This window comes from Bartonella sp. AA74HLJMH, from assembly GCF_042197045.1.
In the GTDB taxonomy this organism is placed as follows: domain Bacteria; phylum Pseudomonadota; class Alphaproteobacteria; order Rhizobiales; family Rhizobiaceae; genus Bartonella.
Genome location: NZ_JBHIRJ010000002.1, coordinates 113823 through 171104, shown reverse-complemented (window position 1 = coordinate 171104; position 57282 = coordinate 113823). Strand labels below are relative to the sequence as shown.

The window sequence follows — 57282 nt, the reverse complement described above, 5'->3', positions numbered from 1 at the left end:
GATGTTGCGATGATTAGTCGAGCGCCAGGCGTTGGTAAAAAAGTCAGTGAAAGAATTGTGGGTGAACTGAAAAGTAAAACACTCCCCTTTGAACAAGCTGTCAAGACTGTTTCGGTTTCTCAGCGTGAGATGACCAATCAACCTGCGCATGATGCGCTTTCCGCGTTGATGAAGCTAGGGTTTGAACGGGAGCATGCATCTCGTGCTCTTGCTCTTGCGATGAATGCTCTTGAGGGGGAAACTGTTTCTTCTGCCCTGCTGATCCGCCATAGTCTCAAATTGCTTTCTTCTCCTACTTAAAATCAAGGTAACAATGCATAAAGATGAAGATAAACGCCTTCTGGGTTCCGCCCCCCTTCCTAACGATCCAGATCGTTCCTTGAGGCCACAAGTTCTCGATGACTTTATTGGTCAAGAAGCGGCGCGGGCTAATTTAAAAATATTTATTGAAGCAGCAAAAACGCGGCAAGAAGCGCTGGATCACGTTTTGTTTGTAGGGCCACCGGGGTTGGGAAAAACAACGCTTTCACAGATTATGGCAAAAGAATTAGGCGTTAATTTTCGCTCTACTTCAGGGCCGGTCATCGCTAAAGCAGGAGATTTAGCCGCTCTCTTGACCAATCTTGAAGAACGTGATGTCTTGTTTATTGATGAAATTCATCGCTTAAATCCGGCGATTGAGGAAATTCTTTATCCAGCCATGGAAGATTATCAACTTGATTTGATCATTGGGGAGGGGCCGGCCGCACGCTCGGTGAAAATTGATCTGGCTAAATTTACTTTGGTGGCAGCAACCACACGTTTGGGGCTTTTAACCACACCTCTACGAGACCGTTTTGGCATCCCAATTCGTCTCAATTTTTATACGATAGAAGAATTGGAATATATTGTGCAGCGTAATGCACGACTTTTTGCCGTTAAGATCAGTGATGATGGTGCTCATGAAATTGCACGCCGAGCACGCGGGACGCCTCGTATTGCCGGACGGCTTTTACGGCGCGTTTGTGATTTTGCTCTGGTTAAACAGGCAAAACAAATTGACCAAAAAATCGCCGATGAAGCCCTTTCGCGCCTTGAGGTTGATCATCTTGGGCTTGATCCGCTTGACCGCCGCTACTTGCTCCTGATTGCGGAAACTTTTTTAGGGGGACCGGTGGGGATTGAAACGATTGCTGCTGCTTTATCAGAACCACGCGATGCCATTGAAGATATTGTTGAACCGTATTTGCTCCAACAAGGTTTTATTCAAAGAACCGCTCGTGGACGCATTCTAACTGAAAAGGCTTGGAGCCATTTAGGGCTTTCTGCTCCAGCCTCTACAACGTCTATACAAAGGCGTTCTCAACTTTCTGATGCTCAAGACAATTCATCACTTCAGACGTCTTTATGGGATGGGGAAGATGATTAAGACATTCTCTTTATTAAAAGAAACTATGTGAATATTTTATAGCAAGGTCATAAAATACAAGAGACGTGCCTTCTTTTAGCATATTCTGGCTAAAAAGGTTTGGCACTATTAAAGATTTTTTGCTTTTCACAACTTCAACACAAAAATGTGTTCAATCTTTTGATTGATAGATAATTTGCTATATTAGATGATTTTATGGGATATGAAGTCGATGACAGAAATAACACCTTTTAAGAGCAATCATACAAACGCTTTTCATAATTTTCAGGTCCGCGTTTATGTTGCGGATACAGATTTTTCCGGTGTAGTTTATCATGCGCGTTATCTTGAGTTTTTTGAACGAGGACGTTCAGAGTTTTTACGGGATACCGGTTTTAATAATAAGATGTTAGCAGCAGGGGGTGAGGGGGAAAAACTATTTTTTGTTGTTCGTCATATGGAAATTAATTTTTCAAGACCCGCTAAAATTGATCATCTTTTAGTCGTTAAAACACGTGTTACTCATATCCAAGGGGCCCGCTTTTTTATGGAGCAATCTATTTTGCATGAGATGACTACGTTGGTAACAGCCAAAGTTGAAATTGCTCTGATTAATGAGGAGGCTAAACCGCGACGTTTACCCAAAGAACTTTTTGCAAAAATGCTTGGTTAAAAGTGTTATTCATTGAATTAGCAGTTTCAGGAGAGATCAGCAGATATAAAGTAATCTACAATCTAAGACTATACATTTATCATAGCCTAGATGTTTTCTAACAAGGTTACACGATACAGCAAAAGAAAGCACCTCTGCTACAATAACTACAATAAATTGAAGATGATATCCCACAAAATTAAACACACCTCATCCATGTTATGATTCAAAAACAATGTCATATCATCCATTTTCTTCTATAAACTCAAGATATTTTCTTTCTTTTGAAGAAAGGTTTGTTGGCATCGGAAAGCAGCGAAAAAGTACAAAAAAAGAAATAAAAATGGATTAAGATTTATTTTTATAAAAATGCACATACCCAGCGCAATATTGCAATAAAGTGATAATAAGCCATTAGGTCGAAAATTGTCTCAAAATACTTAAAGGTTTTTTTTAAGCAATTTGATTTGTTTTTTTACTGGACTGTCATTTGGCATCACAAGAGCACGTGTTTCATCCATTTCTATCTATAATGCATCACTTTATGTGCGCTTCTAAGCGTAGTAAATGAGTGAGAGATCAATGTATACAAAGCAGAAATGCATTCTTGATTTAAAGTTTCAAAAGCATATTATTCTATATAATATATTGACTTAGAAAGATAAATTATCACTTCTCACGGGTACAAACCCTAATAGAGGAATAAAATACTTTGCATTTCAAATCTGTTCATGTTGAAACAATTAAAATCATTTGCTTATACATCATAAGAGAGCAATATAAATCATTGAAAAAATTGTAAAAATGTTCCTTATGTATCATTCTCAATGCAATAACGATCAAATATCGCAAGTGAGCAAAGAGAGCGAAGAAGCTGGTTTTCATGAAGTAAAGACGTGAAAAGACTTTTTTCATGTCACAGAAGCTTTTACGTTATACCATAGTGCCAGAGAGATGATAGGCATTGAAAGAGGCAAATTCACAACACAATGAGATTACATGAGACTTACACTAGATTATATAGGACTTATAATAGGGGTGCATGGGGGAGGCGCATTGTTGTGAGGTGTTGGTAGGGTGGTTTAGTGTCGTTTTTTGTGCCCGATGGTGTACCCCGTATTCAATTCGATGGAAAATGAGAGAAATAATAGCCTGAGGCAAAGCGTCATCTTTTATGATGATAACATATTTATTTACAATGATAATTCATTGCGTTGTCACTTTCAGATAATTCTGAAACTTGTAAAATTTTTTCTTTTCAAGCTCTATTGCTGCGAATTAATCAAAAACATTTTCTTACATGTCACAAGCGGAGTTGATGAGTGGGTACAAAAACACTTAAGAAAGGAATAAAATGCTTCTTATGAATCTTTTCAAGTGCTAAGACTTATCGCTGTATTTTAAGCTTAAAACGCGTATGATGATTTAGCGTTCTTTTCATAAGCGTAAAGATGGTGGTGCATAATGGATTTTATATCATGCATTTTTATGTCTTTTATTTTTATAGCATTTATGGAGAAATCCTTATCGTTATATTTTTCATAAATGCTGTTGTGAAATGAGGGGGGTGTGCATTGAGGGATGTCTCTCGTCATCACTTTTTAAGGAAATTTAAGAAACAAGTCTTGTTTTAGCGCATGGATTTATGTGAAACTAAAGTCTTTACTTAAATTTAGAAACTATAAAATAATCTGTTTTATAAAACTTTTAAAAATACACCTTTCATTTAGAGGGATAAAAATTATGCCGCATGGTGAACTAACAAATCCGGAAACAATTGGAATGTTGCATTTGTTTATGCAAGCGAGTTGGATCGTGAAAGGTGTTATGATTGGGTTGCTGCTCGCTTCCATCTGGAGTTGGGCAATTATTTTTGATAAAATTTTTACGTATCGGAGAATACGGCGTGAAATAAAGCAGTTTGAACGTACATTTTGGTCTGGCAAAGCGCTAGAAGATCTTTATGCATCATGCAAAAGTCAACGTACCAATAGTATATCCGCAGTTTTTATGGCAGCAATGGTTGAATGGAAAAAATCTCTTGAAAAAGGGACCCATACATCGAAAAGTTTGCAGAGCAGAATTGATAAGGCTATGGATTTGACGCTGGGACGTGAAAGTGAAAAAATAGAATCAAAATTAAGTTTTCTTGCGACACTGGGATCTGCGGGACCTTTTATCGGACTTTTTGGAACAGTTATTGGTATTATGGAGTCTTTTCTTTCTATTTCAGCTTCTCAAAATACATCACTTGCCATTGTCGCGCCAGGGATTGCAGAAGCGCTTTTGGCAACCGCGATTGGTTTGTTTGCAGCAATTCCAGCTGTTATTGCTTATAACAAGTTGACCCATGAAAGTGCGCGCATCATTGCACAAATAGAAAATTTTGCCGATGAATTTTCAACAATTGTATCGCGGCGTATTGATGAAACACGCACAGCACCTTCCTCTTTATAAAAAGGATCTTATCCCATGGGCGTTTCTGTTGCTTCTTCTTCTCGCAAAAATACACGTAGGCGGCATCATTCACGAAGCCAACTGATGAGTGAAATCAATGTTACTCCTTTTGTGGATGTCATGCTGGTCTTGTTGATTATTTTTATGGTCTCTGCCCCCCTTTTAGTGAACGGTGTTCCTCTAGATTTGCCTCGTAGTCAAGCGGGTCCCGTACGAGCTCAAAAAACACCTCTTACGGTTTCACTTGACGCGCAAGGGCGCTTTGCCATTAATCAAGATTATTATGAAACGTCACAGGCCCTGATTGCACACCTTAAAACTCTTCTGGAAGCAGATGCTACACAAAAAGATCAACGAGTTTTTGTGCGGGTTGCTAAAACTGTTGAATATCAGCAAGTATTAAAACTGCTGGCGGATATTCAAAAAGCGGGGTTTTCTCAAGTTGCGTTAGCAAGTTTAGCACAATAAATAATAAGTAATAAAATTGTGCATAACCGGTTGTTTTTAAGATGTTTTTAAAAGAGCATAGAGTGATTAAAAATGAAAAAATGTAAGGCATAAGTAAGGCATAAAGAATGAACAAAGACTCCTATCATAGTATGAAACGAGGCTTGGCTTTATCCCTTGTGGTCCATGTCATTTTTCTCAGTTGGGGAGCTATTCAGTTTACAAGCTCTGTCTCTTTACCACAACCGTTGGAAGCAATTCCCATCACTCTTGCTCCTTTGGTGGACGAGTTTTCTTCTCAACAAGGAGCCGTGAAGGCTCCTATACGTGCAATCCCTGCCGTCAAACCAACTATGCAACCACAAGAGAAAGAAGATGCACGCCATATTGGAGAGGGACAAATAGATAGTCTTGCACCATTTCAATCAAAGGAAAAGCCGCGTCCCGTTGAAACAGCATCGCCACCATCAAGCGAGAACACATCAGAAACATTTGCACCAGAACTTACAAAACCAGAATTATTAGAAGCAAAAACAGAGGATGCACCCAAGGTTGCACCTGAGATGCCTTTGGAGGCACTGGAGGATGCACCCAAGGTTGCACCTGAGATGCCTTTGGAGGCACCACCGGAGGATGCGCCCAAGGTTGCGCCTGAGACGCCTTTGGAGGCACTGGAGGATGCACCCAAGGTTGCGCCTGAGATGCCTTTGGAGGCACTGGAGGATGCACCCAAGGTTGCACCTGAGATGCCTTTGGAAGCACCACCGGAGGGTGCGCCCAAGGCTGCACCTGAGATGCCTTTGGAGGCACTACCGGAGGATGCGCCCAAGGCTGCACCTGAGATGCCTTTGGAGGCACTACCGGAGGATGCGCCCAAGGCTGCACCTGAGACGCCTTTGGAGGTGCCGGAAGATGCCTCTAAGGATGCGCTCAAGCCTGCTCACAAAAATGAAGAAATGATATCGCCAAAAGAATTGGCTCCAACGGTCCCAAAAGTACCAGCAGAGCAGATTGTTCATCAAGCGTCCAAAATTGTACTTCCAGAAAAATCTCTTCTTCCACAGTTTAAACCAAAGTTTGACGGAGAATTTCCAAAGAAGAATGAGGCTGCATTGAATCAAAAGACGCCAAAGCTTAACAAGAAAAACCAAGAGAAACAGACCATTGAAGATATTTTAGCTCTGGAGGAAAATAATTTGCTCAATCGTGCGCGGTCACAAGGAGGGGGAGCAAAACGTTCTCATACACCAGAAGCTTTGGGTGCAAGAAAAAATATTAATGATACCACAAAAATGGCACAAACATTGGTCAATATTGCGGGGGGATGTATTCAACAGAAGCTTAAACTTGTGGCGCTTGGCGGCGATTTAAAAAATCGTCCGGTCGTGCGGTTGCGATTTTATTTAGACCGTGAAGGGATGGTTGTGGGCGATCCTATCATTGATCCCATAAGCGGCCTTGAGAGTCAACAAGCTATTATGATAAGGCAGGTGTATGCTGCTGTCTTTTCATGCCAACCTTATGCAGATCTCCCACGTGATCAATATGATCTATGGGGGCAAGGTTTTGACTTTAATGTTGATCCCCTCCAAGAAATAAGATGATAAACGAGAAAAAAGCGCTTAACGAAAGGACACATTCCATGATGACTATAACGAGACATAAAGTTTTTGCTTGGTTTATTGTCACTTGTGGGGTGTGGCTTTCAAGTATTTCATCGGGTTATGCGCAATTGAAAGGAACTATTTCGAGCGCTGATTTTAATCCCATTCCCATTGCAATTACAGACTTTATTTCCAATGATTCGATTGGGTTGAAAATATCTGCTGTGGTGACAGCTGACCTTGAACGGTCGGGGCTTTTTTTACCGCTTGATAAAGCAAATTTTTTGGAAAACATTTCTAATCCTAATAAACAACCACATTTTGCTTCTTGGCAGAAAATAAAAGCGCAAGGTTTAGTTACTGGGCAAGTCATGAGAGAAATCGATGGACGTTTGAGGGTCGATTTTCGTTTATGGGATGTGTTTGGACAAAGACAATTGAAAGGACGGCGTTTTTATACCGCGACAGAACGTTGGCGGCGTGTGGCACATATGATCGCAGATGAGATCTATAGTGAGATGACAGGAGAAAGTGGTTATTTTGATACAAGGATTGTTTTTATCGATGAAACAGGGCCTCAAAATGCACGCATTAAACGTTTAGCAATGATGGATCAAGATGGAGCAAATTTGATTTATATGTCTGATGGAAGTGAATTGGTGCTTACACCGCGGTTTTCCCCAAAAAGACAAGAATTGACCTATATGGCTTACGAGGACAATCAAGTACCTCATGTTTATCTCCAACAAATTGAAATGGGGCAAAGAGAGTTGATCGGAACGTTTAATAACATGACAATTGCTCCGCGTTTTTCTTCTGATGGACAAAAAGTTATTATGAGTTTGTTACAAAATGATGGGAGTGCCAATCTTTACACTATGGATTTACGAACCCGTACGATGACGCGACTTACAACAACTTCTGCTATTGATACTTCTGCTTCTTATTCACCGGATGGAAAACAAATTGTCTTTTCTTCAGATCGTAGTGGAAAGCCGCAAATCTATAAAATGAATGCGGATGGGAGTGATATTCAGCGTATTTCTTCAAACGATGGGAGTTATTCAACACCTATTTGGTCTCCACGGGGTGACTATATCGCCTTTACAAAACAATTAAGCGGACAATTTTCTATCGGTGTTATGCGCCCTGATGGACAAGGAGAACGAATTTTAACCACGGGGTTTCACAATGAAGGACCAACGTGGGCCCCCAATGGTCGTGTACTGATGTTCTTTCGCAAAAATCCCGGTATGGGACCAAAAATTTATACGATTGATATTACGGGTCGCAATGAACGACAACTCCCTACCCCCAATGATGCTTCAGATCCAGCATGGTCGCCTTTGCTCAATGTACAGTAAAACAAAATGCTTAAAAACAGAATATAGAAGGAATATAGTCTACACAGTCTCAAGTTTAAACAATCTCAATTGTCTTTAATTATTTAAAAGAAGGAATTGATTATAGTGGGTATGGGGAGTTATGTAGATTTCATCTATCATCTACGGTTGTTGATCGATAATGGAATTTCCTTGGGGGAAAATGCTTAAAAAAATTCAAAACAAGACCTTGAAAAAATAGAGTCGAAAATTCTGAGGTCTTTAGATTTCAACTTTTTATTTAAAGTGTCGCTATATATATTTTTTTTTAAACTTCCTCTTCGATTTTGTTTGTGAAGAGTCCTCTTGTCAGGGGGGGGCTGTTGCTCTCTGATGTGTTTTATTCAAGTACGCGGTTGTTTTAGGTTTGAATATTGATTGATCAGTAAGAGCAAAAGGACAGATTTTTAAGATAAATGACGTTATTTTAGAAATATACGATGCCATAAAGTCAAAAATTTATCCGCAACGGATTAGAGAGATGTACCGGCTTTTTGTACAATACTTTGCTAAACAATCAGCTCTGGCTTTCCATTTGCTTATTTTTATTCTGTGATGTTGTAAAAACACTGCTCTTTGAGGTGTGGGGATATAGGGCGTATAAATCTCCTTGATATATTCTAAGTGTTTTTTAAGTGCGTAGCGAATATTTAGGGGAGTGCATGTTTGTTGAGCCTTAAGTTTCAAGTGAATTTTATGAGTGATTCGTCATAGGAATACGTCAAGAAACCCCTAATTGTTTAGAGGCTAGATCATTTCATTACTTGAGAGCGGAGAGAGAAGGTTAATCTTAAAGAACAAAAAGATCAAATAGAGAGGGGATATAGGGATAATCTTTGGGGCATGTAAGAAAGGCGTAAGGCTACAGAGTTTTGTATGCTTTCTTTTTGGGATTATGTTTTCTGCGATTGATTGTGGTTTTTTATTGCATCAATGACTTACCCCGCTATTGACGCGGGGCTTTTATATGTGCGGATAAAGAGGAGGGGTGACAGATGCTTTTGAAGCCCTCATGCATGAAGAGAGGGCTTATGCAAATGATGGCAATTATACAGATAATTTTGCCAAAATCTCATCACTGACATCAAAATTTGCATAAACATTTTGCACATCATCATCTTCTTCTAATGTTGAAATTAGTCGTAAAACGGACAAAGCTTTTTCTTCATCTATTGGTGCAAGGGTGGTGGCTTTCCAAATCGTTTTAATCGATTCTGCTTCACCAAGTTTTGCTTCAAGTGTTTTGGAAACTTCACCAATATCTTCAAATGCGCAGGTAATATGATGTCCGGTTTCTTCTGATTGCACATCTTCGGCACCGGCTTCAATTGCTGCATCCATGATGTTATCGGCTGTCCCTGCTTCTGGCTTATAGATTATTTCACCAATCCGATTAAACATGAAACTGACCGATCCTGTTTCCCCTAAGGCTCCTCCTGATTTTGTGAAGGCGGCGCGCACATTTGAAGCGGTGCGGTTGCGGTTATCAGTTAAAGCTTCAACAATGACGGCAACGCCACCTGGTCCATAGCCCTCATAGCGTACTTCATCATAATTTTCGACATCGGCGCCTGACGCTTTTTTAATCGCGCGTTCAATATTATCTTTCGGCATCGATTGTGCTTTGGCATTTTGAACAGCCAGCCTTAAACGTGGATTCATGGCTGGATCAGGAGCACCTTGTTTTGCTGCTACGGTAATTTCGCGCGCAAGCTTAGAAAATATTTTCGAGCGCATTGCATCTTGACGCCCTTTACGGTGCATAATATTTTTAAATTGTGAATGGCCTGCCATAGTTTTCCTTCCTATTTGAGGGCTTTCTTTCCAGTTGGATACTCTTTAGAATTTAAGACGATAAAGCACGCATCCCACCAGAATAAATGTGCCACAGCATGAGGTGAAATAATCGAATAAACCCTTTATAAGAAAATTCATCTTAAAGGTAAAGACACCTTAGTTGAGGATCATTACAAGAGAGATCTCTTGTCGTTGAGCAAAAATAACGCTATAACAGAATGTAATCTCATAGCAAAATGGTTTATTCCATGCCGCGCTTTGTTTTAGGAGTGGTTGGAGAGACCTAAACATATAAAAAAGTTCCAGTGCTCTTGAGTGGGCGGTAACCTGCCTCATAGAAGAGGCGCAGAAGAGGATTTATAAAAATGGCAACGCAACTTTTGATGCCCAAAGCAACAGCTGTTTGGTTGGTTGATAATACAGCTCTTTCTTTTGATCAGATTGCAGAATTTTGTAAATTGCATGTCTTGGAAGTAAAAGCTATTGCCGATGGTGATGCGGCTTATGGTATTAAAGGTTTAGATCCGATTAGTTCTGGGCAATTGACGCGCAGTGAAATTGCACGGGTGGAGGCTGATCAAAACGCACGATTGAAAATTTCTCAATCGAGGGTGCATATTCCTGAAAAAAAACGTAAAGGGGCGCGCTATATCCCTCTTTCTCGACGCCAAGATCGTCCCAATGGTATCCTATGGTTGGTTACGAACCATCCCGAGTTGAAAGATGCGCAAATTGCACGGTTGATTGGGACAACAAAAGCGACAATTGAACAAATCCGCCTTAGAACCCATTGGAATAGTGCAAATTTGGTTCCTCTTGATCCTGTAGGGCTTGGTTTGTGTTCGCAAATCGATTTAGATTTTGAGCTCCAGCGTGCGGCGAAAAATCGTCCTGTTGCAGCAGAAGAAGATAGGTCGTTGCTTCCCGCTTCTGTGACGGAAAACGCTGCTCTAGAGGAAAATGAGAGCGAAGAAAATCTGCATAAGACTTTTGACGCTGATAAAGTTTTTGCAAAGCTGAACGCGCTGCAAAAAAATCGTCAAGATCAAGATCAAGATGATGCATAAAAAGCCATGACGCATAAGGGAAACATTTCTTATGGAAATGTTAGAGGAATGGCCAAAGAGAAGAAAAATTGGCAGAGACTTAAAAGTAAAAATGAGGACGAAAAAAACAGAAAAAATTTCGTCTTCATTAGGAATTAACGGTTATTCTTAAAAATATTTTTAAGAATTGACCCTTCTTTACCAAATTCAAGGAGAAACGGACTATGCGCTCTACCAAAAAAACCATCTCTCATTCCTTAGCTATCCTCTTTCTTTTCTCACTATGCTTGGGTGGGTGTGGCAAAAAAAATGTTGGTGCACTTAACGGTATGAATGGCGCCTATATGAATGATGCTGGTTTGAATCAGATGTCACCAGGTTCAGGACAAGAATTTACGGTTAATGTGGGTGATCGCGTGTTTTTTGGTCTCGATTCTTCTTCACTTGATGCTGATGCTGAACGTATTTTAACGCGCCAAGCAGAATGGTTGCTTCATTATCCTTATTATTCTATTATGATCGAAGGTCATGCTGATGAGAGGGGAACACGTGAATATAACTTGGCACTTGGACAGCGCCGTGCTGTTGCTGTGCGAAACTATTTGGTGTCTCTTGGTGTGTCTGCACAACGGATTCAAACAATTTCTTACGGAAAAGAAAGACCTGTAGCAGTATGTGATGATATTTCCTGTTGGAATCAAAATCGACGTGCTGTGACAACGTTGAGTGACATGAATAATCATTAAAAAGAAGATTGTTTGTTTCAACTATTCAATAAGCTCTTAAGGGGAAAAAAGAATGTATCGTAAAATCAATTGGAAAACACTCTTTTATATGGGGGTTTTCATAGCTTGTTCTACTTCACTTGTTCAAAGTGCGGCACGAAAGGCTTCCGAATATCCTGCACATGATACGGATAAAGTTGATGCAGTTGATAAGGCAACTGATGACGTGAAGAAAGCACCTGAAGCAGCCGATAAAGCAGCATCTGATGCGGCGGAAAAAGCCACTGATGCAGTTGATAAGGCAACTGATGACGTGAAGAAAGCGCCTGAAGCAGCCGATAAAGCAGCATCTGATGTGATAGAAAAAGCCACTGACGCTGTTAATAAGGCTGTTGATGCTGTGAAGGAAGCACCTGAAGCAGCTGATAAAGCAGCATCTAGCGCGGTGGAAAAAGCCACTGATGCAGTTGATAAGGCAACTGATGACGTGAAGAAAGCACCTGAAGCAGCCGATAAAGCAGCATCTGATGTGATAGAAAAAGCCACTGACGCTGTTAATAAGGCTGTTGATGCTGTGAAGGAAGCACCTGAAGCAGCTGATAAAGCAGCATCTGATGTGATAGAAAAAGCCACTGACGCTGTTAATAAGGCTGTTGATGCTGTGAAGGAAGCACCTGAAGCAGCTGATAAAGCAGCATCTGATGTGATAGAAAAAGCCACTGACGCTGTTAATAAGGCTGTTGATGCTGTGAAGGAAGCACCTGAAGCAGCTGATAAAGCAGCATCTGATGTGATAGAAAAAGCCACTGACGCTGTTAATAAGGCTGTTGATGCTGTAAAAGAAGCGCCTGAAGCAGCCGATAAAGCAGCATCTAGCGCGGCGGAAAAAGCCACTGACGCTGTTAATAAGGCTGTTGATGCTGTAAAAGAAGCGCCTGAAGCAGCCGATAAAGCAGCATCTAGCGCGGTGGAAAAAGCCACTGACGCTGTTAATAAGGCTGTTGATGCTGTAAAAGAAGCACCTGAAGCAGCCGATAAAGCAGCATCTAGTGCGGTGGAAAAAGCCACTGACGCTGTTGATAAGGCTGTCGATGCTGTGAAAGAAGCACCTGAAGCAGCCGATAAAGCAGCGTCTAGCGCGGTGGAAAAAGCCACTGACGCTGTTAATAAGGCTGTTGATGCTGTGAGAGAAGCACCTGAAGCAGCCGATAAAGCAGCGTCTAGCGCGGCGGAAAAAGCCACTGACGCTGTTGATAAGGCAATTGATGCTGTTAAAGAAGCGCCTGAAGCAGCTGATAAAGCAGCATCTAGCGCGGTGGAAAAAGCCACTGACGCTGTTGATAAGGCTATTGATGCTGTAAAAGAAGCACCTGAAGCAGCCGATAAAGCAGCATCTAGTGCGGTGGAAAAAGCTACTAGTGTTGCGGAGCACCAAGGGATTATTTTAGAGAATCAACAGGCTTTATTTAAAGATTATGATTTAGATAAGCTTTTGCATAAGATACGAATGGTGCTTGAGCATAACAGTTTAAAAAATGTTAACAAGCAGTTTCACGAGCTTTTTGATACAGAAGCCTCTTCTGTTTATTCTTGTTCTTTTGAAAAGTCTGCTGTAGATGAAAAATCTCAGACTGTAAAGGAAGAGATGGAGCAGGACCATAGTACAGGTGATCAGACAAAGGTTACTGCTGTGGAAGCTAAGGTGGAGAGCCATGACCATGAAAACAGTCAACCTTTTAACAAAGCGCATGAAGTAAGTGCTCCAATTGAAGCACATCAGAGTGACAATCTTTCTTCTTCTAAAGCTTTGTATAAGGAAGGGTATGATTTTATTCGTTCTGCTAACTATGTTGATGCTGAAAAAAGCTTTTGCGCTTTTCAAAATCGTTACAAAAAAGATTCTTTGAGTGATGATGCTTTATTTTGGTTGGCCGAATCTTTGTTGGGGCAAAAACGCTATCATGAAGCAGCACAAGTTTATCTTACCGCATGGTATGCAGATAAAAAGAAGCTCTATACCTCCGAGATTTTACTGAAATTAGCAAGAAGTATGGTCGCTCTTGAGCCAAATAAAGACGATTGTGCTCATTTTGTGAAAAAATCAAAACGTCAACAAACATTAGCATCTGTTTTTTGTAAACCTGCAAAATAAACAGCGAGGTCGTTTTCGGTGTGCGTTAGACTGGCAAGAAATCTCTTTAAAACATCGGATTTTATTCAATGTCAGAAGTTGATTCTTGCCGTCTCAGGGGGAAGTGATTCTTTGGCTTTGATGTTTTTGGTCAAAGAGCATTTGGAAACACTCGTATTTCCTCCAGAAATGATTGTTGTCACGGTTGATCATCAATTGCGTAAAGAATCGATGCGTGAGGCAGAAACTGTTGCGAAAATTTGTCGTGTCCATGATATTCAACATATCACTGTGCGATGGGAAGGCGAAAAGCCAAAGACGCATATTGCTTCCAGCGCGCGTGTTGCACGCTATGATCTCTTGGTTAAAGAAGCACAAAAACAAGGCGCATCACTTATTATGACGGGGCATACACTCAATGATCAGGTTGAGACCTATCAAATGCGGTATCAACGTCTCCAAAAGAATAGAGGTGCTTTATATAGTGAAGCTGTTGCCATGCGCGATGAGGTTTATGCCAGTGGTTTTGCTGGTATTTTGCGCGGTGAAGCCGAGGGTATACGTGATGAGGATCATACCAGAAAAACAAGAAAAAATATTGCCGAAAAAAACTATGGTCCCCTTTATGAGCGTGGTTTATCCTGTATTCCGCGTGAGGCGCTGTTGCATAGAAAAGTGCGTTTGATTCGGCCACTCCTTGGTGTAAAACGCCAAACATTACGGAATTATTTACGCTTACAAGGACAAACATGGATTGATGATCCAACCAATGAAGATCGCAATTTTGAACGTGTGCGCGTGCGTCAATCTCTTTCTCCACAAAAATTGGCTTATATTGCTCAAAAAATAAATGAAGCCGCATTGCAGCGTCGTCAACAAGCCAAAAATATTGCTGATTTGATCTTAGCGCTGGATATTACTGTCCAACATGGGCGTTGTTTCATAGCAAAGCCTGCGCTGTTTTTACAGAAACATTCCAGTTTTCCTTTTGTGGTGGGGCTCTTTGCTGTGCTGATGGGAGGGGGATTTTATTTGCTCCCCAATCAGAAATTAAGCATGCTTGTTCAAAAACTCTGTCTCGATTCTTCAGAAAAGCGGCGTTTTACTTATGCGGGCTCTGTTATTGAATATAACAAGCAGGGAATTTCTTTGTGGCGTGAAGGGCGAAATATAAAAGAGGCTATCGTTGAGCCAGATAAAACTTTTATATGGGATGGGCGCTATCATATCACAAATCATGGATATGAGGCTATAAAGGTTGGAGCCGCAAATTTAGAACAGCTGAAATTTTTATTAAAAAATAGCGATTTTGAGCTTGAAAAGCCTCATTTTCCCTCTTTACAATCGCTGCTGCTGATCTCAAATCATAAAGGGTATGATATTCCAGAGTTGATTTCTCAAGCAGTTGTTCATAAACATGTTATCGTCAAGCGGATTATGGCACCTTTCGATTGGCTTTCCTCACGAGAAGATGCTGCCTTGGTGAATGTTGTGGAACCTTTTTTTAATATTGAGGTGAAAAGATAAAGGAAAATTACTCTAAAAGAAAATAAACAGCTTCTCATCCCTTGGCAAGGGGCTGACAAGGTTATATGTTAAGGGGAACTGTTTGAAATCTATATTTGATTAAGTGGGCTGAATATGAATTCCAATTACCGCTCTCTCCTTATTTGGGGAGTTATTGCCTTGATTTTGATTGTGTCGTTTTCTCTCTTTAATGGAGATAGCCAACGTTCTGGTGGTGGAGAAGTCTCCTATTCTGAATTTTTGCAAAAAGTTGAGAATAATGAGTTGAAATCTGTGACCATTCAAGGTCAAAAATTAACAGGAAAAACCATTGAACATAGAGCTATTTCAACCTATGCTCCTCGCGATCCAGGTTTGATACAAAAATTGGAAAGCAAAAACGTCAATGTTAAAGCTATTCCTGAAAGCTCTGGAAATAGCATTTTCCTCAATCTCCTCTTTTCCTTGTTGCCTGTTATTATTATCGTGGGGGCGTGGGTCTTTTTTATGCGGCAAATGCAAAATGGATCACGCGGTGCAATGGGATTTGGGAAATCGAAAGCAAGATTGCTTAATGAAGCGCAAGGACGTATTACCTTTAAAGATGTTGCTGGCGTTGAAGAAGCAAAGCAAGATCTTCAAGAAATTGTTGAATTTTTACGCGAACCACAAAAATTTCAACGCTTAGGGGGGCGTATCCCACGCGGTGTTTTGCTTGTTGGTCCTCCAGGAACCGGTAAAACTTTGCTAGCACGTTCTGTGGCCGGTGAAGCCAATGTGCCATTCTTTACCATTTCAGGGTCTGATTTTGTTGAAATGTTTGTTGGTGTTGGGGCAAGCCGTGTGCGCGATATGTTCGAACAGGCTAAAAAAAATGCACCTTGTATTATCTTTATTGATGAAATCGATGCTGTTGGGCGCCATAGGGGGGCTGGTCTTGGCGGTGGAAACGATGAACGTGAACAGACCTTAAACCAGTTGCTTGTCGAAATGGATGGGTTTGAGCCCAATGAAAGTATTATTCTTATTGCTGCAACAAACCGTCCCGATGTGCTTGATCCCGCTTTGTTAAGACCAGGGCGCTTCGACCGACAAGTTGTTGTGCCAAACCCTGATGTTTCTGGGCGTGAACAAATCTTGAAAGTGCATGTGCGCAACGTGCCTTTAGCGCCTAACGTTGATTTGAAAATTTTGGCAAGGGGAACACCAGGATTTTCTGGTGCGGACCTGATGAATCTGGTCAATGAAGCTGCTCTTATGGCTGCAAGCCGTAATAAAAGAGTTGTCACGATGCAAGAATTCGAAGATGCCAAAGATAAGGTGATGATGGGGGCGGAACGTCGTTCAACCGCTATGACACAAGAGGAAAAAGAACTCACTGCCTATCATGAAGCAGGACATGCTATTGTGGCTCTTAATGTGCCGGTTGCTGATCCTGTCCACAAAGCAACAATCGTTCCAAGGGGAAGAGCATTGGGAATGGTGATGCAATTGCCTGAAGGCGATCGCTATTCTATGAGTTATCGGTGGATGATTTCTCGTCTGGCCATTATGATGGGTGGACGTGTGGCTGAAGAATTAAAGTTTGGAAAGGAAAATATCACATCTGGTGCTTCTTCTGATATTGAACAAGCAACGAAATTAGCTCGCGCGATGATCACACGGTGGGGATTTTCTGATCTGCTTGGAAATGTAGCTTATGGCGATAACCAAGATGAAGTCTTTTTGGGTCATTCTGTTGCGCGAACACAAAATGTCTCTGAAGAAACAGCGCGCATGATTGATATGGAAGTGCGTAAGCTTATTGATGATGCCTATAAAAATGCGACAAACATTTTGAAAACAAAAAGAAAAGAATGGTTTGCTTTGGCACAAGGTTTGTTGGAATATGAGACTTTAACGGGAGCTGAAATTAACGAAGTTATTGCAGGAAAGCCTCCTTCACGCACACAGAAAGATGAGGGTGCTGCGCCACGGGGGTCTTCTGTTCCAAAAACTGGAAAAATGAAGACAGAGACAACAGTGGTAGATGAAAAAAACGCTGAAGCAGCCCCTAAAACAGTGCTTCATAAAGCAGAGACAGATAAAGGCGAGGCAGGCAAAGCAGAGGCAGCTGTTGGGAAAAAAACAGCAAAATCCGGTAATGTTGAGCCTAAGGAGGCTCAGTCTAAAGAAGTGCAATCGGATGAGACTGAGAAAAAAGCGCAAAGCACAAAAGGCACCACAAAATCAGTCAACCGCTCTAAAAGTAATGCTGAAAAGAAGTCCAATACTGCGGGACATGATAAAGAAAAATAAGAATTATTTAATATTGCTTGAGTGACGATGTTTTAGGAAAACTTCTAATTTTTTTGAGAAAGGCGCAAGTTTTGTTTGCGCCTTTCTTGTAATATTTGCAAAAATATGAAAGCAAAAAATTAAGCAAAGCCGTTGTATGATGGCGGCTTTAGCATGCTACAAGGCGAGGTGGACTGTTGCTTTTCTAATGTGGTAGGGGGTTGTAAGGTTAGGCGATAGATTTCCTTGCTGATTTGGTAGGGTATGAGGTTTGGTGCTGGGTTTCTTTACGGATTTAGCAAGTGTGTGAAATTATCCGTTGGTTGTGTTAAAGGGATGTATAGAGCATTTTGAGGAGATAATATTGCTTTTATGTGTGAGGGTGTAAACATAATTGCTTGAGAGTGGTTTAGATGTGTAGATGGTGAATAGGGGGCTTGATTGTTTAAATGCATGAAGGATTAGATCAATGATCTGATTTTATACGGGGAGAGGAGGACTATTGTACCAAGGGGGCTTGTTAGGTTTTAAAAAAAACAAGGGAAGAATTATATATTAAAGGAAAGAGGCATGGTGCAAAAATATTTTGGTACAGATGGAATTCGGGGGAAAGCCAATTCATTTCCTATGACACCCGATTTTGCCATGAAGGTGGGGATGGCTGTAGGGGTTTTATTTCGCTCACAACATCAATCTCATCGTGTGGTGATTGGCAAGGATACACGATTATCTGGCTATATGTTAGAAAACGCTTTGGTTTCAGGATTGACTGCTGCGGGGATGGAAGCTTTTTTATTGGGTCCAGTGCCAACCCCTGCTGTTGCAATGCTTTGCCGCTCTTTGCGAGCGGATCTTGGGGTGATGATTTCTGCTTCTCATAATCCGTTCTATGATAATGGAATTAAACTTTTTGGTCCTGATGGTTTTAAACTTTCAGATGATATGGAAGCCAAAATTGAACAATTGATCGATACAGATCTTTCAAAATCTTTAGCAAGTTCTGCCGAAATTGGTTATGCAAAACGGGTTGAGGGAGATATTTATCGTTATATTGAATATGCCAAACGAACTTTGCCGCGTGATGTTCGCTTAGATACTGTGCGTATTGTTGTGGATTGTGCTAATGGGGCTGCTTATAAAGCCGCTCCCCGTGCTTTATGGGAATTGGGGGCTGAGGTTTTTGCTATTCATGATGAACCCAATGGGACCAATATTAATCAAAAATGTGGATCAACCGATTTAAGCTCTTTAAAACGAAAAGTGCATGAAGTGCGTGCTGATGTGGGGATTGCTCTTGATGGAGATGGAGATCGTGTTCTCATTGTGGATGAAAAAGCACAAACGGTTGATGGAGATCAGTTGATTGCTGTAATTGCTGAAAATTGGCATAAAATGGGACGATTACGGTGCAATGGTGTTGTCACAACGATTATGTCAAATCTTGGACTAGAGCGTTTCTTGAATAGCAAAGGGTTGCACCTTGTAAGGACAAAAGTTGGAGATCGTTATGTTGTCGATGCCATGCGCCAAAAGGGATATAATGTTGGTGGTGAGGCTTCTGGCCATATCGTGCTTAGTGATTTTGGTACCACGGGTGATGGCTTGGTGGCTGCATTGCAGATTTTAGCCTGTATGAAGGAAAGTCAAAGCCCTATGAGCCAATTGTGTAAACGGTTTGAGCCTGTACCGCAAATTTTAAAAAATGTAACGATTAAAAATAAAAATGTCTTGAAAAAAAATCCCGTCAAAGCGGCCATTGATCAAGCAGAGAAGCGGTTGGGAAAAGAGGCACGGCTGGTGATCCGCGCTTCTGGAACGGAGCCGGTTATCCGCCTTATGGCTGAAGGCGATGCACGAGAAGTATTGGACACTGTCGTGACAGAGTTGATGGATGTTATTATTCATCATGATGTACGCATGGGGACTGCACTTGAGGAATCTTGAATTTTTTGAGAAAATTATCAGATCATCTTTGAATAAAGGTCTGATTTTAATGCGGGATTTTGGCAATTACAAAAGGTATGATTATTAACTTTGTTAGTGATGTAATAACGGTAATGGATACTCTATCTACGAACAAATTAAATAAAAAAGGGAAAAGTCTAATTCTAATAACTACAATGCGTATAGATTTCTCTATAGTTCGTAAGATATAAAAAATATGCCTTTTTTTGATTTTCCTTTTTCTTTTACTTATTCGTAAATCGGTTATTAGTTTAACAGAGTTTGTAGGGGGGGAGTTTATTAGTGTTATTCATTCTTTTTACTGGACATACAGCGGGTGCAGCGCCCCATGAACATCAAACAGCAATGATCATTGTGGTTATATCATCTTGATGTTTCTAAGTGCCGCTGCCAATTGGAGATATGATACGCTCCTATTACGTTTAGCTCCTCCTAATTATGAACTTATACTTTTCCAATAATTAGTAGAATAATGAGAAAGAGATGAGAATGAGCAATTTTTTCACGACAGTTCTAATGTTTATAAAGTAAAAAAGCCATGTGATGTAAAAATAATGAACATTTTTTGGATCTTGGAAGGGTACACTCTATATTCATTTACAATTTTAAGATTTAAACATAAAAGGATTGAAGCCTTCTATAATACTGGTACGACTGAAGGGATTAGAACCGCCCATGCTCAAAAATTAAAGCGTATTCTAGGTGCTTTTGAAGTAGATGTATCGCCAAAAGATTTGAGTTATCCGTCCTTTTAATTACATCTGCTAAAGGGCGATTTCAAGGATTATTAGTCAATTACTGTAAAGGGAAATTGTCGCGTAATATTTCGCTTTGATAGCATAGATGTCGAAATGTTTGATTATCTGGATTATCATCAAAAAGCAGGTCTAAACAATGATGAAGAATCCTTCACATCCCGGTGAATTATTGCGTGAAGATGTGATCAAAGAGCTTGGTTTATCCTTTAATGAAGCAGCAGAGTGGCTTGGTATATCTCGTGTAGCACTTTCTAGAGTTTTAAATGAAAAAGCCGCTATGAGTGCTAATCTTGCTATTAGGCTTGAAATGGCTGGTGTAAGCACAGCACGTGCTTGGCTTACTATGCAAACAAATTATGATCTATCAAAAAAAAATCCTTAACAACAGTCCCATGATCAAGATTGCATAAAAGAGTTTCAAATGGCAGTTAAGTTTTTGCAACAGAAACGTATACAAGAGCTAAATCATGCGTATGAGCGTACAAGGTCAAAAGATGTAACGCGGGTAAGACAAGGAATAAAATCTTGTTTCTATAGTCTGTTTGGCTATAATAAATATAAGCAAAGGAGGGTTTTAATATGTTGAGTGAAGAGGAAATTAAGCTGCGTCGCCTCTATGCTGAAAATGCATTGGCAAGCCAACGTTTAGAGGGATTAGAGCCAGATCCAAAAGTCGTTGAGCAAATGGAACGTGTTATTATTGGAGAGTTTGAAACAAGTGATATCCTCAAAGATTATATGGAGAGGGTAAAACGTGGAGAAGTATAAGGGGAGCGGTGATCCTTATACTGATCCTGAAACTGGTGTGATGTATAATCGGTTTGGTATTAAAGACAAAGCCACGCTGCAACGTGTAGAATCTACGATTTCTTATGTGAAATCTTTCGAATTTGTACATACTCCTATTGGTGGTAAGTTTGATCTGGATTACATGAAAGAGATTCATAGAAGACTGTTTGGCGACATATATGAATGGGCGGGACAAGTTCGTTTAGTGGATATTGCCAAAGGCAATAGTATGTTTGCTAGTTATAATCAGATTGAAAGTTATGCACCGAAGATTACAAAAAAGCTTGCAAAAGAACAGTATCTGCGTGGTCTTGGTGCTTATGACTTTAGCCAAAGGGCTGGATATTACATGGGCGAGTTGAATGCGTTGCATCCGTTTCGAGAGGGGAATGGGCGTACTCAGCGCGAATTTATGGTGCAACTTGCTCGTGAAGCTGGTTATCATATCAACTGGAAGGGTATTGAGCGACAAGAAATGACACGTGCGTCAATTGAAGCACATTTTGGTAATTCAGAATATCTGTCTGCACTCATCTATAAGAACCTTACCAAGTTTACAGAAAATAAAAGGGATGATGTTTCTCAAGGTATTGGCAAAAATATTGCTTTTTGCGTTGATCTTAATAAAGAGTGCTTGGAACAACAAAAAGAGAAGATTGAAACTCCTTGGGATAGAGAAAAGACAAGTTTTGCTAAACGTCAAAAAGAAGAACTTGAACAATTACAAAATGATTTGAATGTTGCATCAAAAACAACGGAAAAAGCCCCATACCTTGCGGCTTATACGGATAACTCTAATCTAGAACAGAAGGTGCTAAGCGCTCTTAGAAATAAAAAATCTTACATTGATATGTTTAAGGAGTTAAACAGTCATTTAGCATCTATTTATAAAGATCCACAAGAGGCTGCGCTTAGGATTGAGCAAACGATTTTAGCAGGGAAAGGCGATAAACTCTCTGATATTTTGGATAGGGCACCTGATAGAGCGGGCGAACTGCGTGGATCAGATCGTTTTATCGATAAATTGAAGGCTACAGGAAAAGAACGAAAAGAAGCGCTTTATCATGTTCCTCTTGCTATTTCTTCTATTAAAATGCTTCAATCCTTTTATGAGAATTCTTATGAGACGCTGATGGTTAGTGTTACACGGGAGCGTGAACAGTTAAAAGTAGAGGTTCCGTCACTTTCACAAGAAGCAGTGACTTTTATGAAAAATGTTGAAGCTGGTCGTGATAGTTATTCAAAGATACCAGAGCAGGTTGGTGAAGAATTTTTAAAGCTGAAAAGTGCTTTAGATAAACGTTTTGGACAGGATGCTATTCATAAACAAGACTTTGACTTGTCAAAAGCAATCATGCCAAATCAGCCTCAAGATAAAAAGCTTGTGAAAGAGCTTCAAACAGCAGTTAAAGTTTTGCAACAGATACATACGAAAGAGCTAAACAATGTGATAGCGCAAACAATGTCAAAAGAAATTACACGATAAAGAAATTTAGAACATTAGAAACTTGTTATAATAACTCATTTGAGCCATACATAAGAAGGTAACTAAAGGAGGTTTACTATGGGCATAGCCGTAGATTCAAAAGATGTTGTTCGAGCAAAAATAGATAAGAAGTTGAAAAAAGAAGCTGGTGAAATATTAGCAAGTTTAGGACTTACGGTGTCTGATTTCATACGAATTTCCTTAGCTAAGGTTGTTGATGAAAGAGGATTGCCGTTTGATATGTCTATTTCTAATGCGAAAACGCTTAAAATTTTTGAAAAGAATGCAAAAGGATAAGATGTATACTTTGCGAAAGATATGAATGAGTTATTTAAGTCATTTCGACAGTTTTTAAAAAGCATCACGGCGTTTGAAGGGGTCGTAATAGATTTCTGTTACACGAAATTTTCCTTCGAGGCGTTTACATTGGATGATGACATCTATCATCGAGATTAATAAGCCGCGGATATCATCGCGTGCTAAATTACCACCACCGTCACTTTCTTTGACTAAAAGGGTCATTTGTTCAAAGGCTGCAAGGGCTGTTGAGGCGTGGACGGTGGTAATGGAGCCGGGGTGACCAGAATTAACATTACGGATATAGTAAAAGGCTGTACCATCACGCAGCTCTTGTAGAAGGATTCTGTCGGGGCGCATGCGTAATCCTGATTCAAGCAGTTCTTTTGCGCCTGCTTTTGCTAAGCCTTGGTTATCTTTTGAATAAAAGAGCTGCACTTTGTTGGCGTGCGGAACGACAAGTTCTGGCGTGTCTTCAATGGTGAGAATTCGTTCATAGTCAGGGATTTTTGCAATCAAAGCTTTGGAGAGGGTTGTTTTTCCAGAACCGGTTTTGCCCGATATTAAGATATTTTGTTGTGTAATAACGGCTCTTTCTAAAAAGGTGCAAAAATCTTTGGCGATAAAGAGATCTGTTAGCTCTTTGTCTGTATCAGAGAGTTCGGATAATCGTTCTGTCATTTGTTGCGTGGGTGTGAAACTGGTGTTTTGGGCGACAGAAAACAGATTGTTTTCATGTAAACTTTCAAGAGAAAAAGTGCGTGATGAAGGTTTACGAATGGTCATGCTAATGGTATTGGCTGCAACAGCTGGAGGCATAACAATTTGTATGCGTTCGTTGTTTGGCAGTGTTGCGGAGAGAACGGGGTTTTCTACACTGATTTTTTGTGTTGTGTAGGCAGCAACAACTTTTGCAATCCCTTCTAGTTCGCTGTAGGTTAGCTCTTTTAAGATGTGGGTTTGCCAACCATTGGGACCCTCAACGATTACTTCGCCAGGGCGATTGATGACAATTTCAAATAAATTGTCATCATTGAGGAAGTCATCTAAGATCTTTAATTTTGTTAAAACGATGGAGGCGCGTTCTGCATTTTTTGCTGATGGCATAATGTGACTTTATTGGCTTAATGAAAAAAGGAATAGCTGGGAGTAGAGCGGTTTCTTTTGCTCTTTACGACTAGTTTATAGACAGAGGAAAAATCGAGATCTTTTGCTACAAAGATGTTGACCAGTTCGCCTTGAAATTTTTCTAGGGTAGGAGGGATGTTGATTTGATTTTCAAGAGCAATACTGGCGGCCTCTTTTCCAGTGTTGTTTGCGCCTTCAAAACCGCCGCCTCCAGAGTTGTTTGAACCTTCTTTATTGGAATTGCCTACTATTTTATTTGTTAAAACTGTTGTGGCACCATCAATAACGGTCAACAAAAGGGAAGAGCCAAAGCGTTCCCACCAATGGGTGTTGATGTTGCCATCAAAACCAGCTCTTCCTAAACTGTCTGTTGCGGGTGAGGCAAGGTCGATGATGACACCGGTTGGGGTTTTTGCTCTTGTCCAGAGTACAAAGAGGCGAGATTGACCTTGTTTTATCCCTCCGCGGTATTCGCCAATCACTTGGGTTCCTTTATCAAGCAAAACAACGCGCCCATTGTCAGAGAGGATATCACGGTTGATGATGCAGCTTGCAAAGCCTGGTTGCTCACTGTTTAATGCGGTTTCTAAGATACAGGGAATAGAGGTTCCCATGGCGATGATAAAGTTTCTATTGCCGATGAGTTTTGCTTTTGCTTTTGCTTCTTCTGTTGTGGTCGGTTTTAATAGGGTTGCAAAATTTTGTGTGTCTTGAAGGGCAGGAGAATTTTGCGCATTCGCGAGATTTTCAAGGGCATGGAGTTTGTCAAAGGGGTTTAGAGTGGTGTTGACGATGTCTTTTAATTGAGATTTAGAGCCTTTGGCAAAAGCTAAAACAGGGGCACGTCTTGCGGCATCAAGTAGTGGGTCATCTTTTTTGGGTTCTTGTGCGAGTGGTTGTGGGGGTGGTAAGGTTATTGGTGCTATGTTTGCACGCGGGTCAGAGGGGGCGAGCTCTAAAGGAGCGAGGGAATTGTGAAAGCTTTTTTCTTGTTTTTTATGAGCTTTTGCGGTGTCTTTTTGTTCTGTGGGGGAGGATAAGATGTTCCAGAGCACATAGCCGCAGATTCCTATACAGGCTATTGCGACAACTATTTTTTTGCCAGCGGTTTTGGCGCTATTGTTTTTGCCATCCCCAATAGATCCGCGATCTTCGATGATTGGTTTATCACTCATGTGTTGTCCCCTTCAATTCCCGCTTATTTAAAGATCTGATGCAACTTTACGTTCAACAGATGGTGAGGTTGTTCCGGTATTTGGATTTGTGCCTTTTGGTTGATAGGCTTCGTTAAAGACGCATAGGACGTTTTTTCCCTGTCTTAGGGTGAAGCGTGCGCTAATGGCATGGACTATCACCATGTTGCCTCTTGTGGTTTTGGGAACCAGCGATTCTGTACCGTCATTGCTGACAATGTAAATGGCAGGGATTTCTTGGTTGTCTGGAAATGTAAATGTTGTGGTTTTGCCATTGTCATAAACGGAGGAGGGTTCGAGCACGCTCGATCCTTGAGCGGTGTAAGCCCAATTGCGTGGTCCATAGGTTTCAGAAGCGTTGAAGACATTATCGATACGCTGGGCTTGTTGTTTTTCTTGTCGCATAAGGGCTGCGAGTCTTCTTTGTTCTGCTTCTTCTTGTGGGTAGCGAAATTTCACAAGGAAATATGTTTCTTGTCCAGATGAAATTTCCCCATCTTTGACCATGAGTTCAAATTGATAGGAGCGCTTTGAGCCATCAAGCTTTGTGGTGACGACTTGGAGATTGGTAATGGGTTGGACTTCCCGCGCTTTAAGGAAAAGAATATTGCCAGCGGGAGCGACTTCCCATGCAACGCTGTTGCCAATTGCCACATGGGCAATTTCTTCATTGGGAGAAAATTCTATTTGTACCGATGAGCGTATGGAGCCAATAATTTTTGTGACATTATAGGCATCATAGTTGATAAAGCGAATGCGGCTATCGCTTGGCGCGCGGGTGGGAAAAATACTGGCATGGCTAGGCGTTAAAGAAAGGGTAATAGCGATGTTAAGAATGAGAAAAAGAATTTTTTTTGTCATGATCAGTTGACCACTTCCGGATCGGTTCTATATTCACTAACAATAAACCCTAGAGGATTTATCAAACGGTTTTGGACAGAGATAGGGGCATTGATGTATTCAAAGGTAAGTGTTGCAACCCAGTGGGTGATGAATTCTTTGTTGTTGTCGTTGTCGTGAATGGTTCTGTAGTAACGCACTTGGGCAACATCGTCATTGATAAAGGAGATTGATTTTATTGTTATTGTAACAGCGGCGTGTTTATAGAGAATTTGAGGACTTTGGGGATTTCTTGCTCCATACCAGCTGGCAAATCTTTCCTGTTCTTCAGAGGAAGAGAGGAGGGAGACGGTTTGGAAGTTGTGTTGTGTTTCTTCTGTGGTGAAGCCTTCACGGCAGCGGACATATTTTGCAGCAAAGTAGCGTGTGATTGCTTCGTCGACATTGGTGGGACCTTCTTTTAAGGCTTCCACAACTTCAACAATGCCGGTTGAATTGTCGACGCGGATGACAAAAGGTTCCACGGTTTTAAGGGGTGTGAGGGTGATGACTGCGAGAGAAGACATTATTGCAACAGCAACCGCGATGCCGGCAATGGCAAGCGAGACGCGGGTGGTGCGGCGTGAGGCGAGCATGCGATCTTGATCGAACGAGCGCGCTTCAGCAATGTATTGTTCTATGTCTTTTTCTTTCATGCTTTTTGCCCGCAATTTTTGTAAGATTTGATTTCTTCATCCGTTAATTTTTGTGCCAGAAGCATTTCCAGCTTCCCTTCTTTTAGGGGTGAAGGGGTGTTGTTACTGATGATAATGGGTGTGGGCGTGGGTTTTTTCCCTTCCCAATTCCACATTGATCTGTTGAGTGGACGTTTAGAATATCCATCACATTTTGGGAGTGACTTCAGTGTGTTTGGTGAAGACACACAGCCACTGAGAAAGAGAAATGGTAAGATAATCCCAATTTTTTTAAATTCCCGCATTTGAACTTAGACCTTTTTTAATAGTGATGCTAGTTTTTTATTTTAATAGTGATGCTAATTTTTTAACGCCCTTTGCTATCGTGTTGGCTGTTGCTTTAGCAGCTTTACCTGTTAGTTGAGCCGTTGTTTTAGCGACTGGTCCTGATCCTGTAAGGGAGGCTCCCCCAGAGGCTAAAGCTGATGCGATATCAGGGAGTCTGAGGAAAAGGTGAATACCACCAATACCAACAACCAAGAACTGAATTAAAGTAGTGAAGATATTTGTAATATCTCCTGAAAAAACGTCCATTGAAATCTTGACATATAAACCACCAAGCAGCACGACTAACACATATAAAATGATGAAGTTTGCAACTTGCCCTAACCATGCTTCTGTGAATTTTCTGGTTGAGGAAAACATATAGAGGCTTATGAAGAGTGGTCCTATTGATATGACAAGAAACAAACCCAATTTAGCAAATAATGAAACAACAAAACCGACTAGACAAAATAAGATAGCAGCAACTAGGCAGATAAAACCAGCAATCCATGTCGCAATAAACTTCCCCATTTGAGTCAGACCTGTGTACTGGTTTGCTGCGTCCAAAACCTGTGCTCCAGCTTTGTTTATCATATTGTCCCATACATTTCGATCCACATGTGCTCCTTGTGTGACATTTGCAATGGCATTCGGCAGATCATGGAAAAATATACCACTGACCCACTCATTATAAACATCGGCGTTTGTGGCAAGTGAAACAACGATGCCGAGTTTGAAAGTTGTCACTATAAATTCCCATAAGGGCATGGAAGAGCGCCCATAGATGATATTGTAGCCCATAAATATAATGTAGATTGTACAAGACAGTTTAAGCGGAGCACCTAAGCTTGATGAAAGATTGACAATGGCGTCATTCATTGTCTTTGTAAGGGGATCCATCAACATATTGTCTATCTTAGTGAATATGCCTTTGCTTTCTACTGCCATTTAGATGCTCCGCTTTTCATTATGTCTTAATGGTTATTTTGTTGTTGTTTTGCCGCGCGCTCTTTTGCTTCTTGTTCTTCCTCAGCACGTCGTTTTGCTCTTTGTTCTTCTAATTTTTTTTTAGTATGAGCCTCCATTTTTTCAAGATCAGCTTTTTGTTTCGCCATAAATTCTTCATATCTTTTGCGATTGTTCTCTTCCGCTTGACGCTCTCTTTCTGCTGCTTGTGCCTGACGTTCCTTATCAAGTTCTAAAAATGCTAACCGCATGTTTTCACAATTTTTTGAAGTCCCTGCAAATCCACATCTAGCATCCCACTCTAGGCGTAATTTTTCATCTTTTTTAAATTCTGCGACGCTATAGGTTTTTTCACATCCAGCAGCGATAATTCCAGTGCCAAGTAGCAATGTTGTTATGAGAACTTTATTCATCAATATTTCCCCTTTTTCCTTTCAGTTTTACAAGTTTTGAGCACAATCTTTAAATTCTGCTTGTGTTATCGGTTTTTTATAACCAGTGATGATAAATCTAGGGCAGCGACATAATGTTGCCATAAATATATTATAGAGTGTACAAAGCTCTTTAAGTTGAGCAGCTAAAGCGCAATAGCGATGTGTAGTGGTGCTATCCATTATTTTTGTAATGGGATTCATCAACATATTGTCTATCTTAGTGAATATGCCTTTGGTTACTATTGCCATTTAGATGCTCCGCTCTTCATTATGTCTTAATGGTTATTTTGTTGTTCTTCTGCCGCGCGCTCTTTTGCTCTTCGTTCTTCTTCAGCGCGTGTTTCTGCTCTTTGTTTTTCGAGTATTTTTTGAGTCTCTGCTCTCATTTTTTCAAGATCAGCTTTTTGTTTCGCCATAAATTCTTCATATCTTTTGCGATCGTTCTCTTCCGCTTGACGCTCTCTTTCTTCTGCTTGTGCTTCATATTCTTTTTCAAGTTCTAAAAATGCTAACCGCATGTTTTCACAATTTTTTGAAGTCCCTGCAAATCCACATTTAGCATCCCACTCTAGGCGTAATTTTTCATCTTTTTTAAATTCAGCGACGCTATAAGTTTTTTCACATCCAGCTGTGATGAGCCCTGTGCAAAGTAGCAATGTTGTTATGAGAACTTTATTCATCAATATTTCCCCTTCTTTCTTTCAGTTTTACAAGTTTTGAGCACAATCTTTAAATTCTGCTTGTGTTATCGGTTTTTATAACCAGTGATGATAAATCTAGAGCACAGACATAATGTTGCCATAAATCTATTGTATAGTCTGTAAGGTTCTTTAAGTTGAGCAGCTAAAGCGCAATAGCGATGTGTAATGGCGCTATCCATTGTTTTTGTAAGGGGATCCATCAACATATCATCTATGTCAGTAAATACGCCTTTCGTTATTATTGCCATTTAGATGCTCCGCTCTTCATTATGTCTTAATTATTATTCTGTTGTTCTTCTGCCGCGCGCTCTTTTGCTCTTCGTTCTTCTTCAGCGCGTGTTTCCGCTCTTTGTTTTTCGAGTATTTTTTGAGTATTAGCTCTCATTTTTTCAATCCAAGCTTTTTGTTCAGCTTGAAACTTTTCATCTATTTTGCGATTTTCTTCTTCAATTTTACGGCTTCTTTCTGCTGCTTTTGCTTCATATTCTTTCTGAAGTTCTAAAAATGCTAACCGCATGTTTTCACAATTTTTTGAAGTTCCTGCAAATCCACATTTAGCATCCCACTCTAAGCGTAATTTTTCATCTTTTTTAAATTCTGCTACGCTATAGGTTTTTTCACAGCCAGCAGCGATAATTCCAGTGCCAAGTAGCAATGTTGTTATGAGAACTTTATTCATCGATATTTCCCCTTTTTCCTTTCAGTTTTACAAGTTTTGAGCACAATCTTTAAATTATGCTTGTGTTATCGGTTTTTATAACCAGTGATGATAAATCTAGAGCACAGACATAATGTTGCCATAAATATATTATAAAGTGCGCAAAGCTCTTTAAGTTGAGCAGCTAAAGCGCAATAGTGATGTGTAATGGTGCTATCCATTGTCCCTGTAAGGGGCTCCATTACGGTATTATCTATCCAAGTAAATATACCTCTGGTTTCTATTGCCATTTAGATGCTCCGCTCTTCAGTGTGTGTTTTTATAATTTAATCGTTATTCTGTGCGCGTTCTTTTGCTCTTCGTTCTTCTTCAGCGCGTGTTTCCGCTCTTTGTTTTTCGAGTATTTTTTGAGTCTCAGCCTCCCTTTTTTCAAGTCTGGCTTTTTGTTTCGCCATAAATTCTTCATATCTTTTGCGATTTTCTTCTGCAATTTTACGACTTCTTTCTGCTTCTTTTGCTTCATATTCTTTCTGAAGTTCTAAGAATGCTAACCGCATGTTTTCACAATTCTTTGAAGTTCCTGCAAATCCACATCTAGCATCCCACTCTAAGCGTAAATTTTTATCTTTTTTAAATTCTGCGACGCTATAGGTTTTTTCACATCCAGCAGCCATAAGCCCTGTGCAAAGTAGCAATGTTGTTATGAGAACTTTATTCATCAATATTTCCCCTTTTTCCTTTCAGTTTTACAAGGTTTGAGCACAATTTTTAAATTATGCTAGGTTATCGGTTTTTTATAACCAGTGATGATAAATCTAGGGCAGCGACATAATCTTGCCATAAATCTATTGTATAGTCTGTAAGGTTCTTTAAGTTGAGCAGCTAAAGCGCAATAGCAATGTGTAATGGCGCTATCCATTGTTTTTGTAAGGGAATGCATTACAGTATTATCTATCCAAGTGAATATGCCTTTGCTTTCTACTGCCATTGAGATGCTCCGCTCTTCATTGTGTCTTAATGGTTATTTTGTTGTTCTTCTGCCGCGCGCTCTTTCGCTCTTCGTTCTTCCTCAGCACGCTCTTTTGCTCTTTGTTCAGCAAGGAATTTTTGATTCTCTTCTCTCATTTTTTTAATTCTGGCTCTCATTTCAGCTTTCAATTTTTCCATTGATTTGCGATTTTCTTCGTCAATTTTACGACTTCTTTCTGCTGCTTTTGCTTCATATTCTTTCTGAAGTTCTAAAAATGCTAACCGCATGTTTTCACAATTTTTTGAAGTTCCTGCAAATCCACATTTCGCATCCCACTCTAGGCGTAATTTTTCATCTTTTTTAAATTCTGCAACGCTATAGGTTTTTTCACATCCAGCAGCGATAAGCCCTGTGCAAAGTAGCAATGTTGTTATGAGAACTTTATTCATTATTTATTGTCCTGTTGTTGTTTAGCTTTAGCGCGCTCTTCTGCTTCTCGTTCGGCTTGTTCTTTTGCTTTTTGTTCTTCTTCAGCTTGCCTTTTTTGATATTCAGCTTCTCTTTTTTCAAGATCGGACATTATTTTAGCTCTAGCTTTTTTTAATGCTTCATGAAGGTTCTCTTCCGCTTGACGCTCTCTTTCTGCTGCTTTTGCTTCATATTCTTTTTGAAGTTCTAAAAATGCTAACCGCATGTTTTCACAATTTTTTGAAGTTCCTGCAAATCCACATTTAGCATCCCACTCTAGGCGTAATTTTTCATCTTTTTTAAATTCTTCTACGCTGTAGGTTTTTTCACATCCAGCTGTGATGAGCCCAGTGCAAAGTAGCAATGTTGTTATGAGAACTTTATTCATGATTAATGACTGTCCTGTTGTTGTTTAGCGCGCTCTTTTGCTTCTTGTTCTTCTTCAGCACGTCGCTTTGCTTCTTGTTCGGCTCGGAATTTTTCATTCTCAGCTCTCATTTTTTCAATCCAAGCGTCTTGTTCAGCTTTAAATTTTTCATCTATTTTGCGATTTTCTTCTTCAACTTTTGCCTGACGTTCTTTCTCAAGTTCAGCGCCTGCTACTCTTAGGTTTTCACAATTTTTTGAAGTTCCTATCCCTCCACATCTCGTGACCCATTCATCAAATAATTTTGGATTTTTTTTAAATTCTGCGACGCTATAGGTTTTTTCACATCCAGCTGTGATGAGCCCTGTGCAAAGTAGCAATGTTGTTATGAGAACTTTATTCATTATTTATTGTCCTGTTTCTTTTCAGAATCTTGTTTATCGTCATTTGTTGAGCCAAATCCTCCCCATTTTTTACGGGTTTCAAGTTCAGCTTGCTCTGCATTTTTACAATTTTTCGAATTCAAATCCCCTGACGTCAAACATTTCACTAATACTTCTTCCATCAGTTTTTTATTTTTTTTAAGTTCTTCTACGCTGTGGGTTTTTTCACATCCAGTGGTGATGAGCCCTGTGCAAAGTAGCAATGTTGTTATGATGATCTTGTTCATATTCAAGCCCCTCTTTTTTCTCGTTTATTGACCACGCATTTTTTGGGCTAAAGCTTTGGTTCGTGCTTTAAATTCTTCTATTTCACGTCTTTCTGCCGCTTTTTCTTCTGCTTGTTGAATCATTGCGGCGGCTTGCATTTGAAGGACTTGTGTTTGGAGTTTTGCTTGTATCGCTTCTAGTTGTGCTTGAATGCCTTGAATTTTACCCGCATCTTCAGTACTTCCAAGTTCGTCAAGAAGCTTGGTAATGTTTTTTTGTGTTTCACTGGCTTCTTCGTAGACGTCTTGTCCTTTTGCTGCTTGTCCTACTACGCGCTGTTCAGCTTTTTTCACTTCCTGTGTGTAAAAAGCATCTACTGCCTCTTTTGAGTCTGCGCCCCCCGCGGGCTCTTTGTATTTAAGTTCTTCTTGCCATTTTTGCGTGTTTTTGCTGCCGCCGCCACCGCCACCGCCGCCACCACTGCCCATTGATTGTTGAAAGTGGTTAAAATCTGAAGGAAGGGCGCCACTGCTCCCTTGCTTGTTAAACATCTCTTTCAATCCCGAAATGTCAGGCTTGACATTTAAGGAGTTATATAACTGTTTCGCTTGATCGAGTTGGCTCTTTAATTGGTCAAGCTGTTGTGCACCTTGTTGAATTTGTTCTTGCAATTTGTTAAGTTGTTGTGTGCCTTGCTGGACTTGTTTCATTATTTGTCCTACAGCCGCGGGATCATATACCATGATAGCGAATGCATTTGTTTGAAAGCCAAATGAAGCTGCATAGACGGTTGTTGCCAATAAAAGTTTTTTCATTGCTTTGACCTTTCTTGAAAAATAGGAAGCCATTTTTCTGGAGATTGTCCAACTTCATCCATAATGGTCTCTAGGAGTTCAATATTCTTGGTGGTGCCACTTAAAATGGCTATTTCATCATCAAAGCCGCGTAAATTCAGTTCTGCTACAACTGAACTTTGTCCTTGTTTGATGAGAAAACGCCGTGACTCACGGCTTAATTCTGATTGTATCAGGTTAAATTCTCTGTCCGATAATTTAAAACCTTCTACATAATCCCCATGATTGCCCTTTTGATTGGGAAAATAAATTTGTGTGGGGCATTGCTCTATAATGGTGTGGGCAATGGTCGAATTGATCGCATCTTTGGGAGATTGCGTTGCAAACAACATCAAACCATTTTGTTTACGGATAGTTTTCAGCCTGTCTTGCGCAAAGGCTTTAAAGGAATCATCCTCTAAGGCTTTCCAAAACTCATCAATGACAATGATAATACGACGCCCATCAATCAGAGACAAAATCCTATGAAAAAGATACATCATTAATGGGGGACGAATTTCATTATTGTCTAAAAAATCCGTCATGTCATAACCAATAAATTTTGCATCAATGCCAATGTCGTCATCAGGATTGTCAAAAACCCACCCTAAGGCATTGCCTTTACACCATCTTTCTAAACGACCCGCTATCCCCTCCCTGTGCGTGGTGTCAAAAAACATTTGTAAGGCCGATATTGTCCGTTGTTCTTTTGGCAACAAGGCAAGTTGGTCAACAGCAGCAGAAATATCTTGTCTTTCTGATTCACTGATCTTTTGATCTTCAGAAGAAACAAGCTTTATAATCCATTGGCGTAAAAAAACTCTATCTGCTGGATTGTTATAGTCTAAGCCTTTTAGCGGTGCTATGCCTGTCGGTCTACCATTCTTCAAGGGCATATAAGTGCCGCCACCCGCTCTGACAAAAAGTTCTGCACCCCGATCTTTGTCAAAAAAGACCATATTGGGATCATGCTTTTGAAGTTGCGCTAAAAGAAAATTGACAATAACCGTTTTCCCAGAACCAGAGGGACCACAAACAAACGTATTGCCTAAATCACCAAAGTGAAAGTTAAAATAAAACGGTGAACCAGCAGAGGTTTTCATCAAGGCGACCGCCGGTCCCCACACATTGCCATCTATTTTCCCAACCGGAAAAGAATGAAAAGGAGAAAGCGCTGCATAATTGCGGCTTGTTATTGCACCAGAGCGGGTGCGATAAGCATAATTGCCAGGCAATTGTGCCCACCAAGCTGCTGCTAACCCTAAGTCTTCCCGCGCAATGACAGCCCCACCATCTGTAAGACGAGAACGCGCTTTGGCAAGATTATCCGCTAACTCTTGCGGCGTATCAGCAAAAACTGCCAATGATAAATGATGCTCCCCTAAAACAAAACGATTGGATTCAAGATCATCAAGCGCATCATCCAGTTCCATAATTTGTGAACCTGCTCGATCTCCTGCATTGACCATTTGATTCTGTTTGCGCCCCATAATCTGTTTGGCAGCATTTTTGCTCTTGAAAATAAAAGATTGGGTGAAAATAAACTCAAAGGGAAGGGTGAGCAAACCATCCGCCATGCCTACCCTGGTTTTTGCTGGATATTCTTTCCAACCAAACATGCCCGCAAACCGCTGTGCCGCCTCGGTGCGTATTTCTATGATCTCTTTCCCAAAAATGAGACGGTCTGAATAAACAGTCGAAGCTATCGTCCCCCATGTGAGAGGTATCCGTTCACGACGACCTCCCACCAATTGGTGGATAAACTCACTTTGCTGCGAATAAATATTACCTTCATGTTCATAAAGACTCAGTCTTTTTGCACCATAACGCTCTAAATTTTGAATAAGATCTGTGGTAATATCTTCAAGCTTGCGAATGGACTCTGCATCAACTTCTGTCTTTTCTTGCTTGGCTTTGCCTAAACGTTTGAAAAACTCCACTAATTTATCCGTTTGATCAATGTGTGGATTCCACAAAATCGAAAGATAAAGATCATTGCGATAAAGCTCCTGTGAAATCATCCGGTCGCGATATTTATCATCTAATTGCTTGGCAAATGCCGATCTGAAATTCCCATTCGGATAAATCGTTTCACGCTTTCTGATAATATGGCTATAAAGCGCTATCCGTTCATCCGCTATGTTTTTAAACAGATTATTGAGCTGTTCGTGAAGCACATTCAGATCAATAATATCCGCTGTCTCAAAGTTAATCCCTTCAAGTTTAATAACGCTCATGAGAGCGCGTGAATCCAGCGCAATGATGTGCTTGTTGACATGGCGCACATAAGGAATGATCGCCTCTGGCTGCTTTTCACGTTTGCGCTCTGTTCTATTCATTGTAATTCCTCATAATTACGAATTAATCGTAATGGAGAAATACTTCCCCCACCCCATAGACTCGAATTTCTGGCAAAAATACTTGTTTTTTGCCATGTCAGAAGAATACGAAATTTGTTATGGTCATGCTTTAGGATTTCCTTGAATATGAAATGCAGCATCACACCAAAGGTTAGAAAAAAAATATTGCCTGCCATAATGAACAATATCATCGTTCCTATCCCATTTAATCCCATAGCTTCCACCGTCACGCCTGCAATCATTGCAGGGCGCGTGCAAGCAAGAAATAACGTATCTTCTGTTAGCTTGTCGTGCTCTTTCATGGCTTTGAAAGGCTAAAGTTAAGCGAATTAAGACATAAACATTGATGCGATTTGCGATGCACCAAAAACAATGCCGATGCCAACACAAACAAAGAAAGCTTTACGCATTTCAACATAACCAGCAATCCATGCAAGCCCAACACCAGCAATCGCAATGGTTGCGATTGATTTTGCAATTGGTCCTTTTAAAGCATCAACTATTTTTTGAAGAGCAGTTTCAATTTTTCCGAAGCCGCCATCAGCAAATGCTGGTTCACTCAGTGCCATGAAGGCAATAAACAGCATCAATGCTGCTGTTAACCATTTCTTTTGGGTGTTGGATAGAATAGTTTTTTGTAAGGTATGTTCATTAATGAACGAATTATTCATGTTTTTCATGAAAATTCCCCCGCTTTATGTTTAAGTTGATCATAAAATTAATATTCAAAATATTAATCGGGAATCATATAAATGAAAAAAATAAATTTTTCTATCGATAAATTAATAATATTTAATCTTTTATTATTTAATGAACAAAAAATATAGTAATATTCAAAATGATAATTTTAAAATATCTTCGAGCAGCGCCTAAATATATTGTCTTAATTTGTATTATTATTTTAGGATACTTTTATTTCAGTCAACATAATGAAAATATTATGCAATTTTCTCTTTTTGAAGGATCAGAAAAGACAATAGAAAACCCCGTTCAAAATCCGAAGTTACAATTGATAGATTATGCAAACCAACAAGACGTAAATCAACAAAATGTGGTATTGCATTCAGAACCAATCGCATCACAATTTTATGAAGAAAATGTGCCGGTCTATTCCGGTGCTATACAGGTCACAAGTGGTGTGACCTTTAAAATGATCACGCTTGTAGATGATGGATGGAGAAAAAAGATCATCCGTGATATCCGATTATATGGTGTGGAAAGCTGTGAAACACGACAATTTGCCTCACGCAACGGAGTTAAGTGGCCTTGCGGTGCTTTTGTTACGGCTTGGCTTGTTTCAAAAACAATTGATAAAAAGGTTACTTGTCGGCAAGCACGTGTCGTTCAACAGGTTCATTATGCACAATGTTTTGTAGATGGGGTTGATCTGGCGCGGTTGGGGCTGGCAGAAGGGTTGATGGTGTTGACAAAAGATCAGCATCATTTTCCATCCCCAGCAGACTATAAAACCCTACAATCTGCTGCTCAAAAAGCACAAAATGGCTTGTGGTCGAGCCAATTTCAACAACCAGAAGATTGGCGAAGAGATCATGGAAGCTATAATCCCATTGACCATAATTAATATTGACCATTATTGATAAAGCGTCTTTTCAAGCGCTATTTAAAAATCAAGACAATATTCTACTGCAAATCTTATCAGAAAAAAGTTAATGATAATCCACACACTCCTTGGTGGACAACGCTCTTCATGGAAAATTGTTGTGTTTAAAATATCCTATAGGTTATTTACTACAGCGCTATGGGAGAGCGCGTTTCCTTCCCCTAAACAAAATAGTCATTGTAACAAACATGAGTGTTCAGAAAAATATAAACACATGCAAACTACTGATGTGACCTATGGTCATGAAAAAAGGCTTATGAAAAAATAGAGAAAAGGTAAAACTGAAAATACCTTGCCTTCAAAAAACAATCAATTGCTTCAAATCAAACCAGAACTTTTAATGCAAGCTTTGCCTCATGTAGCTATGTTCATGAAACATGGGTTGCAATCTGAAAGAGAGTGTAGCGGTTCTATGGAATTTTTAGCAAAATGAAGGGGATTTTTTTCAGGTATTTGAAGAAGCTAAAGAGACTATGAGGAAAAAAATGTGCTTTCTTTTATAACAAAAGAAAGCACATTGAGAGGGGGATTTAGAGTGACAGCTTTACATATTTTACTCTGAAAAGCGGTCTTTTTTATCTTTTTTCCACAAAAAATAAGTTGCAAGTCCGAGAATGGGAACACCCAATTTGGCAAAAGGGAGATGTTGACTGAGAGCTGCAAGACTGGAAACGGTCGCATCTGTCATGAGTTTGTGGCGTTGTTCTTCTGTCTTTTTTTGTTGGTCATAGCGTTGATAAGTTTTGAGAACGCGACTGATAATAAGACCTAATCCCGCAAGAGAAAGACAAATTAAAAACATGATACTGGCGGCAGCAAGAGGCTTCATAACAGAACATAACGCAATAAAACCGATGGTACATAAAAAAAGCAAAGACATGAAGAATGAAATGCTAATAAACCCATAGAAAATTGCTTGAAGGCGTACTTGCTTGACTGTGCTTTTAAGCCCTCCACCGACAAGATGGTTTAAAAGAGGAGCGATAAACTTATGCATTGCTTAACGACGTAGTAATTGAGAAAGAATAAAACCAACGCCTGCTGCAAAAAGAACGCTTTTGCCAGGATTTTTGCGAACGCATTGGTTCATGGTTTGTTCAAGATCACTGATTTTGTCTTTTGCTTGAGACATCATGTCTTCACCACTTTCTTTCGCTGAGTGATATAGTTTTTCCGCTTTGTCTTTGGCGGCGTTGAATTTGTTTGCACCAAGATCTGTTAGGGTTGAGGTAATCCCTGAAATTTCAGTGCGTAACGTTTCTAATTGTCCTTGTAGGTCTTTTTGTTGGTCTTTTTCTACGGCTGATTTACCGTGCTGTGTTGTTTTATTATGGGCCATGGTATTTTTCCCTCTTGATTCATTATATTTGTATTGGTGTGTTCATAGTGATCATTTGCATTGGAGTGAAAATTTTCACTGCTTGAGTAACGCCAAAAGCTTTTTTTGGTTCCTTTCATTTTGTCGAATTTAAAACTGTTTTTGATAAAATAAATCTTTCCTATACGATATGCTTTGTCTGTAAAGGGTCGCATCTGTTGAGAATTGTCTTATGCTTTTGCAGTAATTTAGCACCATTCTTCAGTTTCTCGTGGCGCAGTTTTTTTATAAAAGTTTTTTAAAAAGCGTGTTGAGGTTTATTTTTTAGGCTTGTGACAGGTAAAAAACATCGTTGTTGCGATTTTGCGGCAGAAGTACTGTCATTTTTATGCTTTTGAAGAAAAGAAAAAGAAAAGAATATTGCGGCTCTTTGCTCTCTATGTATTTGGGGGCAACACGCGCTGCCCATGATACTTTTGGTCAGTTTAAGATATTGCGATAGTTCTTTTTTTAAAACGTAAGGTATATTTTTATTTTAGGATAGGAGAGGTACTTCAGTGTAGGGGTTGTTAGAGATGTGCATATCCTTTTCTTCAAGAGTTTTATGATATTTTTGCTGCTTGTTTCATGTAAGAAAATATTTTGTTGGATTTAAAAGAGCCGCTGAAATGAGAAAAGCTTTGCGATATGAGAGATTTATTTGACAGGAACGATGATAAATTATTCTTATAAATTAAAATATTATATGCGATACTTCTTGTAAGTTTATCATTTTGCCTAATTTATGCAATAAATTGATTGGGTAAGATAAACTTGTTGAATTGTTAGAGAAAAATTTCTTGAGTAATTTCTTTAGAATTAAGAGAGAGAGCTTGTGAAATAAAACTATACTTGATTTATCAAGTTTTCTTTCTTAAGAGGAATACACAAGTGACGTTAAAAGGGTCGTGGCATTGTGGAAGAGTGATGCTATGCGGGGTGACGATCCAGCTCATAAATAAAGATAAGAGCACAAGAATGTGAGATAAAAATGGAATCTGAAACAGTCCCTTTAGATAAAACAGTCCCTTTAGATAATATGTCTTCTGTATTGACAGTGCATGATTTTTCTCCTCTTTCTATGTTTATGGCTGCTGATTGGGTGGTAAAAGCCGTTATCATTATTTTGTTACTTGCTTCACTTGTGTCTTGGACAATTGCTTTTGTGAAAATTGTTGAGATCACTTTGGTAAAACGAAGAGTACGTCATGAACTTCAATTGGTTCTAAATGCTCAGACTCTTACGCGTTTGGCAGCTAGTTTGAAAGAAAGCAAAGGGGCTGGTGTGTTTTTTCTCAAAGAAGTCCTTAAAGAAGTGTATCTTTCTGCACAACAGGTTCATTTTTCTGCTCCTGAAGGGATAAACGAAAGCTCTGGTGAAAAAAACAGTGAAGGGGAAAGGGCACAAACGATTGAAGATATTCTCTTTTATGAGGAGAGCAATCAATATGAAGATGTTTCCCGCGATGTTCGCGATGCTAGGGTTCGTGATGTTCATGAAGGTTTAAAAGAAAGGGTTCATTCACTTTTGTCACGCTGCTTGCTGGCTGCTACACGCCGTGTTGCATGTGGAAGTGCTGTTCTTGCAACTATTGGCGCAATTGCTCCTTTTGTTGGTCTTTTTGCAACTGTTTGGGGAATTATGAATTCTTTTATTGGGATTGCTCAGTCTCAAACAACGCGACTTGATGTGGTGGCGCCTGGAATTGCTGAAGCCTTATTCGCAACGGCTGTTGGGCTTTTTGTGGCTATTCCCGCCGTTGTTATGTATAATAGCCTTATGCGTGCTTTGAGTGGTTATCGTAGTGATTTAGGTGATATCGCTGCTGCTCTTGAAAGGCTCTTGAGCCGTGAACTTGATAGACAAAGACAACAGAAAAGTCATAAAAAATGAAAGCAAGCCTTAATAATGATTGGGATATAGACGAGAGTGGGTTGCAAAGCGAAATCAATGTGACCCCTTTTATTGATGTTGTATTGGTGTTGCTTATTGTTTTTATGGTTGCTGCGCCTTTGGCAACATCTGCCATTTCCGTTCAGCTTCCTTCTATAACTCAAGCACCTTCAGTGGTTCAGTCTGATGAACCTCTTTATGTTACGTTGCAAAAAGATCGTTCTCTTTACATTGGTGATCATCTTGTAGAACAAGCAGCTTTGAGAGAAGCTTTGTTGAGGGAAACGACGCAAAATTTAGAGACAAAAATTTTAATCAAAGCGGATAGCGAAATTGATTATGGTGCTGTCATCGATTTATTAAATCAAATACGCATGGCTGGATATCATAAAATCGGTCTTGTAGGATTGCAAAACTCTACCAATCTTGTCTCAAGAGGTGAGATCAATAATAAAACAACAGGGGTAGCGAACGCTGCTGTCGATGGAGCGGGTGGTAACGTTGTGGGGCATGTGGATGCCGTAACAACGGGCACTGCGGGAAACGCTAATATTCCAGCCGATGTCTCTGATCAGTGATAAAAAACAGCCTTTGTTGCAGGAAGCAAAGCCTATTACTCAAAGTCGTAGAGTGAAATTGATGAGGGTTCCGTGGATTTATTAAACCAAACACGCATGGGTTTGATATTACGTAGGGGGTTGATATTACGCAGGGGGTTCATATATTGAATCGGTTTTTTAGGATTAAGCTCTACTCATCTTGCCGCAAGAGGTGCGATCAAGAAAACAGCAGAGGCGATTGTTGTGTGTCTTAATACATCTTAAAGCCTTTTTTGCGGCGGTGTTCATAAATGGTATAACACCGTAAAGCCCCCGTAAAATAATCAAAAAATCTATCGAACCTCACTCTCTTTATGCTGAATAAAAGAGTAAGCGAGCACCATTATCGTATTTATATTTTTTTTCCAAGACAGTGTTAATATACGTATTCATTGTAGGCATTTTTTCAGTTTTTATCTGTATGCTAACCACGTTTGGAATGTGAGAAACATGCTTTTGATTGATTTAATATAAATAGGCTTGCCATGAAACAATCTTACAGTATTGAGATTTCTCATTTAAGTTGAAAGACAATTCATTATTATTATAAATCAATATGATGTATAGATTGTCGACATTACAAGCAGTGTGTGAACGCTCAATGGTTAATGCCAATGTTTTTGTTATGGGGGAGGGGTATCTGGTGATAATGAAGTTTTGTATAGTGCACGAGACGTAATTGAGAGATGCTTGTTTAGAGGTGCGTTTAGTGAAAAAACTTTGAAAGCAAATGCGCACTCTTCTGCACTTTAAAAGCTCAAGGGACTTCTAGTGAAAGAGTGGTTGGAATAAGTATGTGTGTTATTTTGAGAGTAGCGATTTTTCAGAGCTTCTTAAGTGTGTCCCGTTGAACCAAAACCTCCTGTTCCACGGCTCTCGTTATGGCTTTGGGTGTTTTGCTCTGGTTCAATGGCGCAAACATTAACTTGCGGTACAGGGGCGATGACTGTTTGGGCAATGGCGCGCATGCCCCGTTTAAATGGAAAAGTCTTCTTGGCCTAAATTGATTAAGAAGGAGTTTGACTTCACTTCCGGATAGTCACACTCAATCGTTCTTGGAGTGTTGAGGTATGTAATGCCCGTGTTTTAAGGCTAAGCCAGAGCGTGGACGGATGCGTGCTTCAAGCCCCACGTGATAAATGAAAAATGAGACCTGTTGGAATAAGTGCCCGCTGCCCAGGGGCAAGAACAAGCGTTTCTTCTTTACCAATTGCTGCTTGTAAATCCAAGACCCGCAGAATCAGCCGTTGTGTAGTGAGGAAGCTTTCTTGTCCCAAGCGTGCGATGCTGAACGGATAAAGTCAAGGGGGGTGTGAAGATTGAGAAGAGACAGGAGAAGAGTAAGGATGCCCGTTTAGAGGGGCGTTTAGTGAAAAAACTTTGAAAGCAAATGCGCACTCCTTGTGCACTTTAAAAGCCCAAGGGGTTTTAAGTGAAAGAGTGATTAGAATAAGTGTGTGTGTTATTTTAAGGATAGCGATTTTTCAGAGCTTCTTAAGTGTGTCCTGTTGAACCAAAACCTCCTGTTCCACGGCTCTCGTTATGGCTTTGGGTATTTTGCTCTGGTTCAATGGCGCAAACATTAACTTGAGATACGGGGGCGATGACTGTTTGGGCAATGCGCATGCCCCGTTGGATGGAAAAGTCTTCTTGTCCTAAATTGATAAGAAGGACTTTGACTTCACCACGGTAGTCACTATCAATCGTTCCTGGAGTGTTGAGGCATGTGATGCCGTGTTTTAAGGCTAAGCCAGAGCGTGGACGTATTTGTGCTTCAAACCCAAGAGATAAATGAAAAATGAGACCTGTTGGAATAAGTGCCCGCTGCCCAGGGGCAAGAACAAGCGTTTCTTCTTCTCCAATTGCTGCCCGTAGATCAAGACCCGCAGAACCTGCTGTCGCGTAGCAAGGAAGTTCTAAACCTTGTCCGTGTGCAAGACGCTGAACAAATAAAGTCTGGGCATGTGAAGATTGAGAAGAGACAGGATGGTTGTTTAGAGGGACGTTTGTTTCAGTGTGCGACATGATCAAGGCATTTCCAAAATATGAGGTCTAGAAGAAAATGATACTTTAACAAAAGATATCTATAAAACCAAGTCGATAAAGGTGTGTGGATATAGGTTGTCCCCAGAGCTTGCTTATCATCTTTGGCTGACCTAAAATATTCCACAACACCACCTAACATTATCAATGGCATTTTTCAATAATGGCATCATCAAGGATGGCTTATGCCTAGGGGCATGCGCTTATTTGAGATCTAAATTATGGTTACAGATAAGATTTTTTAGATACTACCGATAAGAATACCCGTGGCAAAAACCAGAGCACCACCAATGATGACCTGTAAAGAGGCGCGCCAAAAGGGAGTTGACATGTATTTGTTCTGAATCCAGACGATGGCGCCTAGTTCAAAAAAAACAATGATAAAAGCAATAATTGTTGCTACATAAAAAGAGTTGATCAAATAGGGAAGAGTATGACCTAGTCCTCCTAATGTTGTCATAATGCCGCTGGCAAGACCTCTTTTTAATGGCGAACCACGCCCTGATAATTTTCCGTCATCATGGGCTGCTTCTGTGAAACCCATTGAAAGTCCCGCACCAATTGAAGCTGAGAGCCCTATCAAAAAAGTTTGATGCGTGTCTCCCGTGGCAAAAGCTGCGGCAAAAATGGGGGCAAGGGTAGAGACAGAGCCATCCATTAACCCTGCAAGACCTGGTTGAATCCAAGTCAAAAGTGTTTGTCTTTGCGTTTTCGAAGGCTTTTTTATGGTGTGATTTGCCGCTGTTGTTTTTTGGGAGGGATGGCGGTTCTTGCCTTTCACAAGAGAAGTTTTGTCACATAATGAACCGATAGTGTTTGCACGATTATGGCAAGAAAGGCACAAAAGTTGCTTATAATTTTTAAGCTCTTGAAGCCCCATGGCGGTAAAAACCGCGGCTTCCTTAGAGGAATAAGGTTCTAGAGCTTTTGCATATTTTAAATAGAGCGCCGCATGTTGCTCTTTTAATTTGAGCGCTTTAAGTATCACGTTTTGTGCTGAACGAAAGGACAGAGCTTTACGTTGTACAAATGAAAAAAACGATCTCAACATTTTCTGTTCCTCTGCACTTTAGAATAATTCTAAAACATAAGAAAAATAAACCGAAAGTCAATCTAAAAGTTAAAAACTGACAAATTACAAAAAGGTTGCACTGAGAAAAAAGGTGCTGGGATGTTGAGAAAGTACAAGGAGATTCATCAAATGGAGACGACAGGGGCGCATGAAAGAAATGATTACGTGAAAAAATTTAAGAGACAATGTGCTTTATTTTGCTAAAGGGGCGTTTGAATGGAGCATTTCAATGTATTGATGCTCGAGAATATAGGAAAGGAATAAGCTAGCATCATCATTCATTCGATGCGTTCAAAAGACTGTCAGCTCTTAGAATTTGAAATGATTCTTTAAAGGAGATCTTTATTCAAGGGATAAAAGCCCATTTCGCGAGGGGGCCCCCGTGAAGAGTATAGAAGGGTGGAGCGGCAAAATTTCCATGAAATAATATAAACTCCATTGAGTCTTCTTAATCTTTACGCTTCATAAAAGAGCAAGCCGGTATCATCATACACCTTAGCTCCCAGTGTTGCGACAGTCTTTAGAACGGTTCATTATAGGCATGGCATTTTATTGTACAGTTTTACGCCACTTATTCTGCTTGTGGAGGTGTAAGCCAGTATTCTTATGATATTTACGCGCATTTTAGCGTTGTTACAGCTTTTGCATTTAGGTGGATTTGTTAGCGTGTAACGAATTATCTTTTGTGCTGTGATTGCAGGGGCAGGTTTAAGGGTGGGGGTGCATAAATGAAAGAGATATTATCATATCAAATTGTTTGATCACGCATAAAAATTTATGCTTTATGAAGGGGCATTTATCGCCTTGTAACTTGCCTGATATCTTGTATGAAAGCCCAAAATTCAGTAAAATTCTCTCACTTCAAAACTTCTTATATTGAAACAATTCAAATCATTTTCTTGTGTATCACAAGGAGGGGTGTGGTTGTGGGATTGTTAAAAAGTGTGATAAGTGTGCAATATGAGGGGAGTATAATCTCTGTGTAGTGAAGGAGATTGCTCTTAGCATTTTGAAAAATATGTTAAGTTTCGTAGAAAAAGCGGGGAATATATGGAAATTGATGAAAGTTTAGAATGGTTTTTATGTTCTCAAAAAATAACAATACTGCAGGCAGCGTTATTGATAGCGGGCTTGAATCCACTCGTATGTAAATTTCCCGGCGAATATAGCCCTGAAGACAGTGATATTTACGAAGGAGAGGAGCGAGTACCGTTTGATAAAATTGCTTTGTTCCGAGCTGTTTATAGTGACATAGTAAGAGAAGCAAAAGAGGGAAAATTAAGGGTAGAATGGTACTATCTTAGTGGTTTTCGGGTGGGGCATTTGAACGGTCCTATTGCTGAATATTCTTCTGTTTCCCTAGATGATTTAAAAAAATGGCTTTTATTGCGTGGTAAGAGACCTAAAGTTTTTTTCCCTGAGGATGATTCTCGTGACGTTAAGGATCAAAAATATGCGTTTCAAGATCCAACGCATCCACGTTATGCTCCAAAGCTTGCTGCTATTGTTGCGGCATGGGAAGCGGTGAGTGAGGCTGAGGGTGGTAAAACTGTTAAAGGAACGCTTATAAAGTGGCTTAGTGAACATGCCGTTCAGTACAAGTTGGTGGATGATGATAATTTACCAAGAGAGAAGCTTATTGAGGAATTAGCGGCTGTTGCGAATTGGGAACCTACCGGAGGGGCGCCTAAGACACCTGCCAGCTCTCTTTGATCAAAAGAAAAAAAATAAAAAGATCACTAAAATTGTGCTGCTTTTTTTGATAATTTTGAAGGTAATCTCTTTTTCTGGGGGAGATTTTTACTTTTCTTCCCTAGATTATAAGTAATTGTTTTTCAATAAAAATAATTTTTATAGTGTTCCTCTGACTGTTCAGGCGGGGGAAAATAGACATTTTGGGCAGTAAAATTTACCCTGTAGTTTTCGTAACTTACCTCTCTATTTTTGTTTGATTTTTTGGGGCACTTTTAAAATCCATTATAAATTGAAATGAGAATGCAACATGAGAAAAATATTTTCTTTTTTTACGGTGCGTGGAAGTGCAAAAAATCCTCAAGTCAATGCACCGATATTGGAGCAGCCTGTTGCCGATGAGGTGGTACATAAATCGTTTAGAGTAGGTGTATTGTCGTGTTGGTTAAAGTTTGAACTTACCCTTGTTATGGAAAAGGTCAAAGCTGAGCGTCATGTGCGCTCTCCATAAAGAAATCTTGTCATCTATGAGCGAATGAGGATTTCTCTTGAAAAATTTGCACAATAGTAAAACTCGTTAGCAAAACCCGTTCTTTGGCGTAACAAAAAGGATGTCATAAATGATTATCTCATCATAAATATGCTTTAAGAATAACCCTTGCGTGGCGAAAGTCTATGGCGTAGTCTCTATAGACTTTTGTTCCGTGTGTGGTGATTAATGCTCTTGTTTATCTCTTGTCAATGCAAGTGCCCATGAAAGTGATGGGTGTCTATTGCTTCATTGTGATGCTTGGTTGTTCATGTTTAGAAACGACAAGTGTATTAAATGCGATAGGGCTGATAGAAAGGAAAACGTATCCTATAAAAAATAGGTATGTCTTTAAAATAAAGCTGATAAACGAAATTATTTTTTTATCTACCTTTTATATGGTGAGAGAAAGGTATTCAAAGTGCAAGCATAAGCAATTTAGCAGTAAATCCCAAAATAGCTTAATATATCGTTTCTAGGAGAAGAGGAAGAAAGTCTATCTGCAAAAGCTATGTTGGGTCGTGTGACAGGTGAAATAATGCGGTTAGGGCAATAAACAATTGTTTTTGGTGAAGAGATAGAAATCGGTTGGGTGTTGATTTCTGGTTTATTAGAGAATTTTCTTTGTTATTTTGTCAAATACGATCGTTTGAGGTGTGGTCATATAAAGCGAAGCTTTTTTTCAATCTTGGAAAGATATTCCCATTGCGGAAAATCATATAAAGTTTAAGCAACGGCAGAACGATTTTTTGTGCAATGAAATGATAAGTATGTACAACATCTCGGTAATCTCCGTGGGAAACTTTACCGGATCCAAGGTGTGGATATTGTCTTCTGCTTACCCAAAATCGCAAATATTTCAAAACAACAACGGTGGAGAATGAATGTTGGATATGTTCTAGGGAAGGTTGCAAAAAATGGCAGTTTTCAAAAAAATACCAAAAATGACGAAAGGAGCGGTTTCCCACTCCTTCGTTCCTATCTCCCCTTGCGGGGAAGCGGCCACCATTACTGATGCCGTGTATGCTGATATAGGTACACTTATTTTTCTCAAAAGTCAATAGTGTAAATGCGGTAAATATTTAAGCATCAGAGCTACAACTTTATGAAAATCTTCGCAGGATAATCTTGGAACGGTACGTGAGCAACTTAAACGACTTACAGAAACTGTTGTGACATAATTGCAGATAATCCATGCTTTTTTATTCTCTATGGGAGATTGTATTGGATACGCAGCGGGATTATTGGGTTGTGATTTCGTTGAAAAAGGTAAAACTGTCACATTTCCATATAATTTTGCATTCTTAGAAAGCACTAAAACAGGCCGCTTTTTCCAAAATTCAGGGAGTATCGAATCATGAGGAAAATCGCACCAAAAAACTTGCCTGATGCGTGGTGCCGATTTGATTCGTGGTTTTATATGAGGTGGTTTTTCGTAAGGCGCATTTAAATCCCTTTCTTTTATATGCTCACGCCATGCATTATGATCATGTTCCATCATAACACATGGTTCTTCAAGTTTGGTTATATCTAAGGAAATAGGTGATAGGGTAGAAGGCTCTGTGTTCTTATCTTCAGCCATAGCAGACCATTTATATTTATTGGTCCCCTCACTTATTATTTTACGGCTTTTCTATCACGAGTTTTTATCAAAATGTTGCTTATAAGTACAGAGAGGTGAAACCATAAAATGGATGTATCTGCTTATTTTTGTCTTTTGAGTACAACGCTAGAGGAGGGATGTTGGTGACTCGTTGGTGTGGGTGGGTTGGTTTGGCGGTGGGTGGTTTTGGGTGGGGATTGGTGATTGGAGGGTTGTTGGTAGGGGAAAGCGATTGGAGAGAACGAGTGCACGCGGTTTCGTTTCTATTTTATGGTTAGAGTTTTTTATGGATTGAAAGGAGCCCTTTTGAAGTAATATAGAGGCTTATAAGGGAGAAAAATAGGCTTGAGACGACATTCCAACCGGCAAATGAAAGAAAAAGAAAGCGTGTGGATGCTTCAGAACAAGAAGGGGGATGAATGCTATTTAATTGGTTAAGCAGCTGGTTAATGTCTGAGGTTTTTCTGACTGCGCTTAAACCACAGCTGAGGGGAGCTTCCCAAAAGCCATATTCAACACCCGCATGATAAACGGCTAAAACAAGGCTGATGCACATTAAGACAAAAACACACAAAAACAAAAGTTGTATCCAAGCAGTTATGCGAAAAAAATATGCCCCAAAACCTGCTAAGAGCAAAAATGGTATGGCTCCATAATAAGGAAAACGCTCTATGAGACATAAATCGCAAGGAAGATATCCTCCGAAATATTCAAAACCAAGGGCAATACCTATTGTGGCAGACAAGCAAAAAGCGAGAAAAAAAGCCCATAAACTTTGTTCTTTTCTGCTGGGTTCAAGATGAAGGTGTTTGTGTAAAAGTGGGTGAGAAGACAAAACGCATGCCATTAAGTCTGTTCCTTATAAAAGCTTCCTGTTTAAAAAAGCTATGAAAATCCCATAAATTAAAAGGAGGCTAACACAACCAATGAGAACAATCCATTTGAAATGCTGTACTAGAAAATTCATTGCTTTTTGTCCAAAATGTTTAATCAGCCACGCGAGAAGATAAAAACGAGCGCCTCTAGAAAAAATACAAATAAGCATGAAAAGTTCAAGACGTACACTCATAACACCGGCCAAAATTGTGACAATCTTGATGGGGGGAAGATGAAAAAAACCTGATGTTATCAGTAAAATGATTAGAAATTGCAGGGTTGCACTATTTTTCAGAGATTCAAAACTTTCAACCTTACCATAAATTTCTAAAATGGGTTTGGCAAGGGTATCATAGGCAAAATGTCCGATAAACCAACCGGCAATGCCTCCTAATACAGAACAGATTGTCGCAATTAAAGCATAGCGATAAACCCGCTTTTGATGGATAAGAAGCATCGGAATATATAAAACATCTATGGGAATTGGAAAAACAGAACTTTCAATAAAGGCAATGAAACCAAGCCAGTGTGGTGCTGTACGCCGATTTGCTAAAGAAATCGTCCAAAGCTTTAATTTGTTTAATATCATGAGGCTTTTTATAAGTTTAAGAGGTAAAGACTTTACAAATGAGATTGCTATAAATCCGGTAGAGAAATCCAATAAAGAAAATATTCCATAAAATAGATAAGAAAATGATATGAATTCTTAAAAAATGAGAAGTCTTCTGTTGACGAATCTGTTCTTCTTCATATAGTGCAAAGGAATAATCGACAAGTCTGTCTTTTATAGTCCTGTCTTTTATAGCAGTGTGCGGGTGTGGTGGAACTGGTAGACGCGCCAGACTCAAAATCTGGTTCCGAGAGGAGTGTCGGTTCGAGTCCGACCACCCGCACCACTTCATAAATATTTTCCTTTATCCTGTTATGGCGCATCGCTTTGATTTATAAAACATGGGGGGTATAAAACATGGGATTTATAGACCGTGTTCAATGTTTTGCATGTTGAATGAAAAACCTCGAATACCGTAGGATTCTCTCATTTCAAGTCTGCTTATAGTAAATCAACCAAAATCATGTCGCTTGTACGTTACAAGCTAGATGAGCTCGCGTGGAGTGAAATTTTACAAAAAATGAATAAAAATGCCTCTTATGAACCGTTTCAAGGGCATCATTGGAGGTTAAAGTGTATGATGGATGGGGGGGTGCCTGCTTGCACTTTTATGAAGTGTAGAGATGGTGCTCTATAGATTTTATATTCTTGTAGGTGCTGTCGCAAAATGGGCTTGAGGGTTTTGAGAGCTGTTTCTTTAAAACACGCATGTGAATTGGCAACCCAAGTGTCTTGGATTTGAGTGTGTTTGGTTTGAAGCGTTGTCGTATGACATGAGGGGCGTGATCGCCAAAAAGATATGTGAGCAACAAAAACATGGGGTAGTGCGTAATCTCCACTCTTTAAAAGGCAGGAGCATGAGAGGCTTAAAAGATTTTGCTTTAGAGGCTTTTGAAAGTTGTAAAGCAGAGGGAAATGGTAAGGTTGGAAATTGGTTTTTTACCTTGACAACTTCATGTTCTCTCCAAATGAAGCTGTCTTCCCGTTACAGAAATTACATAAACAGAGAACCGCAATATCCTCTCTCCACTCTGGCATATAATAGCGGTAAAATACTGTTGTTTGAAGTGTGGTCATATAGGGCATACTTCCTTGAAACGTTACAGTATTTTTTTCGGTGTGTGTTGGATATTCTTCAGTGTTTATCTTGCTTGAGATTTAAGGGCATTCCATGAGGAGGAACCCAAAGAAGCCCGCCCAAGATCCCCCAATATCTCCCAAGAGTCTCCAAGGGTTTTTGTGCTTTTATAAACGGACATGGTGTTTAAAAATGGGTGTTTAAAAATGGGTGTTTAGAATCTTTATCCTTTAAGAGCGGGGAGGCCAAGTCAACATCATCTTATAAAACTGCAATTGATGCACAATATCTATATTTATTTTAAAGAAATATCTCTTAAATAACGGCTCTCATTTATTTTACGATGGCACCCAGTGGTATGATGGTAAAGCTTTTATATTCCAAAGGCATTACATGAAAGGCTGAGAGGATAGGAGCTTGCTTTAAGAGAGGGAGAGGCTTTATTGTTTCGTGACTATTTGTTTACAGTTTAGTACAGGTTTTTAGAATCTACGTCTTTTTAGGGGGAAAGGGGCATTAAAAAACCCCGTTTTTAACGGGGTTTTTTAATCGTTCAATTTTTCTACAAAACTTAGAATTTATAAGCGATACCAAAGCGAACATCATGCGTTTGAGAAGAGATTTTAAGGTTATCGTTTGCAAATTTCTTTTTAAAAAAATCTGAATAACGATATTCTGTACGCATGATGATATTATCTGTCATTGCAAGATCAAAACCACCACCAACAGTGTAACCAAACATTGTTTTTGTCTCATCTAACACATTGCCAGAAGCAAAAATTGTCGAATCTTCTTGCGATTTTGATAAAAGTGACATGATATATTGCATCTGTCTATAGGCTATACCCCCTGCAATATAAGGCATAAGACGATGGGAAGCAAAACCAATGCGCGCGCGCGTGGCACCAGACCACGTTTCTTTCAATGTTACACTGCTAACAACAATGTCACCATAGTTGGATATCGTTTCACCCTGAGCTGCAGGTTTTATGATAGGAATCCCAGCTTTTTTAAAGGCAATGTTAATGGAGTTTGATTCATCTAGAATTTTCTTTCCATTGTCTGTTTGGGTGCTTTTCCTTCCAGACCAGACCATATCGGTATCAAAACCGAAAACAAGATCTCCCAGATCAATATTAGAACCTGCATACAAACCTGCTCTCAATCCTGATAGTTTCGGTGATAAATCTCTATCAACCCAAGCCCATTTTCCGCCCCTAGCTTCTTGTGCGTAATTTAGAGTATTTTTATTGGAAAAATATCCAATTTGTCCTCCAAAATAAAAACCAGACCAAGAAAAAGGTGCAGAAACAGTAACCGGTGAAATACGTGACGATGAAACATCTTGCAATGAAACCTTCGGTTCTGATTGCTTAAAGATTACCGTATCTGCTGCTTGCGCTGTTGAAGCGGTAATGAAGGTGAAAATAGATAGTGCAACTAAACATTTTGTTTTCATAAAAACGTCCCCAATTTATTTCAGATACAAATCGTATTATATACAAATTGGTTAAAAAAATCTATAATTAATATCATTATGAAAACTAAAACACTCAAAAACTCTATAATTATCCATATTTAAGCGTTCTTAAAACTTGTTTTCATGCTATTATGCCGGGTTTATATTGATTTTTCAGGATTTTTTTATACGCCTTCAGTGTTCTCTGTGTTTTAGAAAAAATTATAGTATAGTAAATAAGCTTTTTACTTATTAAAAAACATTATTTTATATATATTAAAACACTTTTTGTTATTAAATGTATTATCCATTATGATTGACATCAATGTGCTTACATATTCAATTGATCGTAAAAAATGCATATTGGCACCATCATATTCTTTGCTCGTTTCTGATATTGCATAGCTTTGTATTGCGATAGCCTTTTGAGCACTTGAGGGGATGAGCGACTTTATTTCTTTTTTATCTATATGCCACTTTTGCTTATGATAATCCAAGCGAATAGTTTTGATTGATTGAATGGAATACGAAGAATAAGAAGGAGTAAAGTGCGAGAATCTCAAGTCTCATGAGGTTTCTTATACGTCATGTAAAACGGATAAACTCTCCGTTCCGTTCGCTTAAAGACGGAACGTGGATGAGAGCCTAAAAACTGAATGTCGTTGGCGATTTTAAAGAGATTAGCGCGTGCCATTCAGGTTTTTGTGGAAATGGGTGAGGGCGCTATAATGGGCAAATGCCTCCAATTTCTTGCGAGCTGTCAAGGATATCCCCGTTAGAGAGCTGATTGTTTCAGCAAAGGTCAAAACCTTTCGGTGCATTGAATTTTGTTCCAACAGCTGTTCCTCTATTGAGCACTCCCATCTTCACGCTTCATAAAGGAGACATTTCTCAATGTTCCTAAATCCATTTCATGACAGCGATTGTGAATGGTATAATAATAAATCTATTGAGCACCTCTTTTACGCTTCATAAAGGAGCACGCCGGTACCATTACTATATTTGCCAGTTCGTGGGGTTGTTGTGACAGTCCTCTCCACAATGTTGTGACAGAGGCCCCTTTTGTCCGTTGTGACAGTCCTTGGCACTTGAGGTGGTTCATTAGAGGCGTTTGTAGTCCTTATCGGATACAATTTCTATTCATACATTCATTGCGTTTGTGATGTGCAAGTCAGTGATTTTGATTGATGCAACATGGGACCGATTTAAAATGAGAAAATCTTACGGTATTTAGGATTCTCGTTCAATATGGATAACGCTAGATTATCATTATAAATAAACACATTATCTCATTGAGATAAGAGTTATCTACCCAATGTTATCAATAATGATAACATTGTAAAGCGTAACTACGATGAATTCATTAATCTTTTTATACTTTGATTGAAATTATGTCTATTAATACCGATAATACCGATTTTTTTGAGCTAATTCTGTTTGGTTGATAGCTAATAGATTTTCAAAATCAAGACGCGAAGCTAGAATGAAAAACACCTTAAGGTCATATCCATTTAAATCACTTTCTGCCAGTATAGCTATTGGGTGTTGAGCTATGACTATCCATGCCTTTGCAAAACCGTTGTGCCTTTTAAGTACAATATAAGCAACAAAACCACCCATAGCATAAATGCGGATCAGAGCCTAAAATGAACGCTGTGGGTAATTGTTATCAGTCATCATCGGGGTGTTTACACCCCGATCTTTTGACAGAAAGATTTGTTTTAAGATGTTTGCATCTTTTTTAGTGGGTTGTTTATTGGGGAGCAATCATCTTTTTAGGATCAACTAATCGGTCATAATCCTCTACAAAAACACCTGCTTTTAATGCTTCGGTGCGCAAAGTTGTATCATTTTTATGCGCTGCTTTGGCAATTTCAGCAGCTTTTTCATAGCCAATTTCTGGTGCAAGAGCTGTGACTAACATGAGTGAGCGCTCCATGAGTGAGTGAATATGAACACGATTGGCTCGTAATCCTTGAATGCAATGCATATCAAAAGAACGCATGCAATCACCAAGAAGGGTAATTGATTGTAAAACGTTATAGCCAATAACAGGTTTATAAACGTTGAGTTCAAAATGTCCTTGGCTTGCGGCAAAGGTTACGCTGGTGTGATTACCAAAAACTTGGCATGCGACCATGGTTAAGGCTTCACATTGCGTGGGGTTGACTTTGCCGGGCATAATAGAAGATCCGGGTTCATTTTCAGGAAGACTGAGTTCCCCTAAACCGGAACGTGGACCAGAGCCTAAAAACCGAATGTCATTGGCAATTTTAAACAGATCAGCAGCGAGAGCATTCAAGCTCCCGTGGAAATGCGCAAGGGCGCCATGATGGGCAAGTGCTTCAAATTTATTGCTGGCAGTTTGGAACGTTATTTCTGTGAGAGTGCTCACTGTTTGCGCAAAAGCAACGTCAAAACCTTTTGGCGCATTCAGCCCTGTGCCAACAGCCGTACCACCTTGAGCAAGCATTTGGACATCGGTTAGAGCATTTTCAATACGCTGAAAATTGGCTTCTAATGCGGCACGATAGCCTGAAAATTCTTGCCCTAAGGTTAAAGGGGTTGCATCTTGCGTATGGGTGCGGCCGATTTTAATGATATCTGCAAATTCTTGCTCTTTTTGTTTTAATGTCGCAATAAGAGCTTCAAGGATTGGCAGTAAGTGTTGGCGTGTTTGCAACGTGGTGGCAATGTGAAGCGCCGTGGGAAAGGAATCGTTCGATGATTGGCTCATGTTGACATGGTCATTGGGATGAACTGGTTTTTTGCTTCCAAGTTTTCCTCCCAAAATCTTACTAGCACGATTAGCAATGACTTCATTGACATTCATATTGCTTTGTGTGCCAGAACCTGTTTGCCAGACGGACAGTGGAAAATGCGTATCAAAATCGCCAGCAAGCACTTCATCAGCGGCGGCAATAATTGCTTTTCCAATATTTTCTGGTAGTTTTCCTTTGCCCATATTTACAATCGCTGCTGCTTTTTTGACAAGGACTAAGGCATAGATGATGGCAAGAGGCTGCTTTTCACTGCCAATATTAAAATTATGCAGAGAACGTTCAGTTTGTGCGCCCCAATAACGATCTTGACGTACCGAAATCGTTCCAAAGCTATCCGTTTCCTGACGTGTTTCAACCATGATAAGATCCTTTTTTGTTCACGGGTTCTCAAAAAAGATAGATAACGCGAAAGTGCAATAAGAGGCAAGACTTTGAAGCTTCATTTAGAGAAATTATTTTTATGGCTATTCTTGACATTGAGAGATGCCGATTTTATATCTAACACATGCTAGCACTCGTAATTTGAGAGTGCTAGCAAGAACTTTTAAGATTAATTCAATTATGTTCAGTTTTAAGGATTTAAAACATGGCTAATATACAATTCCGCCCACTTCACGACCGTGTCGTTGTCCGTCGGGTTGAATCTGAAAATAAAACGGCTGGTGGGATTATCATCCCTGATACAGCAAAAGAAAAACCCCAAGAAGGCGAAGTGATTGCTGTTGGCAATGGCGCTCTCGATGATAACGGAAAGCGCGTGCCTTTAGAAGTCAAAACAGGAGACCGTATTTTGTTTGGAAAATGGTCTGGAACTGAAGTCAAGATTAATGGGGAAGACCTCCTCATCATGAAAGAATCTGACATTATGGGAATTATGGGCTAATTGAAGCACTTAGTTTTTCATTGTGTACTATTTTGAGAAAACTCCAAGGAGAAATTAAATGGCTGCTAAAGAAGTCAAATTTGGCCGTGAAGCGCGTGAGCGTTTGTTGCGCGGTGTCGACATCCTTGCTAATGCTGTTAAGGTGACACTCGGCCCTAAAGGTCGCAATGTGGTGATTGATAAATCATTCGGTGCGCCTCGTATCACAAAAGATGGTGTATCCGTTGCAAAGGAAATCGAACTGGAAGATAAGTTCGAAAATATGGGTGCACAAATGTTGCGCGAAGTTGCTTCTAAAACCAATGATATCGCTGGTGATGGAACAACAACAGCAACTGTTTTAGGACAAGCTATTGTGCAAGAAGGTGTTAAAGCTGTTGCTGCGGGCATGAACCCAATGGATCTTAAACGTGGGATTGATGCTGCTGTTGAAGAAGTGGTGGCAAACCTCTTCAAAAAAGCAAAAAAAATCCAAACTTCAGCAGAAATTGCACAGGTGGGAACAATTTCCGCTAATGGCGCTGCTGAAATCGGTAAAATGATCGCTGATGCTATGGAAAAAGTGGGCAATGAAGGCGTCATTACCGTGGAAGAAGCTAAAACCGCTGAAACGGAATTAGAAGTCGTTGAAGGAATGCAATTTGACCGTGGGTATCTTTCCCCTTATTTTGTCACAAATGCTGAGAAAATGGTCGCTGATCTTGATGATCCTTACATTCTCATTCACGAAAAGAAATTGTCTAATTTGCAATCTCTTCTTCCTGTGCTTGAAGCTGTTGTTCAGTCTGGAAAACCACTTCTCATTATCGCTGAAGATGTGGAAGGTGAAGCTTTGGCAACGCTCGTTGTCAACAAATTGCGTGGTGGTTTGAAAATTGCTGCTGTAAAAGCTCCTGGATTTGGTGACCGTCGTAAAGCAATGTTAGAGGATATCGCTATCTTGACATCCGGACAGGTTATTTCTGAAGATGTGGGCATTAAACTTGAAAATGTCACTTTGGATATGCTTGGACGTGCAAAGAAAGTGAATATTTCTAAAGAAAACACCACCATTATTGATGGTGCTGGACAAAAGAGCGAAATTACTGCTCGCGTCAATCAAATCAAGGCTCAGATTGAAGAAACAACTTCTGACTATGACCGTGAAAAATTGCAAGAAAGACTTGCTAAACTCGCTGGTGGTGTTGCTGTTATCCGTGTGGGTGGTGCAACAGAAGTTGAAGTGAAAGAAAAGAAAGACCGTGTTGATGATGCTTTGAATGCAACACGTGCTGCTGTTGAAGAAGGTATTGTTGCTGGTGGTGGTACCGCATTGTTGCGTGCAGCAAATGCGTTGACCGTTAAGGGAAGTAATCCTGACCAAGAAGCTGGTATTAGTATCGTTCGTCGTGCTCTACAAGCACCAGCGCGCCAGATTGCAAGCAATGCTGGTGAAGAAGCCGCTATTATTGTGGGCAAAGTGCTGGAAAATAATGCTGACACTTATGGTTACAATACCGCAACTGGTGAATTCGGTGATTTGATTGCTTTGGGAATTGTTGATCCTGTGAAAGTTGTGCGTTCTGCTCTTCAGAATGCGGCTTCAATTGCGAGCCTTCTGATCACAACAGAAGCAATGGTTGCTGAAGTTCCAAAGAAAGATACACCAATGCCTCCGATGCCTGCTGGCGGAATGGGTGGAATGGGCGGAATGGATTTCTAAGCTCTTATTCCATAGAAGTAATAAAGAAACGGGTCTTCTGGGCCCGTTTTTTTTTATGCTTTTTCATGTTTTCCAACCGGTGAATTTGGTGATTTGATTGCTTTCAAGAATTGTTGATCCCGTGAAAGTTTTTGCGTTCTGCTCTTCAGAATGCGGCTTCAATTGCGAGCCTTCTGATCACAACAGAAGCAATGGTTGCTGAAGTTCCA

57 protein-coding genes, 1 tRNA gene and 2 pseudogenes (1 of these 60 cut by a window edge) are annotated in these 57282 nt (G+C 39.8%); 26 read left to right on the top strand and 34 right to left on the bottom strand.

All coding sequences use genetic code 11. The annotated features are described in order from the left end of the window. The 7 genes from ruvA to tolB form a co-directional block, all read left to right on the top strand. Positions 1-300 carry the end of a Holliday junction branch migration protein RuvA gene (gene ruvA / locus ACFINH_RS02340; RefSeq protein WP_375611757.1) on the top strand. 315 nt of this gene lie to the left of the window's left edge, so the window shows 300 of its 615 coding nt (coding positions 316-615); its start codon lies off the left edge, out of view; it ends in the stop codon at positions 298-300. Between the two features lie 13 nt (positions 301-313). After that, complete coding sequence (ruvB, locus tag ACFINH_RS02335; protein ID WP_375613207.1) at positions 314-1408, top strand: Holliday junction branch migration DNA helicase RuvB; 1095 nt, start codon at positions 314-316, stop codon at positions 1406-1408. A gap of 211 nt (positions 1409-1619) precedes the next feature. Further along, complete coding sequence (ybgC, locus tag ACFINH_RS02330) at positions 1620-2060, top strand: tol-pal system-associated acyl-CoA thioesterase (protein WP_375611759.1); 441 nt, start codon at positions 1620-1622, stop codon at positions 2058-2060. A 1722-nt stretch (positions 2061-3782) separates the two neighbouring features. Next, entirely contained in the window at positions 3783-4496 is a 714-nt protein-coding gene (gene tolQ / locus ACFINH_RS02325) for a protein TolQ (protein WP_375606538.1), read from the top strand. A 15-nt stretch (positions 4497-4511) separates the two neighbouring features. After that, positions 4512-4964 carry a protein TolR gene (tolR, locus tag ACFINH_RS02320; protein ID WP_375627998.1) on the top strand — a complete coding sequence of 151 codons (453 nt, stop codon included), beginning with the start codon at positions 4512-4514 and terminating at the stop codon, positions 4962-4964. A gap of 107 nt (positions 4965-5071) precedes the next feature. Continuing rightward, positions 5072-6547 carry a cell envelope biogenesis protein TolA gene (locus ACFINH_RS02315; RefSeq protein ID WP_375632041.1) on the top strand — a complete coding sequence of 492 codons (1476 nt, stop codon included), beginning with the start codon at positions 5072-5074 and terminating at the stop codon, positions 6545-6547. A 38-nt stretch (positions 6548-6585) separates the two neighbouring features. Continuing rightward, the gene (gene tolB / locus ACFINH_RS02310; RefSeq protein WP_375613209.1) at positions 6586-7911 is read left to right on the top strand and encodes a Tol-Pal system beta propeller repeat protein TolB; all 1326 of its coding nucleotides are present in this window, start codon (positions 6586-6588) and stop codon (positions 7909-7911) included. Between the two features lie 1065 nt (positions 7912-8976). Here the strand turns inward: tolB and ACFINH_RS02305 are convergent. Then, on the bottom strand, positions 8977-9723 hold the full coding sequence (locus ACFINH_RS02305) for a YebC/PmpR family DNA-binding transcriptional regulator (protein WP_254492472.1): 747 nt from the start codon (positions 9721-9723) through the stop codon (positions 8977-8979). A 368-nt stretch (positions 9724-10091) separates the two neighbouring features. Here ACFINH_RS02305 and ACFINH_RS02300 point away from each other — a divergent pair, with 368 nt between their 5' ends. The 10 genes from ACFINH_RS02300 (at position 10092) to ACFINH_RS02255 (ending at position 22706) form a co-directional block, all read left to right on the top strand. Further along, the gene (locus ACFINH_RS02300) at positions 10092-10793 is read left to right on the top strand and encodes a DUF1013 domain-containing protein (RefSeq protein ID WP_375610271.1); all 702 of its coding nucleotides are present in this window, start codon (positions 10092-10094) and stop codon (positions 10791-10793) included. A 203-nt stretch (positions 10794-10996) separates the two neighbouring features. Beyond that, the gene (gene pal / locus ACFINH_RS02295) at positions 10997-11518 is read left to right on the top strand and encodes a peptidoglycan-associated lipoprotein Pal (protein WP_375632039.1); all 522 of its coding nucleotides are present in this window, start codon (positions 10997-10999) and stop codon (positions 11516-11518) included. Between the two features lie 52 nt (positions 11519-11570). Next, positions 11571-13649: a tol-pal system protein gene (locus ACFINH_RS02290; protein ID WP_375632037.1), complete on the top strand. Its 2079-nt coding sequence runs from the start codon at positions 11571-11573 to the stop codon at positions 13647-13649. 18 nt (positions 13650-13667) lie between these two features. Next, a complete protein-coding gene (tilS, locus tag ACFINH_RS02285) occupies positions 13668-15155 on the top strand; it encodes a tRNA lysidine(34) synthetase TilS (protein WP_375632035.1) in 1488 nt (495 codons plus the stop codon). A 114-nt stretch (positions 15156-15269) separates the two neighbouring features. Then, positions 15270-17432 carry an ATP-dependent zinc metalloprotease FtsH gene (gene ftsH / locus ACFINH_RS02280; protein WP_375632033.1) on the top strand — a complete coding sequence of 721 codons (2163 nt, stop codon included), beginning with the start codon at positions 15270-15272 and terminating at the stop codon, positions 17430-17432. Positions 17433-17981: 549 nt separating this feature from the next. Then, positions 17982-19355: a phosphoglucosamine mutase gene (gene glmM, locus ACFINH_RS02275; protein ID WP_375613213.1), complete on the top strand. Its 1374-nt coding sequence runs from the start codon at positions 17982-17984 to the stop codon at positions 19353-19355. 915 nt (positions 19356-20270) lie between these two features. Next, positions 20271-20516, top strand: coding sequence for a HigA family addiction module antitoxin (locus tag ACFINH_RS02270; protein WP_375632031.1), 246 nt, complete (start codon positions 20271-20273; stop codon positions 20514-20516). A gap of 197 nt (positions 20517-20713) precedes the next feature. Further along, complete coding sequence (locus ACFINH_RS02265) at positions 20714-20902, top strand: antitoxin VbhA family protein (protein ID WP_375632029.1); 189 nt, start codon at positions 20714-20716, stop codon at positions 20900-20902. Further along, on the top strand, positions 20889-22409 hold the full coding sequence (gene vbhT, locus ACFINH_RS02260; protein WP_375632027.1) for a type II toxin-antitoxin system protein adenylyltransferase VbhT: 1521 nt from the start codon (positions 20889-20891) through the stop codon (positions 22407-22409). The genes ACFINH_RS02265 and vbhT overlap by 14 nt, the downstream gene beginning before the upstream one ends. A 78-nt stretch (positions 22410-22487) precedes the next feature. Continuing rightward, entirely contained in the window at positions 22488-22706 is a 219-nt protein-coding gene (locus ACFINH_RS02255) for a type II toxin-antitoxin system RelB/DinJ family antitoxin (protein WP_375632025.1), read from the top strand. Between the two features lie 54 nt (positions 22707-22760). Here ACFINH_RS02255 and virB11 read toward each other — a convergent pair whose 3' ends face one another. The 22 genes from virB11 to ACFINH_RS02145 all read right to left on the bottom strand — a co-directional run bounded on the left by virB11 (position 22761) and on the right by ACFINH_RS02145 (position 35952). After that, a complete protein-coding gene (virB11, locus tag ACFINH_RS02250; protein ID WP_375622633.1) occupies positions 22761-23813 on the bottom strand; it encodes a P-type DNA transfer ATPase VirB11 in 1053 nt (350 codons plus the stop codon). A 17-nt stretch (positions 23814-23830) separates the two neighbouring features. Further along, positions 23831-25009, bottom strand: coding sequence for a type IV secretion system protein VirB10 (virB10, locus tag ACFINH_RS02245; RefSeq protein ID WP_375632022.1), 1179 nt, complete (start codon positions 25007-25009; stop codon positions 23831-23833). Positions 25010-25036: 27 nt separating this feature from the next. Continuing rightward, the gene (gene virB9 / locus ACFINH_RS02240) at positions 25037-25888 is read right to left on the bottom strand and encodes a P-type conjugative transfer protein VirB9 (RefSeq protein WP_375620970.1); all 852 of its coding nucleotides are present in this window, start codon (positions 25886-25888) and stop codon (positions 25037-25039) included. Positions 25889-25890: 2 nt separating this feature from the next. Then, positions 25891-26562: a virB8 family protein gene (locus ACFINH_RS02235; RefSeq protein ID WP_375632020.1), complete on the bottom strand. Its 672-nt coding sequence runs from the start codon at positions 26560-26562 to the stop codon at positions 25891-25893. Continuing rightward, positions 26559-26846 (bottom strand): type IV secretion protein VblB7, encoded by a 288-nt coding sequence (locus ACFINH_RS02230; protein ID WP_375632018.1) that lies wholly within the window; start codon positions 26844-26846, stop codon positions 26559-26561. The genes ACFINH_RS02235 and ACFINH_RS02230 overlap by 4 nt, the downstream gene beginning before the upstream one ends. 37 nt (positions 26847-26883) lie before the next feature. Next, positions 26884-27813, bottom strand: coding sequence for a type IV secretion system protein (locus ACFINH_RS02225; RefSeq protein WP_375632016.1), 930 nt, complete (start codon positions 27811-27813; stop codon positions 26884-26886). A gap of 26 nt (positions 27814-27839) precedes the next feature. Next, positions 27840-28244 (bottom strand): EexN family lipoprotein, encoded by a 405-nt coding sequence (locus ACFINH_RS02220; RefSeq protein ID WP_375632014.1) that lies wholly within the window; start codon positions 28242-28244, stop codon positions 27840-27842. A 27-nt stretch (positions 28245-28271) separates the two neighbouring features. Continuing rightward, complete coding sequence (locus tag ACFINH_RS02215; RefSeq protein ID WP_375632012.1) at positions 28272-28514, bottom strand: hypothetical protein; 243 nt, start codon at positions 28512-28514, stop codon at positions 28272-28274. A 26-nt stretch (positions 28515-28540) separates the two neighbouring features. Continuing rightward, on the bottom strand, positions 28541-28945 hold the full coding sequence (locus ACFINH_RS02210) for an EexN family lipoprotein (RefSeq protein ID WP_375632010.1): 405 nt from the start codon (positions 28943-28945) through the stop codon (positions 28541-28543). Between the two features lie 65 nt (positions 28946-29010). Continuing rightward, positions 29011-29214: a hypothetical protein gene (locus ACFINH_RS02205; RefSeq protein WP_375632008.1), complete on the bottom strand. Its 204-nt coding sequence runs from the start codon at positions 29212-29214 to the stop codon at positions 29011-29013. 26 nt (positions 29215-29240) lie between these two features. Continuing rightward, positions 29241-29645 (bottom strand): EexN family lipoprotein, encoded by a 405-nt coding sequence (locus ACFINH_RS02200; RefSeq protein ID WP_375632006.1) that lies wholly within the window; start codon positions 29643-29645, stop codon positions 29241-29243. A gap of 65 nt (positions 29646-29710) precedes the next feature. Beyond that, positions 29711-29914: a hypothetical protein gene (locus tag ACFINH_RS02195; RefSeq protein ID WP_375632004.1), complete on the bottom strand. Its 204-nt coding sequence runs from the start codon at positions 29912-29914 to the stop codon at positions 29711-29713. A 36-nt stretch (positions 29915-29950) separates the two neighbouring features. After that, complete coding sequence (locus ACFINH_RS02190; RefSeq protein WP_375632002.1) at positions 29951-30343, bottom strand: EexN family lipoprotein; 393 nt, start codon at positions 30341-30343, stop codon at positions 29951-29953. Positions 30344-30402: 59 nt separating this feature from the next. Then, positions 30403-30612: a hypothetical protein gene (locus tag ACFINH_RS02185; protein WP_375632000.1), complete on the bottom strand. Its 210-nt coding sequence runs from the start codon at positions 30610-30612 to the stop codon at positions 30403-30405. A gap of 26 nt (positions 30613-30638) precedes the next feature. After that, complete coding sequence (locus tag ACFINH_RS02180) at positions 30639-31043, bottom strand: EexN family lipoprotein (protein ID WP_375631998.1); 405 nt, start codon at positions 31041-31043, stop codon at positions 30639-30641. Beyond that, the gene (locus ACFINH_RS02175; RefSeq protein WP_375631996.1) at positions 31043-31450 is read right to left on the bottom strand and encodes an EexN family lipoprotein; all 408 of its coding nucleotides are present in this window, start codon (positions 31448-31450) and stop codon (positions 31043-31045) included. The genes ACFINH_RS02180 and ACFINH_RS02175 overlap by 1 nt, the downstream gene beginning before the upstream one ends. Positions 31451-31452: 2 nt before the next feature. Further along, positions 31453-31833 carry an EexN family lipoprotein gene (locus ACFINH_RS02170; RefSeq protein ID WP_375631994.1) on the bottom strand — a complete coding sequence of 127 codons (381 nt, stop codon included), beginning with the start codon at positions 31831-31833 and terminating at the stop codon, positions 31453-31455. Then, complete coding sequence (locus tag ACFINH_RS02165; RefSeq protein WP_375612514.1) at positions 31833-32099, bottom strand: EexN family lipoprotein; 267 nt, start codon at positions 32097-32099, stop codon at positions 31833-31835. The genes ACFINH_RS02170 and ACFINH_RS02165 overlap by 1 nt, the downstream gene beginning before the upstream one ends. A 24-nt stretch (positions 32100-32123) precedes the next feature. Then, entirely contained in the window at positions 32124-32894 is a 771-nt protein-coding gene (locus ACFINH_RS02160) for a type IV secretion system protein (protein WP_375631992.1), read from the bottom strand. Beyond that, positions 32891-35251 (bottom strand): VirB4 family type IV secretion/conjugal transfer ATPase, encoded by a 2361-nt coding sequence (locus tag ACFINH_RS02155; protein ID WP_375631990.1) that lies wholly within the window; start codon positions 35249-35251, stop codon positions 32891-32893. Before ACFINH_RS02155 ends, ACFINH_RS02160 begins: the two co-directional genes overlap by 4 nt. Continuing rightward, positions 35248-35574 carry a type IV secretion system protein VirB3 gene (locus ACFINH_RS02150; protein WP_375612517.1) on the bottom strand — a complete coding sequence of 109 codons (327 nt, stop codon included), beginning with the start codon at positions 35572-35574 and terminating at the stop codon, positions 35248-35250. Before ACFINH_RS02150 ends, ACFINH_RS02155 begins: the two co-directional genes overlap by 4 nt. A 27-nt stretch (positions 35575-35601) precedes the next feature. Beyond that, the gene (locus ACFINH_RS02145; RefSeq protein ID WP_375612518.1) at positions 35602-35952 is read right to left on the bottom strand and encodes a TrbC/VirB2 family protein; all 351 of its coding nucleotides are present in this window, start codon (positions 35950-35952) and stop codon (positions 35602-35604) included. Positions 35953-36110: 158 nt separating this feature from the next. On the opposite strand from ACFINH_RS02145, the gene ACFINH_RS02140 reads away from it, so the two are divergent. Next, complete coding sequence (locus ACFINH_RS02140; RefSeq protein ID WP_375631988.1) at positions 36111-36854, top strand: nuclease; 744 nt, start codon at positions 36111-36113, stop codon at positions 36852-36854. Between the two features lie 592 nt (positions 36855-37446). On the opposite strand, the gene ACFINH_RS02135 is transcribed toward ACFINH_RS02140, so the two are convergent. Together ACFINH_RS02135 and ACFINH_RS02130 are read right to left on the bottom strand one after the other, a co-directional pair. After that, positions 37447-37890, bottom strand: a complete 444-nt coding sequence (locus ACFINH_RS02135) for a hypothetical protein (protein ID WP_375631986.1) — start codon at positions 37888-37890, stop codon at positions 37447-37449. A 3-nt stretch (positions 37891-37893) separates the two neighbouring features. Beyond that, the gene (locus tag ACFINH_RS02130) at positions 37894-38232 is read right to left on the bottom strand and encodes a YqjD family protein (protein ID WP_375631984.1); all 339 of its coding nucleotides are present in this window, start codon (positions 38230-38232) and stop codon (positions 37894-37896) included. Positions 38233-39241: 1009 nt separating this feature from the next. Here ACFINH_RS02130 and ACFINH_RS02125 point away from each other — a divergent pair. Continuing rightward, the gene (locus tag ACFINH_RS02125; protein WP_375631982.1) at positions 39242-40144 is read left to right on the top strand and encodes a MotA/TolQ/ExbB proton channel family protein; all 903 of its coding nucleotides are present in this window, start codon (positions 39242-39244) and stop codon (positions 40142-40144) included. Continuing rightward, positions 40141-40722, top strand: coding sequence for a biopolymer transporter ExbD (locus ACFINH_RS02120; protein WP_375613243.1), 582 nt, complete (start codon positions 40141-40143; stop codon positions 40720-40722). Before ACFINH_RS02125 ends, ACFINH_RS02120 begins: the two co-directional genes overlap by 4 nt. 854 nt (positions 40723-41576) lie before the next feature. Here ACFINH_RS02120 and dut (ACFINH_RS02115) read toward each other — a convergent pair. The 3 genes and pseudogenes from dut (ACFINH_RS02115) to ACFINH_RS02105 all read right to left on the bottom strand — a co-directional run bounded on the left by dut (ACFINH_RS02115) (position 41577) and on the right by ACFINH_RS02105 (position 43837). Next, positions 41577-42063, bottom strand: a pseudogene (gene dut, locus ACFINH_RS02115) (dUTP diphosphatase). Between the two features lie 174 nt (positions 42064-42237). Next, complete coding sequence (gene dut / locus ACFINH_RS02110) at positions 42238-42768, bottom strand: dUTP diphosphatase (RefSeq protein ID WP_375631979.1); 531 nt, start codon at positions 42766-42768, stop codon at positions 42238-42240. A gap of 259 nt (positions 42769-43027) precedes the next feature. Beyond that, entirely contained in the window at positions 43028-43837 is an 810-nt protein-coding gene (locus tag ACFINH_RS02105) for a VIT1/CCC1 transporter family protein (RefSeq protein ID WP_375631977.1), read from the bottom strand. Positions 43838-44908: 1071 nt separating this feature from the next. Between ACFINH_RS02105 and ACFINH_RS02100 the strand changes: the two genes are divergently transcribed. Next, positions 44909-45571: a hypothetical protein gene (locus ACFINH_RS02100; RefSeq protein WP_375631975.1), complete on the top strand. Its 663-nt coding sequence runs from the start codon at positions 44909-44911 to the stop codon at positions 45569-45571. Between the two features lie 289 nt (positions 45572-45860). Next, positions 45861-46061: a hypothetical protein gene (locus ACFINH_RS02095; protein WP_375631973.1), complete on the top strand. Its 201-nt coding sequence runs from the start codon at positions 45861-45863 to the stop codon at positions 46059-46061. Positions 46062-47136: 1075 nt separating this feature from the next. Here ACFINH_RS02095 and ACFINH_RS02090 read toward each other — a convergent pair. Beyond that, entirely contained in the window at positions 47137-47661 is a 525-nt protein-coding gene (locus ACFINH_RS02090; protein WP_375613249.1) for a type II toxin-antitoxin system PemK/MazF family toxin, read from the bottom strand. A 164-nt stretch (positions 47662-47825) separates the two neighbouring features. On the opposite strand from ACFINH_RS02090, the gene ACFINH_RS02085 reads away from it, so the two are divergent. Beyond that, positions 47826-47960, top strand: a complete 135-nt coding sequence (locus ACFINH_RS02085) for a hypothetical protein (protein ID WP_375613250.1) — start codon at positions 47826-47828, stop codon at positions 47958-47960. On the opposite strand, the gene ACFINH_RS02080 is transcribed toward ACFINH_RS02085, so the two are convergent. Next, the gene (locus tag ACFINH_RS02080) at positions 47957-48529 is read right to left on the bottom strand and encodes a disulfide bond formation protein B (RefSeq protein WP_375631971.1); all 573 of its coding nucleotides are present in this window, start codon (positions 48527-48529) and stop codon (positions 47957-47959) included. The genes ACFINH_RS02085 and ACFINH_RS02080 overlap by 4 nt on opposite strands. 12 nt (positions 48530-48541) lie before the next feature. Then, on the bottom strand, positions 48542-49147 hold the full coding sequence (locus ACFINH_RS02075; protein ID WP_273790911.1) for a YqaA family protein: 606 nt from the start codon (positions 49145-49147) through the stop codon (positions 48542-48544). Between the two features lie 222 nt (positions 49148-49369). On the opposite strand from ACFINH_RS02075, the gene ACFINH_RS02070 reads away from it, so the two are divergent. After that, positions 49370-49454: transfer RNA gene (locus ACFINH_RS02070), tRNA-Leu, on the top strand. Positions 49455-50817: 1363 nt separating this feature from the next. On the opposite strand, the gene ACFINH_RS02065 is transcribed toward ACFINH_RS02070, so the two are convergent. The 3 genes and pseudogenes from ACFINH_RS02065 to fumC all read right to left on the bottom strand — a co-directional run bounded on the left by ACFINH_RS02065 (position 50818) and on the right by fumC (position 54847). Next, a complete protein-coding gene (locus ACFINH_RS02065; protein ID WP_375613252.1) occupies positions 50818-51705 on the bottom strand; it encodes an outer membrane protein in 888 nt (295 codons plus the stop codon). A 628-nt stretch (positions 51706-52333) separates the two neighbouring features. Continuing rightward, positions 52334-52551, bottom strand: a pseudogene (locus tag ACFINH_RS02060) (lyase family protein); the annotation flags it as partial. Positions 52552-53458: 907 nt separating this feature from the next. Continuing rightward, on the bottom strand, positions 53459-54847 hold the full coding sequence (gene fumC, locus ACFINH_RS02055) for a class II fumarate hydratase (RefSeq protein WP_375611602.1): 1389 nt from the start codon (positions 54845-54847) through the stop codon (positions 53459-53461). A 227-nt stretch (positions 54848-55074) separates the two neighbouring features. On the opposite strand from fumC, the gene groES reads away from it, so the two are divergent. Continuing rightward, a complete protein-coding gene (groES, locus tag ACFINH_RS02050; RefSeq protein WP_005774667.1) occupies positions 55075-55371 on the top strand; it encodes a co-chaperone GroES in 297 nt (98 codons plus the stop codon). 58 nt (positions 55372-55429) lie between these two features. After that, the gene (groL, locus tag ACFINH_RS02045) at positions 55430-57073 is read left to right on the top strand and encodes a chaperonin GroEL (protein WP_273790908.1); all 1644 of its coding nucleotides are present in this window, start codon (positions 55430-55432) and stop codon (positions 57071-57073) included. Positions 57074-57282: the final 209 nt, after the last annotated feature.

Excerpts from the sequence above, each read along its gene's own strand:
- ACFINH_RS02205 (WP_375632008.1), bottom strand. The coding sequence starts at position 29,214 with ATGGCAATAATAACGAAAGGCGTATTTACTGACATAGATGATATGTTG.
- ACFINH_RS02315 (WP_375632041.1), top strand. The coding sequence starts at position 5,072 with ATGAACAAAGACTCCTATCATAGTATGAAACGAGGCTTGGCTTTATCC.
- ACFINH_RS02090 (WP_375613249.1), bottom strand. The coding sequence starts at position 47,661 with ATGGCTGAAGATAAGAACACAGAGCCTTCTACCCTATCACCTATTTCC.
- ACFINH_RS02105 (WP_375631977.1), bottom strand. The coding sequence starts at position 43,837 with ATGTTGAGATCGTTTTTTTCATTTGTACAACGTAAAGCTCTGTCCTTT.
- ACFINH_RS02140 (WP_375631988.1), top strand. The coding sequence starts at position 36,111 with ATGATAATTTTAAAATATCTTCGAGCAGCGCCTAAATATATTGTCTTA.
- ACFINH_RS02165 (WP_375612514.1), bottom strand. The coding sequence starts at position 32,099 with ATGAACAAGATCATCATAACAACATTGCTACTTTGCACAGGGCTCATC.
- tolR (WP_375627998.1), top strand. The coding sequence starts at position 4,512 with ATGGGCGTTTCTGTTGCTTCTTCTTCTCGCAAAAATACACGTAGGCGG.
- ACFINH_RS02230 (WP_375632018.1), bottom strand. The coding sequence starts at position 26,846 with ATGCGGGAATTTAAAAAAATTGGGATTATCTTACCATTTCTCTTTCTC.
- ACFINH_RS02195 (WP_375632004.1), bottom strand. The coding sequence starts at position 29,914 with ATGGCAATAGAAACCAGAGGTATATTTACTTGGATAGATAATACCGTA.
- ACFINH_RS02150 (WP_375612517.1), bottom strand. The coding sequence starts at position 35,574 with ATGAAAGAGCACGACAAGCTAACAGAAGATACGTTATTTCTTGCTTGC.
- fumC (WP_375611602.1), bottom strand. The coding sequence starts at position 54,847 with ATGGTTGAAACACGTCAGGAAACGGATAGCTTTGGAACGATTTCGGTA.
- ACFINH_RS02215 (WP_375632012.1), bottom strand. The coding sequence starts at position 28,514 with ATGGCAATAGTAACCAAAGGCATATTCACTAAGATAGACAATATGTTG.
- ACFINH_RS02155 (WP_375631990.1), bottom strand. The coding sequence starts at position 35,251 with ATGAATAGAACAGAGCGCAAACGTGAAAAGCAGCCAGAGGCGATCATT.
- ACFINH_RS02175 (WP_375631996.1), bottom strand. The coding sequence starts at position 31,450 with ATGAATAAAGTTCTCATAACAACATTGCTACTTTGCACTGGGCTCATC.
- virB10 (WP_375632022.1), bottom strand. The coding sequence starts at position 25,009 with ATGAGTGATAAACCAATCATCGAAGATCGCGGATCTATTGGGGATGGC.
- virB11 (WP_375622633.1), bottom strand. The coding sequence starts at position 23,813 with ATGCCATCAGCAAAAAATGCAGAACGCGCCTCCATCGTTTTAACAAAA.
- ACFINH_RS02200 (WP_375632006.1), bottom strand. The coding sequence starts at position 29,645 with ATGAATAAAGTTCTCATAACAACATTGCTACTTGGCACTGGAATTATC.
- ACFINH_RS02130 (WP_375631984.1), bottom strand. The coding sequence starts at position 38,232 with ATGGCCCATAATAAAACAACACAGCACGGTAAATCAGCCGTAGAAAAA.
- ACFINH_RS02160 (WP_375631992.1), bottom strand. The coding sequence starts at position 32,894 with ATGAAAAAACTTTTATTGGCAACAACCGTCTATGCAGCTTCATTTGGC.
- ACFINH_RS02180 (WP_375631998.1), bottom strand. The coding sequence starts at position 31,043 with ATGAATAAAGTTCTCATAACAACATTGCTACTTTGCACAGGGCTTATC.
- ACFINH_RS02185 (WP_375632000.1), bottom strand. The coding sequence starts at position 30,612 with ATGGCAGTAGAAAGCAAAGGCATATTCACTTGGATAGATAATACTGTA.
- virB9 (WP_375620970.1), bottom strand. The coding sequence starts at position 25,888 with ATGACAAAAAAAATTCTTTTTCTCATTCTTAACATCGCTATTACCCTT.
- ACFINH_RS02100 (WP_375631975.1), top strand. The coding sequence starts at position 44,909 with ATGGAAATTGATGAAAGTTTAGAATGGTTTTTATGTTCTCAAAAAATA.
- ACFINH_RS02255 (WP_375632025.1), top strand. The coding sequence starts at position 22,488 with ATGGGCATAGCCGTAGATTCAAAAGATGTTGTTCGAGCAAAAATAGAT.
- ACFINH_RS02290 (WP_375632037.1), top strand. The coding sequence starts at position 11,571 with ATGTATCGTAAAATCAATTGGAAAACACTCTTTTATATGGGGGTTTTC.
- ACFINH_RS02235 (WP_375632020.1), bottom strand. The coding sequence starts at position 26,562 with ATGAAAGAAAAAGACATAGAACAATACATTGCTGAAGCGCGCTCGTTC.
- ACFINH_RS02225 (WP_375632016.1), bottom strand. The coding sequence starts at position 27,813 with ATGGCAGTAGAAAGCAAAGGCATATTCACTAAGATAGACAATATGTTG.
- groL (WP_273790908.1), top strand. The coding sequence starts at position 55,430 with ATGGCTGCTAAAGAAGTCAAATTTGGCCGTGAAGCGCGTGAGCGTTTG.
- ACFINH_RS02145 (WP_375612518.1), bottom strand. The coding sequence starts at position 35,952 with ATGAAAAACATGAATAATTCGTTCATTAATGAACATACCTTACAAAAA.
- ACFINH_RS02265 (WP_375632029.1), top strand. The coding sequence starts at position 20,714 with ATGTTGAGTGAAGAGGAAATTAAGCTGCGTCGCCTCTATGCTGAAAAT.
- glmM (WP_375613213.1), top strand. The coding sequence starts at position 17,982 with ATGGTGCAAAAATATTTTGGTACAGATGGAATTCGGGGGAAAGCCAAT.
- ACFINH_RS02080 (WP_375631971.1), bottom strand. The coding sequence starts at position 48,529 with ATGGCATGCGTTTTGTCTTCTCACCCACTTTTACACAAACACCTTCAT.
- pal (WP_375632039.1), top strand. The coding sequence starts at position 10,997 with ATGCGCTCTACCAAAAAAACCATCTCTCATTCCTTAGCTATCCTCTTT.
- ACFINH_RS02170 (WP_375631994.1), bottom strand. The coding sequence starts at position 31,833 with ATGAATAAAGTTCTCATAACAACATTGCTACTTTGCACAGGGCTCATC.
- dut (WP_375631979.1), bottom strand. The coding sequence starts at position 42,768 with ATGTCGCACACTGAAACAAACGTCCCTCTAAACAACCATCCTGTCTCT.
- ACFINH_RS02270 (WP_375632031.1), top strand. The coding sequence starts at position 20,271 with ATGATGAAGAATCCTTCACATCCCGGTGAATTATTGCGTGAAGATGTG.
- ACFINH_RS02120 (WP_375613243.1), top strand. The coding sequence starts at position 40,141 with ATGAAAGCAAGCCTTAATAATGATTGGGATATAGACGAGAGTGGGTTG.
- ACFINH_RS02220 (WP_375632014.1), bottom strand. The coding sequence starts at position 28,244 with ATGAATAAAGTTCTCATAACAACATTGCTACTTGGCACTGGAATTATC.
- ACFINH_RS02135 (WP_375631986.1), bottom strand. The coding sequence starts at position 37,890 with ATGCATAAGTTTATCGCTCCTCTTTTAAACCATCTTGTCGGTGGAGGG.
- tolB (WP_375613209.1), top strand. The coding sequence starts at position 6,586 with ATGATGACTATAACGAGACATAAAGTTTTTGCTTGGTTTATTGTCACT.
- ruvB (WP_375613207.1), top strand. The coding sequence starts at position 314 with ATGCATAAAGATGAAGATAAACGCCTTCTGGGTTCCGCCCCCCTTCCT.
- ACFINH_RS02305 (WP_254492472.1), bottom strand. The coding sequence starts at position 9,723 with ATGGCAGGCCATTCACAATTTAAAAATATTATGCACCGTAAAGGGCGT.
- ACFINH_RS02095 (WP_375631973.1), top strand. The coding sequence starts at position 45,861 with ATGAGAAAAATATTTTCTTTTTTTACGGTGCGTGGAAGTGCAAAAAAT.
- groES (WP_005774667.1), top strand. The coding sequence starts at position 55,075 with ATGGCTAATATACAATTCCGCCCACTTCACGACCGTGTCGTTGTCCGT.
- tolQ (WP_375606538.1), top strand. The coding sequence starts at position 3,783 with ATGCCGCATGGTGAACTAACAAATCCGGAAACAATTGGAATGTTGCAT.
- ybgC (WP_375611759.1), top strand. The coding sequence starts at position 1,620 with ATGACAGAAATAACACCTTTTAAGAGCAATCATACAAACGCTTTTCAT.
- ftsH (WP_375632033.1), top strand. The coding sequence starts at position 15,270 with ATGAATTCCAATTACCGCTCTCTCCTTATTTGGGGAGTTATTGCCTTG.
- ACFINH_RS02300 (WP_375610271.1), top strand. The coding sequence starts at position 10,092 with ATGGCAACGCAACTTTTGATGCCCAAAGCAACAGCTGTTTGGTTGGTT.
- ACFINH_RS02075 (WP_273790911.1), bottom strand. The coding sequence starts at position 49,147 with ATGATATTAAACAAATTAAAGCTTTGGACGATTTCTTTAGCAAATCGG.
- ACFINH_RS02065 (WP_375613252.1), bottom strand. The coding sequence starts at position 51,705 with ATGAAAACAAAATGTTTAGTTGCACTATCTATTTTCACCTTCATTACC.
- ACFINH_RS02125 (WP_375631982.1), top strand. The coding sequence starts at position 39,242 with ATGGAATCTGAAACAGTCCCTTTAGATAAAACAGTCCCTTTAGATAAT.
- ACFINH_RS02210 (WP_375632010.1), bottom strand. The coding sequence starts at position 28,945 with ATGAATAAAGTTCTCATAACAACATTGCTACTTTGCACAGGGCTCATC.
- ACFINH_RS02190 (WP_375632002.1), bottom strand. The coding sequence starts at position 30,343 with ATGAATAAAGTTCTCATAACAACATTGCTACTTTGCACAGGGCTTATG.